Raw genomic sequence first — 57671 nt, forward strand, 5'->3', positions numbered from 1 at the left:
ATGGTCTTTATCCCTCTTTTATTGACCATCTCTCGCGCTTTTTCTGCTCTGGATGGTCTTTATACCTCTTCTATTGACCACCTCTTGCTCTTTTTCTGCTCTGGATGGTCTTTATACCTCTTCTATTGACCACCTCTTGCTCTTTTTCTGCTCTGGATGGTCTTTATACCTCTTATATGGACCACCTCTTGCTCTTTTTCTGCTCTGGATGGTCTTTATCCCTCTTCTATTGACCATCTCTCGCGCTTTTTCTGCTCTGCATGGTCTTTAAACCTAACCTTGTTCCTAACCTAATAGACTTTTACCTCTAGAGGGCTTATGAAACTAAAAAAGCACCAGCCTAAAAGGCCAGCACTCTCTCTCTTTCTATCAACCTACTTCACAAAAACATAAGGATTTCCGCCGAAGGCCTTACTCATTTCCTCAGTGATAACAACATTGGATGCCTGTGTAGCTGCAGCACCTGTTGTCTGTTTGTTTTCTCCGTTCCCATCATAGAACATTGGCTTTGCTTGCATTTCTAAATCCCCCTAAAATGGTTTTGTTGACATTAGTACGATGAGCACAACAGCTGCGACATGTGCGATGCCGTTCAGCTTGGCAGCTTTTTTTTCCAGCTGATGATACTCGGCTGGCAGTTCGCCGTCACCGCTGTTCATCACGATGTCGACTTGCTGTTCGATTGTTTTGGGTAACATTGCTGCGACGACAGGCTGAATCAGTACGTATATAATCAAGGAACCGATGAACCATCCCTGCGACCATAGCACCGGATTGACGATTGCCATCAAAATTCCGCTGGCTAACAAAGTAAGCGATCCTACCTTTGCAAACATCTCTATTTTCTTATTAATCTCAAAACAAACTTTTGCGTTCGTTACTGACTTAGCACCAAACTTGGCGACCACAGGCATTCCAAAGCTCGCTCCTAAACCAACAACGGCGGCGATTACATGAACTAAAACCAACCACCCATATAAAGTCATCCTTATTCCTCCTAGAACTTTTTACCTATATATTTACATCATAAATATTACCTTCTTCGTGAAAAGATTCCTATTTTTCCAACTTGTTTATAGTGTTTTTTCACCACCACCAAACAGAAAAAAGGAAGCATGAACGAATATCCATGCCCCCTCTCACTCACTCCCCGGCGCTCAACCACATCTCCATTGCCAGCTCGAGTTCTTCATTCAGTTGCTGTTTCCTGCTATACAGCTTATCAAGCTGCTCATAATCCTGGTTAATCCCCATCACTAAATCAAGCTCTGTGATTTCCTTTTCCAGGCCTTCTATTTTCCTTAAAAACTTTGCGGAAGGTTTCGGTTGCGACTGTTCCGCCATCTTCTTCTCCTTGAAAACAGGCACCGATTCGATCACCTTTTTCGCGGCCTTCTCCCTTTTATAATCATCATAATTCCCCTCATAGCTCTTCAAGCCAAAGTCCTCAACCGCAATCACCCGCTCGCCGATTTTATTGATAAAATAGCGGTCATGTGAAATGAAGAATATGGTGCCTTTAAAATCTTCCAGGGCTGCCTCAAGTGTCTCAATCGAATCGATATCCAGATGGTTCGTCGGCTCATCCAAAATCAGCAAGTTGATATCCTGGAACATCAGCATCGCGAGCTTCAGCCTGATTCGCTCGCCCCCGGACAGAAACTTCACTTTCTTGAAGACACTCTTTTTGTAAAACATAAACTTCGCGAGATACTCGCGTGCTTTTCCCTCCACAATCGAGATATCCTCACGGAAGCACTCAAACACCGTCAGTTCTTCATTTTTAAAAGCAATCTTCTGAGGCAGATAAGCGGCCATCACATTCGCTCCTAACTCGACCACACCAGCATCCGGCTGCTCTTCCCCGAGAAGCATCTTCAGGAATGTCGTCTTGCCGCTGCCATTCGGGCCCACAAGGCCGACCCGCTCGCCATAATGAATCATCAAATCAGCGCCATCAAAAATCACCTTATCTTCATAGCGCTTAGAAACACCAACCGCCTTGATCGTTTCATTACCAGACCGCACCGCATCGTTAAAACTCAAACGCATATTCCTCCGCTCAAAAATCGGCTTATCAATGCGATCCAGCTTGTCGAGCTTCTTCTGGATGCTGGCCGCCCGTCTGAAGAACTTATTATTGTCCGCCCGCAGCGCCCAGTCGCGCAGGCTCGTCACCTGCTTCTCCATGTTATTGACCTTCTTTTGCTGCTCGCGGAACTGCTCATACTGCACCCGCATATTTTCTTCCTTTTGGCTGATAAAAGCGGAATAGTTCCCTCTGTAGCTGATTGTCTCCATGTCTTCAATCTCGACAATTTTATTGACGACATTATCGAGGAAATAGCGGTCATGCGAAACAATCAGCACGATTCCCTTATAATTTTTCAAAAACCCTTCCAGCCATTCGATCGACTCCATATCGAGGTGATTCGTCGGCTCATCGAGCAGCAGGATATCCGGCTGGTGGATCAGGATTTTCCCGAGACCTGCCGTCGTCTTCTCCCCGCCGCTCAGCAAATCGAATTCCCTCTGTAAAAAAGTTTCGGTAAACTTAAGCCCGGTGCAAACCTTGCTTAGCTTCTCCTCCTGTTCATATCCGCCCTTTGCTTCATATAGATTCACCAAGTCACTATATTTATTGAGCGCTTTTTCCAAAGCCGTACCCACTAAAACCTGCATCTGAGTCTCGATTTCACACATCTGTTTTTCAACGGCATGAACCTCTTCAAAAGCCATATTCAGCACATCGATCACTTTCAGGCCGGCCGCATACGAAGGCAACTGCTCCAAATAAGCGAACGACGCTCCACGCGGCCTGTGAATCAAACCTTCATCATATCCAGGACTCGAGGTCTGTGGGTAGCCAGGATAATAATGCATGTGCTCAATCCCCGCAATCACTTTAAGAATCGTGCTTTTCCCGCTGCCATTCGCTCCGACGATCCCGATCTTATCCCCTTCAAAAGCTTCCAATGTAAAACTGTTCACGACCAGCGTCGCTTCCATATATTTTTTAATTCCATGCACTTTTAGTTCTAACATACAAATTCCTTCTTTCATCCATAATGAAGCTACGCTTTTTATGGACAGCACAAAGAAGAACTTATTTACTATTTAATTTTTCCAACAAAAAAAGACTGCAGAATCCCCTACAGTCTTGAATCAACATTTTCAGCAAGCCTAAATAAGCCCATGCCAAAAAATCCGTATCACGATTCAGTAAAGTAAGTTTTCTTCTAATTGCTGCGATTCCATAAAGAGCATAGCGAAATAAACCTATGCATATAGGCTTTCTACACTCTGTACAAAATCCTTATTAATAAAATTAATAATTAGCAATTAGATGTTGGTTCCATAAACTTACTTTCCCTCCTCAACCATTTGCTTCATTATCTCAACTTTACATTAATTTGTAAATATTTCTGGATAATTTTTCATGATTCTTCTTCCTCCAGGACAAGCATAGGATGGTAAAAAACTTGTTCACCAGAAAGGGTTCCGTGCCATGATTCCGTTTCGTGCCAAGCTCACTGCTTCTTTTTATGCCTTATTATCCATCAGTTTTTGGGGCGTTTCCTTTGTTTCTGCAAAGGCTGTACTAGGAAAGCTCGACCCGTACTCCCTATTGGTGCTTCGCTTCGGCATCGGGGCTTTGTTTTTATTGATGATTTTACTGCTAAGTCGTTATCGTTTGCGGATTTCGATTCGATACATACCTCATTTGGTTATCCTCGGAATACTGGGTGTGTTTATTCACCAGGTCCTGCAGGCAACGGCCTTGTTAACGATCAATGCCTCATCTGCCGGATGGCTGATCTCGTTCTCTCCAATTTTCACCGTCATCCTTTCAGTTCTGTTTTTACATGAAAAGATGGATGTGAAAAAAGCGATTGGAATGGTGGTTGCCATAACAGGCGTCTTTCTTGTCACTACCACCCGCAGCGGGCATTCCTTCGAGTTCGCGCTGAACATCGGCTTCATCCTGATGATCCTGAGCACACTGAACTGGGCGGTCTATTCCATCCTGTTAAAAAGGCTGCAAATCCCGTATCCCGCTCTCCTGGTGACATTTTATATGAGCTTGATCGGCTTTGTGCTCACTCTCCCTTTTATCATCCGCAATAAAGGCTGGGAATCCCTGCCCTTGCTGACACAGACAGAGTGGGCACATCTTTTGTTCCTTGCGATATTCGTGTCTGGAATTGGGTATTGGTATTGGGGAAAGGCATTGGAGGTATTGGATGCCTCAAAGGTATCAATGTTCCTGTACCTTGAGCCATTGGCTACCCTGATTGCTGCTATCTTTCTTTTGCATGAAAAAATTATCCTCATAAGTGCCATTGGCGGAATCATAATTATTATAGGAGTGGCCATTGTCAATGGAGGTCTTGCGCGCTTACTGGCGCATACCATTTTTAAAAAATGAAGAAGGTGGGAATGCACATGACTTTGAATCCTCAGGCTAAAAATGTGTTGGATTCATTAAAAAATCCTTCCCGGCATGAGATGAGGGAAGCGCTGGCGGAACTCAATATGTCTGCAGTTGATTTGGAGCAGGTACTCCAATCACCCTCCGGAAAGCCTTATTACCGGAAACTCCTGTACAAAAGTGAGGATGTCGAGCTGCTTGTGATGAACTGGTCGGATTTAGAATGCGCCCCTCATGATCACGGAGACTCCCATGGCTGGATACACGTCCTTAATGGGACTTCCGTTAATTCAGTTTATGAGGTCAATGGAACCAGCCTGCCCAATGAACTATTCAAGGAGTACTATCACCAAGGACAACTGTTTTTTGCGCCTATAAAAGGTGTCCATAAAATGCAGGCAGACGGTACAGAGGGGCTCGTCACTCTCCACCTCTATTCACCGCCAATCAGCGGGATGAAAGTCTACGATTTAGAAAAGTGTGCAGCCTGTGTCGTTTCCGATGATTGCGGAGCCTGGTGGCCTGATGAACAGCGTCAGAAAATCAAAGAAATCCAGCTAAAAAAAGAAGCATAGGGCCTTTTGACCTTATGCTTCACTTCCCCGTGCTTCCCTAATCCCTGTACTTCAAGGTCAATCCTTTCAGGAAATTGCGCGCGAACTTATCGCCGCATTCACGGTAATTCTTATGTCCTTCTTTTCTCAAAATCGCCCCAAGCTCCCCTTTAGAAACACGGACTCCAGCAAGGTCAAAAATCTCCAGCATGTCCTCGCTCGTCAGCGAAAGAGCGATTTTAACCTTTTTCAAAAGCTGGTTATTCACACTTTCCCCAGTCAGTGGCGGAGTGCCAGTCTCTCCGGGACGCTTTCCTCTTTTAAAAGTAACCATACCATTCAAGAACTGCTCCATCATTGCATTATTGATTCTTATGTAGTCCTCCGGTACATCTTCTTCCCCATATTCATCTTCATCAATTTTCTGCAGCATCATGCGGACATCGTCCTTCGCCACGTTCATGCCGCCAAGCTTGAATATCTCTACCATATCAGTATCTTTGATATCCAATGCATACCGCAAACGGATCACTATATCATTGTTAAGCATGAAAAAGCCTCCTATAACCGAAACAATTTTAACCAGACTCTATTGTAGCATATGCTAAGCCTGCATTAAAAATAAGGCGGGGAACGCTACTTCCTCTTAAGCAGGAAGCTTCTGCGTACTGGCTGTCCAGCTGCCATAAATAATCGAAAACATCATGACAGACGTTCAGATAAACATATAAAGCTATATTAAATTTTGGCTGGCCCGCAAATAGGTTACGCTCGATATTCGCGGGCATATTAGTACCGATTCCTTTTGGAAAAGTATAAATGTCTATTTTAGCCCGGTTTAAACGAAACCATTTGATTCATACTACAATTGAACTACAGAGGAGGTTGTTTTAATGACTCAGGAAAGAAGAGTAGCGGAGGAATTGCAAAGGATGATGACCGCTAACCAGGTGCCGGTATCAGCCCAGGAAGACATAAACGAAATTTCGGACAGCCTGGCTAGTGGTTCTATCAAACTGCAGGAATTGGAAAACAGGGACCCTTTCGTTGTCGATATTATCCATAGGGCGGCAGCACAAGCGGAAATAGGACAGTGAGTCAGCTCTCACAATTAAAGGAGGGCTGACCAACATCCCTCCTTTACAAAGCTATTTATTACTAAATCGAATGCTGGATCTGCCAGCCTATTTCGTCTCTCTATGCAGAGTGTATCTCTTTAAGCGCGGGCAATACTTTTTTAATTCAATCCGATCCGGATTATTCCTTTTATTTTTAGTAGTAATGTAATTTCTGTCTCCTGTTTCCGTACATGCTAGCGTAATTTTGACTCTCATCTTTCTTTCCTCCTGATTTTATTCTTTCTTTTATACATTGTGAACGATTCTTTCGGCTGCCTGGCGTGCACCGGAGATATTCCGGGCAATAGGACCAATCTCCAGTTCGGCAAGAGATCCGATTACGTATAAATGAGGGCACCATTCAAGTGCTGGACTGACTATTGGATAACCACACCGGGCACATGGGAGGTCAAACTTTTCTATCACCTTGTCCAGCCAACATCCGCCAGGGCGCCCGGGCTTGAACCCTGTTGCCAAAACGATTGATTTTACGTTCACCTCTTGCTGATCAAGTTTAAGGAGGATTTCTCCATCGCCTTTTTTACTTGCTGAGTTTACTTCCCCATCCGCTACCTTAATCTTTTGTTCATTTTCAAGTTTCTTTAGCTTCTGGAACAGTTCTGTAGTCAGCGATCCTCTATTCCTGGCACTTATGATGACATCCCTGCGTTTTTCATAATCGTTGATCTGACGAAAGGCAGTTTGTCTCTTTGGACCCAGCCATCCCGGGTCGCTGTCAAAATCAAAAACTCTGAAGGGATGCCTTTTGATTAGAGTGACCCCTCCCGGATACATAGCAGCCAGCTTGATTGTAAGATGGGCAGATGTAATTCCTCCTCCTACCACAGCTATTGGGGGCTTCAGGTTTTGGATACTGGCAGTTTTTTCGAAGATATGAAACACCTGGTTTGATTCTTCATGAAGTGAGTCTGCCCATTCAGGAATAAACAACCGGTCGTTTACGCTTAATGCCAATACAATATTCCTGCCGGCGATGCTTTTACCGTTTAATGTATGGACACGCCAATGGTCCTTCTCTTTATCGATGCCATTGACAAAGCCCTGATGCCAGGATTTTTCCAAAGCTGTCTCTTGAAAGAGATGATGAGTGTGTTCGTTAAATATCTTCAGCGAGGGACGCTTGTATTGACCGTAAAACTCGTTATCCTTAAGCTTCTTTTTCTTTGTAAAACTGATTAAACTGAACGGATCGGCATCAAGGTGATGGACGAATGGAGAACGAAGAAACTTCATACCAATTAACCCAGTATTTCTCGTCCATTTGGATAAAGGTTTTTCATGCGGGTCAATGATACAGAGATTGTCTGGTAAAACCTTTTTGTTTTTCAGCAAAAAGGTGGCGACCGTACATCCTTGTATGCCTCCACCTATAACAATCCATTCGTACACAGTGATACCCTCCTGCCATTTAAATCGAAATCATTACGATTTTCAGAACAAAAAAAATCATGAATGATCCTCATTAACCGCGAAATAAAAATATTTTATTTTGTCATTAACGATCTTTTTCCTTGAATTGACTTGTTCTGTTAGATCTAACCAAGTTAAATTCTCCAGTTTTTTCTCCAGCTGCTGATTGATAAAGTTTTCCGCCTCTCTCATTAACGTCATCAGCTGCCCGAAAGTTAAATTGAAATGCCTTGCTGCCTGTCTGTGAGGTGAATGCTTTACCAGGAGTGCCATGAATTCTTCTGACGTCTCAGCTTGCTGGGCCAGTTGATCCTCCAGATGAACAACATATTCATAGACCTTTCTTTGTTCTATTGGAAGAGATTGTAAAATATCTCTCGAGAGAATCTCCATTAAATGCGAATTCATCCGTCCACCTCACCTGACTTACATTCTATTTTTCCTTTAAATTATATCTCTTCATGAATCTTTCAGTTCGGCCCCCGCGGTCAGAGAACTTTTGGACGCCCGTATAAAATGGATGGGTATCAGAGCTTACTTCTACCTTAATAAGCGGGTAAGTGTTGCCATCTTGCCATTCGATGTTCTGGTTCGAAGTCTTTGTTGATCCTGTCAAAAACTTAAAGCCGCTGTTTGTATCCATGAATACTACTTTATGATAATCCGGATGGATGTTTTCCTTCATCGTAAATTCCTCCAATCTTTTTACCAGCTGGATTTTTTCACGCCCGGAATCTGGCCTTTATGGGCATATTCGCGAAAAGCAATACGCGACATTCTAAATTTACGGAGATATCCGCGCGGCCGTCCTGTCACTTCACAGCGATTTTTCAATCGGGTAGGTGCAGAATCACGCGGAAGCTTCCTCAGCGCTTCGTAATCGCCCTTTTCTTTCATTTCCCTGCGCAGGTCTGCATATTTCAACACCATCTCCTGGCGTTTTTTTTCTTTGGCAACCTTTGATTTCATGGCCAATTCACTCACCCCTTCCCTTAAAAGATAATCGTAATCATTACGATTTGCAAATAGCATACAAACATTTAAGCATAATTATTCGGTTATTGCAACACCAGATGATAAACAGTAGTAATTCGTTTCTGATCAGCTCTTACTCCGTTAAAAAAAAGTTATAGAGTCGATACGCCAATATATATGACTAGAATCGAAAAAAACAACCAAAATAATTAGAGCAGCAAGTATAGCTTAGTAATTTTTATTTTTATATTGATAAGTTTCTCATCATAAGGAAATCAGCCATCGGTTTTTTTGGCGAAAAACTGCCTGTACCTTCTTCAAATCCATAACGAGGTATTCATAATGAAAAAATGGTTCATTGTTATCGCGTATATCATTATATTGACAGCGGGTTTTTACAATAGAGAACTCATCCTTGGCTGGATCCAAACCAGTGACCCTTCCCAGCTTCCGCTGATGATGTTTTTTTCCGCTTTATTCGCTTCTATTCCCATTATTCCTTTTACGATATTTGCAGGATTAATGGGAGCAAAATACGGATTACTTCTGGGATTACTGATCAATTGGTTTGGGAGCGTCACGGCTGCTGTTGTTTACTTTTTCTTGGCACGTTCGGTTCTTAGGGAATATTTCCGCAGTTCTTTACACCGATTTTCCGGAATACAAAAATTTCAAACCATGCTGTTGAATAATGCGTTTATTTCCATTCTTTTTAGCCGGATGGTCGCAATCATCCCCCCGCTGGTCGTTAATGTATATTCAGGAATGGCCAACATTCCCTTAAGAACTTTCCTTACCGCAACTGCACTTGGAAAGCTGCCTCCTATGTTCATCTTTGCCTATGCTGGAGAGCAGGTTTTCTATTCCATAAAGAACCTTGCCCTTGGACTTTTTTTCTACCTGCTTTTCCTGCTCTCTGTCCTTTTCATTTACCGGGCATGGTCTCTTCGCTACGCTCGCCTTGAGTAAAGTCAAGTACCTTTTCTACTAAAAAAAGATAAAGATGATCCCCAAGCTTCCCTTCTGCTGAGCAGCATCTTAGCTGCCACTTGCTGCAGGTATGGCAAAAGGCGGAAGTTCATCAGGGAACTGGTTCCAATCCATCATCATTTCTTTTGCAGTCAGCAGGCACAGATCCAATTTACCTATGATTTCATGCACATCCATCTTCACACCAATAAAAACCAGCTCCGTCATCCTATCTCCGAATTCAATATCCCACTTTGCCAATAATTCAGGCTCTTCCTTAAGGATTTGTTTTTTCTCATCCTCCGGGTAAGCGTCTATCCACTCTCCGGCAGCCTCCAGCATGATGGAAGGTCCAGCTTGTGATATTAACCCCGCGATATCATTGCGAGTTGCCAGCCAGAAGAAGCCTTTTGCCCTTACGATATCCTCAGGCCACTCCTCAAGCCACTTCATCCATCTCGCAGGATGGAATGGACGCTTTCTACTGTAAACAAAGGAAGAAATTCCAAATTCCTCCGTCTCAGGGATATGTTCTTCATTTAGTTCCTTTATCCATCCTGCTCCCTGGCTGGCCTCTTCAAAATTGAACTTTCCAGTATTCAGCACATTCTCCATTCTTACCCTTGAGTGACTAGATTCGATGATTCTTGCCCCCGGATTCAACTTTTGCAGTACTGCCTTCAACTCAAGGTAGACATCAGCATCGACTAGGTCCTTTTTGTTTAAAAGGATGACGTTGGCAAACTCGATCTGATCAATTAATAAGTCGACGACCTCACGTGTATCATTCTCATCCGTACCTTCCTTTCTGTCCAGAAGGCTCTCTCCGGAAGAGAAGTCATGCCAAAACCTGTTTGCATCCACAACTGTTACCATAGTGTCGAGTTGACACCACTCTGTTAAATTGATCCCCAACCCCTCATCCACATATGTAAATGTCTGGGCAACCGGAATCGGTTCTGAAATCCCCGACGATTCAATAACGATATAGTCAACGTCTCTAGCTTTCGCCAGACGCTCCACCTCAATCATAAGATCCTCTCTTAGAGTACAGCAAATGCAGCCGTTTTGAAGCTCGATCAGTTTTTCCTCGGTTTTTGAAAAGCCTCCATTCTTAATCAAGGCAGCGTCTATATTCACTTCACTCATATCATTAACAATGACCGCAATTTTTTTATTTTCACGATTGTTCAATATATGATTCAATAATGTGGTCTTGCCTGAACCAAGGTATCCACTCAGCACAGTAACAGGTATTTTCCTCTTCATTTCTACACCTCTTTATTTATTTTCTTTTTTTCTCATACACGCCTTCCATCCGGCATACTATTCTATTAAACAACATTAATCGTAATCATTACGATTAAGGTTAGATATTAATCGCTACTCTCTAGCTTGTCAATTATTTTAAAAAGCAAATACTTAACTGGTCATCCTCTCTTTAGGAGCATATCAGACTCTATTCAAGGGAAATTAAATCGGAATGATTCCTAAAATCATTTACAAATACACCTTTCTGTTTTACACTTTAAATCGGAATCATTTCGATTAATGAAAATACCGTTCAAGGAGATTACTATGAAAATTACTAAACTGTCAATTGGTTTACTGTTATTAGCGGGTTTGACGCTAGCTGGCTGTTCTTCCAGCACGGAATCAGCCAACAAAAATAATTCAGAAGCTGCTAAGCTGACGGTCTATACAACCATCTACCCTCTTCAGGATTTTGCGAAAAAAATCGGCGGGGAATTCGTGGAAGTGGAAAGCATCTATCCACCGAATGTAGACGCCCATAGCTTCGAACCAAGCACGAAGGATATGATGAAGCTTGCTGAAGCTGATTTATTCATTTATTCCGGTGCCGGAATTGAAGGATTTGCGGAAAAAGCGGAGCAAGCCTTGAAAAAAGAAAAGGTAATGATGGTAAAAGCAGCAGTAAATGCAGAAATGATTGAGTCTTCTCATGATCATTCCCATGAAGGGGAAGATGCTCATTCCGAAGAAGAGCACCATGACGAGGAAGCTGCTCATTCTGAAGATGAGCACCATGACGAGGAAGCTGCCCACTCTGAAGAAGAACACCACAACGAGGAAGCTGCCCACTCTGAAGAAGAACACCACAACGAGGAAGCTGCCCACTCTGAAGAAGAACACCACGACGAAGAAGCCGCCCACTCTGATGAAGAGCACCATGACGAAGAAGCAGCTCACTCTGATGAAGAACAACACGAAGAAGAAAGCACTCACTCGGACGAGGAGCATCGTGATAACAACCTAGATCCACATGTTTGGCTTGATCCAATCCGTTCTATCAAGCTGGCATCGACTATCAGAGATTCCTTGATTGAGCTTATGCCTGATCGTGAACAGGACTTTGAACAGAATTTCGCACAACTTGAGAAAGAATTAAAGGAATTGGACAATGAGTTCAGGAGTGTGACTGAAAAGGCGGAAAACAAACATCTGCTTGTTGCCCATGAAGCGTATGGATACTGGTCTAATAGATATGGAATCATCCAGATTGCTGTCAATGGACTTTCGCCTACACAGGAGCCTTCACAAAGAGAATTGACAAAGTTAATTGAAGAGGCAAAAGAACATGATTTGAAATACATTGCCTTTGAACAGAATGTTTCGTCACGCGTGGCAGAAATGATTCAAAGAGAAATCGGTGCCGAGACAGTTACCTTGTATAACCTTGAGTCCATTTCAGCTGAGGATCTGAAGAATCAAGAGGATTATTTCAGCCTGATGCGGAAAAATCTTCGGACGCTGGAAAAAGTGTTAAATTGATAGTTTTTTTACTAGATTGTGTATATTTTCTTAAATAAAATAGTACAATCTATTAAAAGTAACCAGGAGGAGAAAATGATTCGATTAATCCGGTCTAATTTATTGGACATTACAGGTATTGCTGTCATTCTGGCGTTTCTCATGCTGCTAAGCCTGGGGATGGGGTTTCAGAGTAAGCTGGAAATCCCCTCTTCCATACTGAATCTGAATACGATATTTCTCAGTATTTTAATAGAAGCCTTCCCGTTTGTTCTGATTGGGGTGCTGATTGCGGGAATGATTCAGATTTTCGTCACCGAGGAGCATATAAGCAGGTGGATTCCTAAGAACAAATATTTGGCGATTGTCATGAGCTGCAGTGTTGGTGCTCTTTTTCCAGCCTGCGAATGCGGAATCGTGCCAATCATCCGCAGGTTAGTTGGCAAAGGGGTCCCGATAGCCGCTGCTATTGGTTTTATGTTGACAGGTCCCCTCATCAATCCGATTGTCATTGCGTCTACTTATATGGCTTTTGGCAACGATTTTAAAATCGCTGCGCTTCGAATGGGGTTGGGATTTGCCATCACGATCATTGTTGCCTTCATGGTTGGAATGGTTTTCAAAGGAACGCAGTTCAAAAAGAGCACCTCCTTGCACGTCCATAGCCATTCTGGAAAACAGTCCTTCCTCGAAAAATTCTGGTCCATGCTCCAGCATTCAATTGATGAGTTTTTCGACATGGCCAAGTATCTAATCATCGGTGCATTCCTGGCAGCTCTGGTTCAGACCTATATGCCGGCGAAAACTTTACTGGAAATTGGCAGCGGTGCTGCATCCTCACTGGCTGTCATGATGGGACTAGCGTTCTTCCTGTCTCTTTGCTCTGAGGCAGATGCCTTCATTGGGGCTTCCTTCAGCAGCATCTTCCCTTCAACCTCAATCCTAGGTTTCTTGATTTTCGGGCCGATGATTGACTTGAAAAATACGCTGATCATGATGAGTGTGTTCCGGTTTAAATTTGTCATGACCGTTCTTGCGCTCGTCGCCGGGACTGTATTCACTATTCTCATGCTGTTTGGCGGCATGCTATAGGAGGTCTTGTCCATGCAATTCCATGCACAGCAGGCGGCAAGGTCCCTGATTCTGCTCGGATTTTCCGTCTTGATTTATATGCTGCATTTTACTGGTAAGATTTATTTATTCATTAATCCAAAGTATTTGCTTTTAAGCCAGGCAGCCGCGTTCCTCTTTTTGCTGCTGTTCTTCATCCAGATTACACGAGTCTGGACAATAGAAGGGAAACATGATCATGACTCCTGCAGCCATGGAAGTGAATGCTGCTCGCACGATGAGCATCATGACCATTTTCATGACCATGGTACAACACCTTTTTCACTAAAAAAATTGTTGTCCTATTCCATCATCGTACTGCCCTTACTGACAGGCTTTTTCCTGCCGGCAAAGGTCCTTGACTCCTCGATCGCCGATAAAAAGGGCGCGATGCTGTCAATCGCTGGATCAAGCAAAAGCGGGAAGAGCAGCCAGGCAGCGAGTGAAACGACCGAACAGGCAGATAGCGAGGGAACTGGCGAAGCTGGCCAACCATCTGAAGAGAGCGATTATCAGAGTGATGAAAGTGCTGACATACCCGAAGGCACCGAAACTGCCACAGGATACGAAAATCAAATGACAGATGAACAATACAATAAAAAGATGAAAGTGCTGGAGACAGGATCTCCCATCATTTTTAATGACAGTATTTATTCATCCTATTATGAAGCAATCAGCTCAAACATCGATAAATTTCAGGGGCGGAAGGTTAGCCTCTATGGATTCGTTTATAAAGAGGAAGGCTTTGCACAAGACCAACTGGTCGTATCACGGTTCCTTGTCACCCACTGTGTTGCAGATGCCAGCATCATCGGATTTTTATCCGAATTTCCTGACGCAGCTGCTATCGAGAAGGATACTTGGATCAAAATAGAGGGCGTCATCGAAACAGGGTCCTACATGGACACCCCTATCCCGCTTGTGAAAGTCTCTAAGTGGGAGAAAGCCGAAGAACCAGAAGTTCCATATTTATACCCCGTCAGCATTCAAAGAAATTAGATATACAAAAACAGCTTACCAAGCCTTGATTCTAGAACTAGAATCAAGGCTTGTTTGATGTATTAAACAGTCAGCAAATTAACAGAAGTTTATCCAATCGATAAAACTTAAAATCAGCTGGCTATCTTGCAAAGTGGTCGAGATAATTTAATTTTCGCCAATAAAGATTAATACGGTACCACGGAGACTTACTCCGGTCCAACCCCATGCTTCCCCACCCATCATGCTTCTGCCAGGCGGTATGCTGTGCTCCGTCCCATTTCGAAATCGACCGTTGTAAATTCAGTGATGAAAATCCAGTACTACCTTTGGCGCTCTCCTGATAATAACGGATTTGCTGCACCGTCATTTCTCCAATCGCACTGGCCAATCCGGTGTCCCATCGCGGGCATAACAATCTTATTCTTAAGTGCTAAACTGTCTATTTTCTATTAAATCACAATGCAAAAGGATGAAGGTTTTGATAGCCTGATTCACCTCGTAGGCTAAATCCTCTCCCCCATTTCCTCCACAAAGAAGGGATTCTTATAAGGTTAAACCCCTACAGGTAATGACTTTTATCACCCTCTGTCAAAAAATGTTCAAGACTTTTTGACAGAATTGTGAGGGTGTTCTCAGATGTGAGGTTCGTCACAACTGATGTGTGATATAAATGGTTTATTAATCTTGTAAACACTCAAAAATATTTGGAGGAATTAAAATGGCTCGCATAAATAAATGGAATCCTGAAGACGATGGTTTTTGGCAATCCGAGGGTAAAAAGCATGCCCAGCGGAACTTATGGATCTCTGTTCCTTCCTTGATGCTCGCGTTCATAGTCTGGCAGATTTGGTCTGTAGTCGCAATTCGCTTGAATGATATTGGCTTTAGTTTTACTGATCAGCAGCTTTTCACATTGGCAGCAATGCCTGGTCTTGTTGGTGCAACTTTACGCTTTGTGTATACTTTTGGCGTTGGAATGATGGGTGGCCGTAACTGGACGGTCCTGTCAACAGCAGTCCTAGCGATTCCAGCAATCGGAATTGGTTTCGCTGTCCAGAATCCTGACACACCATATTCTGTCATGCTTTTACTAGCAGCACTTTCTGGCTTGGGTGGCGGTAACTTCTCTAGTTCATCATCCAACATCAGCTTCTTCTTTCCGAAAAAAGCACGTGGAACCGCGCTTGGCATTAATGGCGGTTTAGGTAACATGGGTGTATCAGTCGTACAATTCGTAACACCATTGATCATTACAACTGGAACTTTCGCTTTTATCTCTGGCGATGGGCAGACATTGTCTAACGGCCAGGAAGTATTCCTGCAAAACGCAGCATTCATCTGGCTTGTACCAATCGCGATTGTTACGATCGCAGCATGGTTCGGCATGGATAACCTGCCTGGAACAAAGCAATCATTCTCTGACCAATTCGTCATTGTAAAAAGAAAACACACTTGGATCATGACATGGCTTTACGTTGCAACATTCGGTTCATTCATTGGATACTCAGCGGCATTCCCGCTATTATTGAAATCACAATTCCCAGAATATATCTCTTTGGCATTCTTAGGTGCTTTCCTTGCTGCTGCATCGCGTCCTGTCGGCGGATGGCTGGCTGATAAAATGGGTGGTGCCAAGCTGACATCAATCGTCCTGGTTGTGATGATGGCGGGTGCTGGAAGTGTCATTTACTTCCTTGGCACTAAGCAATTCGGCGGCTTCCTGGCATCATTCTTGATCCTTTTCATTGCTGCCGGAATCGGTTCTGGTTCAACATTCCAGATGATCCCTGGAATCTTCGTACCGAAAGAAGCTGCACCAGTACTAGGTTTCACCGCAGCCTTCGCAGCTTACGGATCTTTCCTGATTCCAAAGCTGTTCGGATGGTCCGTCAATATCTCAGGTGGTTATGAGCCAGCATTTTTCATCTTCATCGGCTTCTATGTCCTGTCGATCATCTTAAACTGGTATTACTACCAGAGAAAGACTTCAGAAGCAACAAGTACACAGAAAAAGGCAGCAACCACAGCCTAGTAGTGCACAAACAAAAAGCCTTATCCGTTTTTAAAAAACGGGTAAGGCTTTTTATAACGGTTTCGACTTAAGGTACAAAATTCAAATTAACAGTTCTAGCCGCAAAGAATTCCCTACTTAAATAGCAGCATTTACTGAGTAGATTAGCATAGAAAAATCCTTGGAGCGTTGTGTTTCTAAGGATTTTTTTGTGCATTATTTTCTTTAACATTAGCACCCGTTAGTTTAAGTGAATCATTTCACAAACTAAGTTGATATAATAATTAATCGGTTTATACATTACAGGAATGCTACCCCGTTAGTGGCATAAGATTAGACCGTCCATAAAATATCTAACTACCAAGGAACTACCATAAGTTTTGGCCATTTCTCTTGCCATTTTTGTACTTTATTTTCATAAATTTCTCTAGTTATCATCCGTTTATTCGGTCTCACTACCAATGAAAATAAATCGTCCAAATCATAAGGTGCATAAATTTTAAATGCCCCATCTTCTTCTTGTCTTACTCCTAGAGCAGTTGCAGTGGTTGGCCAACTATCTATTGCTTCTTCAAGAGATTGGTGTGGTTCTATGGGAAAACCAAACTTATTCTCATACCAAAGATGGACTCTCGCCTGATTTTTCACATCTAGCTTAAATTGAAAATCTCCGAGTAGATTTAATAATTTTCCCTTGAGTTTCTTCTCGCTCTCGGAGGTTATATCTTCAGGTGCATAATAAACTATATCAACGTCAGAAATACCATATACAAGTGGATAGCCGCAGATGTCATTCCAAACCGTGTTAGTGATACAGCCTGCTCCAACATAATATTGAAATGGGAGATTTAAATCTTTAAGAACCTTAATAACTCTCATTAATGGTTCATTTTTTGATATGGTCTCTACTAATAAATCTCCATATTCTTTCATATTTACCTCCTAAATATAGAGCTTGTACTTACTTTCCTATTCACAATAAGTAATTCAATAGAAATAGGCATTAATCCTTCTTCCACTAACCTGCATCGTTCAATAAGGAATTCAACAAAAACTATCATAGTCTATTAAAAACCTCTGAAGATTATTTAAAATTACCTGGGATTTTAACGAGAACATAATCTCCAGTCCACATTTGAGTGGTGGCAATTAATCTCCTTCCGTCTTTTTCAAAGAACAGACCAGCACCATCTTTTTCTTTAAATTCCCATCCATATGAACCAATCATTTGTTTTATATTTTCATCAGCAATCGATATACCTTTGTTCTCACTACTTGTGATATACCAAATAGAATTGCCTTCTACTGCAATTTCTGCTATTTTACTTTCCGATTCTTTTAGTATATCAATTGCTTCTTTTGCTGATAAATTCTCTATTGGAAGAGAGGGATAGTATAATTTATTTACAAATATAAACACAGCTAAAATAACTATTGCTATACCTAGAATAAATCCAACCTTTTTCATCTAGTTACCCCCTTATCGGCTTCAAACCAAGGTATTTTATAGATCCGTTCTTCAACTACCCTGCTTCGTTAGTACAATTACAGATACAAACCAATACATAATATTATTTTGTTGCTCTCATAAATCCTCTAACCAAGATTCCCAAAAGCTTATCTCAATTTGGTCATTTTCCTGGGCTATGCTTTTTAAAACTTGTTTTCGCTCCTCAGAAGTTATTGGATTCTTTTCTAATTCCACAGGATTTTCACGACTAACTGCTAATTTACTTATTAAACTCAAAACCCTATCAAACTTTTTAAGCGATGCAGCAATTTTGTATGCCTCCCAATTCCCTTGTCCATGAAAAGCGCTGTAAACAGGGAACTGCTCATCTTCAGTATCGATAAAAATAGGATCACCTGTTTCATCCTCGTTTCCAATAACTAACCATGAAGAACGCCAGTCCCCTTCTCCCATACCTGATAGAGGTTGTCCGTCATAGTCAATGCAGTATCCAAGTTGTGCCTCATTTAAATCCTGGGAAGGAAATATTATAACCGTTCGATAGCCAAGAGAAACCTCTTTAAATTGAATAGAATTTATTGTGTCTAGTAGATTTTCATCCATATAACCAACTCTTTCTGTTTATTCGTTATTCAACTATCCTGCCCCGTTTGTTCAATAAGTAGTTCAACAAAAAAGGGGTTAATCCTTCCTGGATCAACGCTCCCGTTCAATATGAATGTATAATGATGGAGGACTATCAAACAGATAAATCGATAAACTCTAGTTCCATTTCTGCTTCTGCTTTCGAACGATAAACCGTAATTTTATCATAGAGTTTCAAGTTATCTTGCCAGGTTCCTATGTTACTCAAAAAATCTTCTCCGTTTTCAGAAATTATCAAGCACTCTAAATGGCTATTGATATAACAAATTGGTGCGTCACTTTTCAAATCACATTGTTGACCAATAGTTCCGATAAATCCACCTTTACTATCTTTTGCCATAATATCTACATATGGAACAGTATAAAATTCTAATTGTGGAATATCATCGTCAAATATAAATTGAATATCATAATTGCTAGCATATTTTTGGTACTCCTCATTTTTATGATAAACACTCATAGGAAAAATCGTTGTACCAGCTTGTATTACCTCAGTATCTTTTAAATTTAGATTTATGGCTCCGGTTAATTCTGTTCTATCTAGGTAAACTTTTCGCATCTCAACCTCCGTTTTATCTACCTTCATAGTAACTGCTCATTACTTTTGATTTCTTATTGAAGTAACCTGCCCCGTTTATCCAATAAGAACTTCAACAAAAAGGGCGTTAATCTTTCCGAATCAACGCCGATTACAAATCTCTATCTTTATTGAGCCATTCTTCATTATTCCATTCGGCAGACATTCCACCTAGATCGGGGAAATCAATTGTTGCATCATTTGATTGCACAAAGGCAAGTAGCTTAAGATTCTCTTCTTCAAGTAAAAATCTCCAAGCATTGGTTTGAATAATATCTAAAATTGTACGTGCAGCATAGTTGTCCGTATTAACAAACTTTTCATAGTTCCTAAATACTAATACGATACCAATACCTTCAGTAGTCATATCTGAAAGACAGTCATTAAATGCATCTAAATTTTTCCCATAATAATCTGGAAAATTTAAGACAGATGCCAAATCATTGTGATAATTTTGTGAGCTCCATTCAGAGCAATCTAATGTATAAATCTCAAACCCTTCGCTTGATATATCATTTACGAATTTATCTAATATTTCATTTCTCCAAAATAGCTTAACTGAGCCATTTAATAAAAGTTGTCTCCATAATTCCATTCCATCACCTCACCAGTTAAATTATGGTTGCATATTAAACATTACTGCCTCTTTAGCGCAATAAACAAAGGTAAAACTTTTATGACTTGGACTTGTTACTGAACCGGTTTATCCATCCATCTTCTGTATACAGTTCTCCAGCTAAACCGTCACTCATTTCCTTAATACTAACTGGTTTGTTACCGTTATTTATGGTTAAATCTATAGCTTCCTCTTGTTCTAATGTCCACAACAAATGATGTATGGTGGTATCAACAATTTTAGGAACAAGATCATTGATTAACTCACTTTGACCGCTCAAAGATATAAGGTTATGTACACTTTGACTTTCTTCACTCTTCATTTTTCCTTGGATGGTCATTTCCCATTGCTCAATTGCTTCTTCTCGAACATTCTTCATTAAGATTTCTCCAAATAAATCTAGGAACTTAGCAGTCATTTTTAAAACACCTCCTAGCCTAATCGCTATCTTGAGCTATGGCACCCTTGAACAGATTAATGGATTCCCCGACAAAAAATCAGTATTTCCATCTATAATGGCCTACAATAGGCTGTTTATAAGAAGTAAGTTTAATTTCCGATGCAAATGGACGGGTGTTATGAATTAAATAAGGTATTCCGTCTTTTGTCCGTCTGTCAGAAATGATGCCTACGTGGTCCGTGCCCTTAAAATAAATAACAATATCCCCCGGTTGCCACTTGGCTAAATTCTCAGGATTATTTGGAATTAACTCGGTCGTCAAAGATTCAGTGAAACGTTGAAAAAAAACATACTGATTGGGAACCCGTCTGAAATCAATATGGGGGTCTGGATTTCCAGCTACCCGCGGATATAAAGAGGTATTATCATTAATATCCTGGTCCATCAAATCTTTTAAATTTATGCCTGCCCCGGCCAATCCTCTCCAAACAACATCGGTGCACACACCCTCGCTGTCTGGTGGATAACCATCTTCATAATAAGCACTCTTGTATAGTGTTCGATTCTCCACTTCTTTCCTTGCAGCATTCACTATGTCTAATGGATCAGGCACCTTATTCTGATTTTTATCAACCCTTATATAACTTTCATCGACTGTTACTTTTTCAGAGAAGGGACTATCAAGATGGATACCTGCCATATCCATAATCAGACCCTCCCTAAAAAAAACAGAAAACAATGGCACTACCAATACAAAAGAAACAATCAAAAGTGCTCTTTTCATTTTCCTTATTCCACCTCATTTATTGCAAAAGAAAGACTCTCCATTAATGAATTATTATTTAAATTCTCCTTGGCATATAAAATCCTTCTTCCATATAACTGCTTCGTTAGTTTAGATTGGAGTTCATAATACGCTACTCTTTTTTCTTTTCTGAAATTAAGTAGGCAAACACAATAATAACCGCAATGAGAGAGGTTATTACAGAATATCTAAAAATATTAAAAAAGAACTCTGGATACGGCGTTACAACACTTGAAGTAAATCCTTCAGCATCTGTTGTACTTTCCTCCCGTTTCATAAAAGCAACTAATAAAAAAAGTGGAACAATAAATGAATATATACCTGTTTTTACTAGGATCCGCTCCATTAAATTCCCTCCAATTTAATTATCCTTTAACCCACTCAATAATTTATTCATTTAATATCCAACTCCGAAGCCTGGGTCTGAAATTATAAATGCTATGTACAATAAGACAAGTGTAATAATTGTTAGCAATGTTAATTTGTATTTCTCCTTATCCATTTCAACACCTCCAATAAATTGGCTGATTAGAAGACCAAATTCATCAAGTTTGTTAGCTACTATATTATTTCTCTTCACTAAGTCTAAATTTCTATAAAACTGGCAAGAATACCTTCTGATATCCTAATTAAATGGGAGGGATTGGTTTGTTGCTATCAACTGCTTGGAAGTCCTATGAAGCAGACAAACGTATTGAAGGATTTTCACCATATACCTTAAAAGCATATGGTATTCAGGCAAAGCTGCTCATAAGCTATTTTAGGGACCCAATTATTGATACCTTCAATACAGAAGGATTAAAGAAATATCTTGTTACTCAAGGCAAGGATTTAAAACCCTCAAGTTTGGCCCACAGAATTCGGTTTATGAAGTCATTGTTTCGCTGGTGTCACGAGGAAGGCCATTTAACCATAAATCCAGCAGCAAAGATCAAGGAACCTAAAGCCGGCAAGAGAATCCCAAAGTTTCTATCAGAAAGGGAGATTGAACTTTTACATGAAGCCTGTATTAGCCCTATGGAAAAGGCACTATTCGAATTGATGTTTTCTACTGGCTGCAGAATTGGGGAAATCGCTGCACTGGATCGCAATTGCATTAATTGGTCTAACCGCTCTGCCATCGTCAGGGGAAAGGGTGACAAGGAACGTGAAGTGTATTTTAATATTCGGGCTGAATTATGGCTTAAGCGATACATTGATAGCCGCCAGGATAAAGATCCGGCCATTTTTGTAACAGAGAGACAGCCACACAGAATGAGTATTGCACAGATGAGGTATTACATTAAGAAAATCTCAGCGCGTGCCGGCATAAATAAGGAAATTCATCCTCACCAACTCAGACACAGCTATGCCACTCACTTATTGAAAAATGGAGCACCAGTTGAAGTTATCCAAAGCCTTTTGGGCCACGAGAAAAGTGAAATCACTCGAATATATGCCCAACTAAGCGGAAGGCTGAGACAGGAGTTTTACCAGAAATACTTCTAATAAAGCGAAGAAGCAACGTAAATTATGCGTTGCTTCTGTACTCTTGCACCCGTTAGCTTAAGTACACTCTTTCACAAACTTATCAAATTAGTTAATAAGATGTTTTAATATGAAGTCTTGAGCAAAATAGAAGATTAGCCAACCTGCGATTCCAAGACCTAATGAAGCAAATAAATGGATAGCATATTTCAGTGCTATTCCTATGATTAATAACATAACTAATGTTCCAGGAAGCCCCCATACAACACCCATAGCAAACTTACTTATTTTGTCTATCTGTTCCCCTTGAGTATATAGCCATAAGATGCTTAAAAGGCTGACAATTGGTAAAGCGGCAATGATTCCACCTTGTTGGGGATACCTCCGCGAAAATTCTGTAATAACGCCAATTATAATGGCTGAAATAAGGATTTTAACTATTGCGAACATCTTTTGCTCTCTCCTTTAGTAATATAAATGCCTCTAAGATAAGTTTCCTTTCTTCATCGCTCATTTGATCAAATAGAATTTGTTTTAATTTTTCTTCATCTAAACTTGAATGACGATGTAGTACATCGATTCCTAAATCGGAAAGCCTTAGAATAACCTTTCGCTCATCCTTGCTACTACGAGTTTTAAATACATAATTTTTTTCCAATAAGCGTTTAATATGCTCTGAAGCTGTGTTATGAGACACCTGAATCGCATTAGCAATTTCTTTTATTCCTACTTCATCCTCTTTTTCAATAACTTGTAGGATACGAATACCTTGGTGAGTAATTTTTTCTTGGTGGTTATAACGTAACTGATAGTAAATGTCCGTCCAAAGATGATTTAAAAGTACGATTTCCTTATCCATATTACCAATCCTTATATCGTATTTTAAGATTATATCTTATATTACGATATAAATGGATATAAAGCAACTATTCTTCCACTAACCTGCTTCGTTTGTTTAATAAAGGATTCAACAAAAAAGGCAGCTAAGCCTTCTGGATCAACACACCCGTTAGCTATCTGGTTTATCTAGTTTTTTGTTTGAATATTGGGATTCCTCTTTTCTAACTCGTTTATAAATCCATCTATATTATTAGGTGAAATCTGTACCGTATTATATTTTGCGTAATTGACTTCAATTCTGTTCATTGAAAGTGAGGGAGCTGTAAATGGATTTCTGGTTTCCCTAATACTTTGAATTTCATCAATCTTTATTTCCTTTTTAAAGGGACCGTATTGTATTTTGAGAGAATTGTTTTTTATTGTATATCCAGTTCTAAACCAAATCCACAATAAACAAAAACCTACTGGACATAGGATAACAATCTTTATCCATTGTTTGTTCAAAAACTCAGGGGTCATCCATAAGTCTTTTTTCGACGAATAATACATTTAATCACCTCTATATTCGATACGAATAACAGATATTATTGGTTTCAATTATCTAGACGCTTATTCCACTAAACTGCTTCAATAGTTGAAGAAGCGATAGCCTTGTTCTGCTATCGCACCTGATTGTTGAATAAGCAATGTTTGCTTCACAAACATAATAATCATATCTGATAGGAATTCTTATTGTTTGTTATACCTTTCTTTACTGAGACCACATTCGACTATTAAAAGCAACTTATGAAAAGAATGTGCTCTTAATGAATCTTTGTTATATAAACCATACCGTTTTTATTTATAGACATATTGACAGGAATTAATTTATGTCATAAATTATACATATAATAACTATGCATAGATTTACTATGCATTTGGAAGGTGGACTGTTTATGAAGATAAGCAAAGAATTGCTAAAGGGTAGTACCACTACTCTTATTTTGAGTTTGCTTAATTCTAAACCAATGTACGGCTATGAAATTATCAAAGAACTGGAATCGAAGTCTAATGGAATTTTTAGTTTTAAGGAAGGCACGATCTATCCCATCCTTCACAGCCTTGAGGAAAAAGAATTAATTGTATCTTACTGGGGCGAAGGGACCGGAAAGAGAAAGAGGAAATATTACAAGATTAATTACCAGGGCAAAGAATTTATTCAAGAAAAAAAAGAAGAATGGTCCGTTTTCAAGAATGCTGTTGACGAAGTTTTAAGTGGGGAGAAAATCGTATGGGATTAGATAATAAGTTTGAAATGTATATTAGAGATTTGTGTAAACGGATAAAAAATAAGGATGTACATGCCCATATAAAACTGGAAATTAACGATCACCTTCATACGCTCAAAGAGGAGGCCATGAGTACTGGACTTTCAGAAGAAGAGGCTATAGATCAAGCATTAGCACGTATGGGAGATGCAGTAGTTTTGGGAAAGCAGCTTAACAAAACACACAAAGCCCCTATGGATGTGAAATTGTTGCTGCCAGTGCTGACAGCTTCTCTATTTGGGCTACTGGTTATGTATTATTTGCAATTCCATTCGGCTTTTACAGAGCTTCAAGAACTGAAAGTTTTCAATAAAAGTCTTAGCTTCTACTCGTTGGGTGTCGTGCTCATGCTAAGCCTATTTATGTTTGATTACAGAAGATTGATGAAATACTCCAAGCACTTCTATGCGGCAACAATCCTCATACTTTTATTGACCGTTCTCATTGGTGTTAGAGTCGATGATGTGCCATTTTTAAATGTAGGCTTTGCTACTATTAATTTCACCGAAATCACTCCATTCCTTTTGGTCATTGCCTTTGCTGGAATGTTTCATTCCTGGGATTGGAAGGATAATCGAAAGTCTTGGTTTGGAATAGGTATTATGTCAATACCAATTTTATTAATGGCGACTACAGGAGCCTTCGCAGCTACTATTATTAGCATCATTGTATGCGCTGTAATCATGCATACGTCGAGGTCCAGCCTTAAGCAAACTATAACATTCGCAGTTGTTGCTTCTATATGGCCCATCTGGAATCTGCTGTCTCTTTCTCAGAGATACTCCATGGTAAGCTCCTATACAGATCTTAAAATAGGTGAGGCTTATTTTGTAGGAAGTTCCCTTCAGGTGACCCCAAGTTTCATTTCTGAGGTCCATACAGATTTTATCTTGACGTACATCATCTATTCGTTTGGGTGGCTAGCCGCAATCACGGCTTTAGCTCTGGTTATATTTTTTATTTGTAGAATATCGATTACCGCTAAGAGTGTGAATCCCCCTTATGGAAAATTGCTAATTACAGGATTGGCAGCAGTCTTTTCAGCTCAGTTTATACTAAGCCTACTAACGAATCTCGGTTTATCTCCACTGACTGGTGTACCCGTACCATTCATGAGTTATGGAGGTTCACATTTATTGCTGGAGATGATATCCGCAGGACTGATTCTAAGCGTATATAGAAGACGAAAAACCAAGGAGACAGTTTCCTTGACTCACTCTCCGCAAAGTAATTAGAAGCAACCAATAATGGATTCAATGCTGCAAGAAGCCATTACTAAAAATCTCAGACTATTTGCCAGTCTGAGATTTTTTAATGGACTACTTTATTAGTGATAAAAAAGTGCCAGATCCTATATACTCAAACCGTAATTACCGATGCGGTCTTTCTTTACCTATTCCACGAACCTGCTACATCTTTTAAAAAATTCATTAAAAAATGCGTTTATCCTTCCTGCTCCTTTAGTTAAATAAGAATGATATTAACAATTGAATACCAAAAGCTAAAATAGTCGTTATACTAATATCTAAAAAGATATAACTCCTTTTCTTATCTTTATATTTTGTGTCAAAGAAGAACCTAATCAAATAAAAAGTAGTAAAGATAGCAAGTAATTCGATGAAATTCAAATACATTACTTCAACTCCTTACCAATGTACTTTCTATAATATTAATTGAACTATCCTGCACCTTATGTTGAACAAATTAATGGCAGGACTATTTGACGAATTCATCTTTGAAAAAATCCAAAAACCACCTGTTTTATCGAATATTAAATGGGTGGCAATTAAGCAAAGGAAATAAGAAATGGCTGGGTCTTTTGTTTCTAATATGGAACCTACAACCCAAAAGAGAAATATACTAAGTATAAAAATAATAAATAAATAAATATGCCAACCCTTCACCCATCATACTCTCTCCCTTGTTCTTGTCTCTTATTTCTAGTAACCTTGTTAACACTATCTTATTCAACAACCCTGCTTCGTCTGCTCACTAAGGAATTCAACAAAAAAGGCCGTTAATCCTTCTGGATCAACGCACCCTTTTGTTGGACAAGACATTAATTCAAATTGGTTTTTATGTCATTTTTATATATGTCCACTTTGTTCGCAGCAAATTTCAAAGATTGTGATTTCCCATTGATTGTAAGACCAATATGAATGGATAAAGGGAAATCAATTTTTTTAATCATATCTTCTAAGGCATAATATTCATCCTGTTTATCGTTATAAAAAACAACTGAACTAATTATTACCTCTTCGTCTTCTATATCTAGGTTACACATCATAGGATATTTATCGCCATTATTTATAGCTAATTCACCTAATACAATTGAACCGTTTAACTCTTCTGTAAAGTTCTTTGTTTCAGCTGGTCTTACCCAAGTCTCATCTTGTTCTACGTTCTCTTCTTCATCTATTGCCCATTCCCATATAGGATATTCCCTTAAGTCCTCAATGGTTAATTCATCAACTGGTTTGCTTTTGCTCATAAATTCCTTCCTCCTCACTACTAATTTCACCAGTAAAAATCCAAAATTACGGCTTCGTTTGTTCAAGAAGGAATTCAACAAAAAGGTGCCTTAATCCTTCCTGGATCAACGCACCAAGTAGTTTAAGAATAAAAGTAGGTCAATAGCTATTTCAAAATATCAATGGAGCGACAAACCAAGCTATAAAATCACCAGTACTGATACTGCGCAGCGCTTCTGCATTTTCATCATACTTGCCCTATCCGCCTACAGATATACCGCCTGTATGGTCGCAAGCAATGCCTTGTCGTTTCAACGGCATTCTTAAAGCTCATCAAACCCATTCTCATCGGAGGTTTTAGTATACTGTCTTGATTTTTGCTCAAAGAAATCGGTCTTGCCCATGTCTACTTCCTGATAGGCGATAATCCATCTTAATGGATTGTTCCGGTGTCCTTCGAAGGGGGCAGCAAAGCCGAGTTGCTCTGCACGTTTGTTTGCCATGAACTTTATATAGGCTTCCACATCTGACATGAGCAGTCCATCGACTTCGTTGCCGATAATATACTCCGCCCACTCAATCTCCAGCCGTGCCGCTTCCCGGAAGGCTTCCGTACCAAAATCCCTCAAGGATTCTGTATTGTACTCGGGATTTTCATACAGAATTTCTTTAAAAATCTTTTCGAATAGCCCCACATGCAGCTGTTCATCACGGTTAATGTAGTTAATCATCGTACTGGTACCAACCATTTTCTGATTCCGCGCAAGATTATAAAAGAACGCGAAGCCCGAATAGAAAAACAAGCCTTCCAGGATGACATCATAGACAATCGAATGCAATAGATTTTCTATGCTTGGGTTTTCGGTGAAGCCTTTGTATCCGTCTGTTATAAACTCATTACGCTTGCGCAGGATTGGTTCTGTCCTCCAATAGTCGAACACTTCCTCCTGCTTTGATTTGGAAACGATGCTTGACAGCACATAGCTGTAGGAATGATTATGGATCACTTCCTGCTGTGCCAAAATGATCATGAGTGCATTTAAGCTGGAGTCGGTAAGATAATCGGCAACCTTACCGGCGTAGTCTGTTTGAATGCTGTCAAGGAGTGCCAGGAGCCCGATGATTTTTAAAAAGGCATCCTGTTCTTTTTTGGAAAGCATCGAAAATTGTTTAATGTCCTTTGACATATTGATCTCAAATGGGGTCCAGAAATTGCCCAGCATTCTCTTGTATTTTGGGTAGGCCCACGGGAAGCGGACATCATCCCAGTTCAGTATATTGGAACTTTGTCCATTTATAATCCCGGTGGAAGAATTCGGCGCACCGACGTCGACAAGCAGTCTTTTCTTTAATTGGTTCATCTTAATCCGTCCCTCCTCTTAACTATGACAGCTTTCACATTCGTCAAACTCACTGCTTGAAGTGGAGCGGACATAATAAGTGGTTTTCAATCCTGATTTCCAGGCATCCATATGCAAATCCAGCAGTGCCTTTGCCTTGATTGTATTTGTTACATAAAAATTAAACGAGATCGATTGATCGATATGGCGCTGACGCCTGGCATTCTGCCTGATGCTCCAGTGCTGGTCCAGGTTGTAGGCTGTCTTATAGAACCACATCGTTTCGGCTGACAGATCTGGTGCGGTGACCGGAATCTTGTAATCTTTCTTTTCCTCGGAATATTCAAGCCGGAAAATCGGGTCAATGCTTGCTGTTGAACCCGCAAGAATCGAGGTTGAGGAGTTTGGTGCCACTGCCATTAAGTAGCCGTTCCTGATTCCATGCAGTCTTACTTCCTCAGCGAGTTTCCCCCATCTTTCACCAGCATATTGTCTCTTCTCGAAAAACTGGCCTGTCGACCAATCGGAGCCTTCAAAATAGGGGTACGCCCCTTTTTCTTTTGCCAATTCCAGACTTGCGCAGATGGTCCAATAGGCTATTTTTTCATAGAGAGTATCACAGTACTCGACAGCTTCTTCACTTTCCCATTTGATTTCCTTCAGAGCCAGCAAATGATGCCAGCCGAATGTCCCCAGTCCGATTCCCCTGTAATTCTTGTTGGTTATTTGAGCCTGCAGCACAGGGATCTCATTGATATCGATGACATTATCCAGCATTCTGACCTGAATTTTTATCACTCTATCAAGTACATCATCCGCGACGGTCTTTGCCAAAGCTATCGATGACAAGTTGCAGACGACAAAATCACCTGGCTTTTTATAGATTAAGATTTTTCCGTCTTCGACTGTTTCCTCTTCCAAAAGGGTCGGACTCATATTTTGGGTGATTTCCGTGCAAAGGTTGCTGCAATAAATCATCCCTTTGTGGTGATTGGCATTAAGCCTGTTGACCTGATCCCTGTAAAACATATAAGGTGTGCCGGTTTCAAGCTGAGAGATCATGATTGATTTAAAGATTTCGATGGCAGGGACCACTTCATGTGACAAACCAGGGTGGTTTACACAAGCCCAATACTTTTCCCGGAAGGATCCCGCACCCTTTGCCTCATCGAAATTATCTTCAAGAGAATACCCCATGACACTCCTGACTTCATGTGGATCAAACAGATACCAGTCGCCTCGTTTTTCTACTTGTTCCATAAATAAATCAGGAATACATATACCCGAAAACAAATCATGTGTCCTCTGGCGCTCATCTCCATTGTTCAGTTTTGCATCAAGGAACGGGAAGATATCTTTATGCCAGACATCAAGATACACGGCAATCGCGCCCTGGCGCTGCCCTAATTGATCTACAGAAACAGCTGTGTTATTCAGCTGCTTCATCCAGGGGATGACTCCGGAACTGACCCCTTTAAAGCCTTTGATATCACTGCCTCGGCTACGGATCTTTCCAAGATAAACGCCAATGCCGCCGCCATTTTTGCTTAAGGTAGATATATCTGTATTCGAATCGTAAATACTCCTTAAATCATCCGCAACAGTATCGATAAAGCAGCTTGATAATTGACCGTAGCTTTTGCCCGCATTCGAAAGTGTCGGAGTAGCCACTGTCATATAGAGGTTTGAAATCGCCCAGTATGCCTCTTCCACTAGCTCAAGCCTTTTTTCCTTTGGTTCTTCAGCCAGCAGCGTCATGGCAATGATCATGAACCGCTCTTGAGGCAGTTCGGCGAAATTCCCATTTTGTGTGCGTGCCAGGTATCTTTCTGCCATCGTTAAAAGCCCTATATATGTAAATAGCTTGTCCCTCTCTGGATCAATGACTTTTTCAAGATACTCTATTTCTTCACGGGAGTAGGATTCTACGATTAGACGATCATAGATCCCTATTTCTATCAACCTATTGATTAACTCATAAAATGAACCGTAGCCAGCTTCTCCCCTAAAGCCGGAACTCAGCATGTACAATTTTTTCAGGTAAAACCGCGCTGCAGCATAGGTCCAATCTGGTTCATTCCGGCCGATTCGCTCTACTGCGGTCAAAATCAACATGTTCCCAACCTGGTCATCTGTCATATTTTTCACCTCAAGAGCCCGGTCCACCTTCTCTTTGAACTGTGAAAAATCCAATCGGGGGAATGATTGTTCCATTTCTTCGATCCATTTTGCGGCTTTTTCATCCCTAACTTGAATGCTCATTTCCTATTCCTCCTGCTTGCTTACTTTTTCTCATTTCCAGCCTGTGCTTCCTTCTTATATCGGCAGTCTTAAAGAGCTCCCATTCAAACTCATTCTCTGGAATGACCTTCTCCACCGGAACGGGTGCACCATTGTCATCCTTTGCAACCATGGTCAGAATCGAGGTGGTGGTTAACGTTTTCCTGCAAGCTTTCAAGTTCTCACTTTCCACTTTCACGAACACTTCCATTGATGTTCTTCCTGTTGAAATAACGACTGCTTCAAGTGTTAAAATATCGCCCACCACAGCGGAAGACAGAAAATTAACCGAGTCAATCGAAGCAGTGACGACCGCCCTCCTGCTGTGCTTCATCGCTGCAATAGCGGCAATTTCATCAATATAGGACAGTACCGTTCCGCCAAAAATCGTTCCAAGATGGTTTGTATCCGGCGGCAGAACGAGCCTGTTCTGGAATGTCCTTGATACATTTGCTGATAATCCTTCCATTCCTGACTCCTCTCTGAAAACCTCCTTGAAAAACGAGAAAAACCCATCTCGAAGGATGGGTTTAAGTAACGTTGATGTATTAACAACTCATAGGAAGCCGCAAAAACAGCATGAGCCTGTCAATTGATCCCCGTATACCTTCCCTATTCCCGAAGAAGATAACACGAATAAATATGGCAGGTCTCCTGACTTGTGCTTCACCCTAATTTAAGGCCTTCCCATCTATTTTTTAGACAGTGGTTCTTCCTTATTTCGTCAGCACTTACAGTTGCGGGAACAGTTCTGGATTCTCACCAGATTCCCTATTAAGTCTTGTTCAGACACCATACTTATCGGTAATTTCAATATTTAGTTATAGAAACCATTCATTAACACAATATATCGTGTTATGAATTGATAGTAAATCATCTTCCTCACTTTTTCAACTATTTTTCATTTGTATTTAAATGCTCATGGACATCCGTTGTAATCACTCAGTACCCTCACTTTTTTTAAAATCAGAGCCTGGTCCAGAATTGGTTCGTTTCCTCCATCTAACACAAAATCAGGTCAGCCTAATTCCAAATGTGGTCGATAAAATACGAAAAGTGGCTGATATATCTTAAAATGTGGTCGAAATATTTCATTTTTTGACAAAAATGAACTTATTTCCTTTAAATTATTGGAATAAATACCCGATTCCACGTTTTGAAACGCTCCAATTTGGGTATTTAGTACTATATAAAGAGAAAGATAGTTCTTTTCATCAAAGGGGAGATGAAGATGCTGACGCTTTTTCTGTTACAAAGAGAACTTATTCAACTGAAAAACGAGTATCGATCAAGTGCTGACACTACAATAAGAAATCAAATTCTAAAAGACATTGAGCTCCTGACAGCGGCCATACAAGAAATAAAAGAGGCTTGGGAAGAAAAGTGCTCCCTGAATTCGGCCAAGAATATATAACAAAAAAGAAACCGTATCGAACGGTTTTTTTTTACTTCAAACTAATTGCTCAATCGGAGCCGGCTTTCCAAATAAGTACCCCTGAAACAGCTGATATCCATTCGCCTTTAGCCACTCAAAATCTTCCTCAGCCTCAATTCCCTCTGCAAGCGGAACAGACCCCAGCTTTTTCGCTTCCGCTCAATATATGTAATTATCACTATATCATCGCTGTCTATATAGGTAAAACAAACTATCGTAAAAATAGGGGTGAAGGAATAGTTGAAGTTCTGCATCTAGGTTATAATGGAGTGGTTTTCCGAAATCCAATCTGTAAGGAGTCAATCATGAAGTACATAAAACCAATCACCCCTCAACATGATCCCTGGGAAGCTTATCTTGATGTCGAACAATACGGCAAACCTCAACTCACCAACATTGAATTCACGACTACCACACTATGCAATATGCGATGCGAGCATTGCGCCGTCGGCTATACATTGCAAACAAAGGATCCTTCCGCACTTCCACTGGAGCTGCTTTTGCAAAGGCTTGATGAAATCCCGAAGCTTCGCTCTTTAAGCCTTACCGGCGGGGAACCAATGCTTTCTCTTTCTTCTGTCAGAAATTATGTCGTGCCTATTTTAAAATACGCTTCCGAACGCGGCGTCCGGACGCAAATCAATTCCAATTTGACGATGGATCTATCCCGCTATGAGATGGTAATCCCTTATTTGGATGTGCTGCATATCTCACATAATTGGGGCACCATCGATGAATTCATCGATGGAGGATTTGCAATGATGGAAAAGAAGCCTGACTATCAGCAGCGCGAAAAATATTTTACAAGAATGATTGAAAACAGCAGAGAGATTGTCAAAGCAGGTGTCATGGTTTCTGCGGAAACGATGCTGAACAAACGCACTTTGCCATATCTCGAGAAGATTCACAAGCAGATCGTCGAGGAAATGCATTGCCAGAGGCACGAGGTGCACCCGATGTACCCTAGCGATTTTGCCAGCAGTCTTGAGTCCCTGACGCTTGATGATATACGGGCAGCCATCCATCATCTGCTCGATGTCCGTGATGAAAATGTATGGATGTTGTTCGGGACTCTCCCGTTCTACGCATGCAGCAGTAAGCTGGAGGACCTGGACCTCCTAAAGCGTTTATATGCTAGCAAAAATGTGACTATAAGGAACGACCCGGATGGCCGTTCACGTCTTAATGTGAATATTTTCAATGGAGACATCATCGTCACCGATTTTGGCGACACCCCGTCGCTTGGCAATATTCAAGACACAAGGCTTGAAGATGCCTATCAAACATGGCAGGAATCCGCAATTGCCAGGGACCTAAGCTGCCACTGCCCGGCCGTCTCCTGCCTCGGCCCAAATATTCTGGTCAAAAACAGCTACTATCAGGAGACCGACTTCAGCAAGATGATGCATAATGTTTCCAGATAACCAAGGTTAACAGTAAAGGCCAATCGACATTGGGGATTAGGCCTTTCTTTATAATTTCATTACTTCAGATACCGCTCGCTCCGCTGATTTAAGTGCTCCTTCCAGGTGACCGCCGTATCCGGAAGAAGTTTCTGTTCCTGCAAAAACAACCTTCTTTTCCCATGAACTCATTCCTTCCGGCACCCCATAGTCCGGGAAGCTGGTCAACGGCTCGGCATCCTGTTCCACTGCTGTTTCTGGATCGCTCGCCCAATCTTTATAAAGCAGTGCAAGAGGGTTATCAGCTGAAGGGCCAAAAAGCCGTGTCAATTGGTCAGTGACCATTCTCAGAATATGTTCCTCGCCAAGTTCTTGCCGCATTTTTGCCGGAATGCCGAAAAAGCCAAAGAGTGCGCCATAACCGCTTTCAGGCGATGCATCATGAATTTCCTGCAAGGGACCGGCCCAGCTGGTGACCTGGCCGGAAAGACCGTCTTCCCTCCAGAAAGGACGGTCGTAAATCGCTACTGCCTTGGCCTGTCCCGCCATCCACGTCGGCTTGTCTTTCAGGCTGGCCATAAGTCCATCCGGGAGTGGCGGTGAAAAAGCAATCCTTTCCGCCAGAATTCGAGGAGGCAATGCCAGGATGACAGCTGCTGCACGGATGGTTTTCTTTTTTCCATCAGATTGCTCTGCTTCTATCATGACTTCATCAGCTTCATCCAATCGGATTGCGTTAACTTGTGTATCCAATTCGACTGTTTCTGGCGGAAGTGAGGATGCGATAGCGTCGGTAAGGGACTGAATCCCTCCTTCCAGCCGCACCGACCTCTCAACCGCGCCCTCTGGCAGTACATGCCGCTGTACCGGACCAGTTTTCGATTGCTCGAAAAGCATGGCTCCAGCGGTATGCTGTTCAATGGTGGGCAACCCAAGATCCTTCACCAGTTGGGTAATGGCCGGCTCATGATTCGGCCAGAACCAGGTAGGGCCCAAATCAAATCGGCCAATCTCCGGCCTGGTTTTGGCTGCCACACTTAATATCCTGCCCCCAACTCGGCTCCGCGCCTCCAGCACTCTGCAGCCTATCCCTTTTGCCTGCAGGAAGGCGGCAGCCCGAAGTCCAGATAATCCAGCCCCAATAATGACGACCGGTTTCTTCATAAACGTTTCCTCCAATCACTAACACTTCAGTCCGAGTGAATTATGTACATACATATAATCGTTCTTTGCCGAATTTTCATCCGAAGGCAAGACCAGCCTCTCCCAACATACCAACATCGGAATCGCGCTAATTATAGTTCAATCTGTTTAATCACCCTGGCCGGATTGCCGCCAACCACTACATTGTCTGGTACATCCTTTGTCACGACTGCTCCTGATGCAATCACGACATTGTCGCCCACTGTGACTCCAGGGTTAATGATGGCACTTCCGCCAATCCAGACATTGTTTCGAAACGTGATCGGCTTTGCGTATTCCCGGCCGGAATTCCGGTCATCTGGATGCAGCGGATGTGTGGCTGTATAGATTTGAACGCCGGGTGCGAGCATACAATTGTCACCAAAGCGTACTTCACAAACATCCAGGATTGTACAATCAAAATTGGCAAAAAAGTTCTCTCCGACATGGGTATTATAGCCATAATCAAAGCGTATATCAGGCTCCATCACGACTGTTTCTCCTGTTGAACCAAGTAATTCTTTTAGTAATTTCGTCCGCTTTTCGCCTTCCGTTTCTAAAGTTGAATTATAGATTCTCACTTTTCTTCTTGCTTCCTCACGCTCTTTTGCCAGTACTGGGTCTGCAGGGTTGTACATCTCCCCTGCCAGCATCTTTTCTTTTTCTGTTTTCACTTTGATTACCTGCTTTCTTATGTGCCCTGTTCCGGATTAGTTCCTCGTTTTTTATAACTTCATGATTACTTTTTTTACTATAGCCGCTGTCATTCCATATCGAAACTATATCGTTTACTGACAGGCTCATTCAAGAACTGCTTACAATCAATAATATACCTATTTAAGTTACCGATTTGAAGGCTAAGGCCTCAAAAAGCGCACTTCTGCAAAGTGCGCTTCTCAAAATAGTTTGCGTTAATTAGAAACTGGATAATATTCACCGGTCGCTGGATTGGCAATATAAGCATGGACAGGTATTGACTTAGGAATTAAGGGGTGACCTTCAATTATATCTTTATTCTTCTTAAGGACATCCTCGATATTTTGTGATCCTATTAACCAGTTGATTACATCATGATCCACTGCATCAATATAGTTAATTGCATTGATTATATCTGCTGATGTCCCAGCCGCCTTGATCTTCTCCAGCATCTCATCTTTATTTGGTTTCCCTTCTTGACTTCCTGTTTCACCAATCAGATAGATTTCTTCTACATTTTCATTATATATCGCCAGAATAATATTCCGCATCAGGCAGCCGTAGGGCTGGGAAATAACCGCTCCGAAACTGTTAAGGATCATCAAATCCTTCTCACTTTTATTCGTTATAGCTGGAAGCAAAGGATAAATGCCGTGATTGAAACCAGTGATGATCATTGTTTTTTTCGTCGCTGAAATCGTTAAAGTTGCCATGAATTTCTCTCCTTTATTGTATCCATTTAGCCATTTCATAATAGGCAGGTATTCCAATTATTAAGTTAAAGGGAAAAGTGAGTCCCAAAGATAAACCCAGATAGATAGATGGATTAGCTTCTGGGACAGAGGTTTTCAGAGCCGCGGGTGCTGCAATGTATGAGGCACTTCCGGCTAAAACTCCCATTAATGTGACTCCTCCTAAAGATAAGCCAACCAAGTGTCCTACCAGCACCCCTAAACTGCCAAATAACAGGGGAGTAAACAAACCGAATATCAGCAGTTTCAGACCGTGCTTTTTCACCTCCGGCAGGCGCTGTCCAGCAATCAATCCCATATTTAGAAGGAAAAGAATCAATACACTGCTGTATAAATCCATGAATAATGGTTTAACCATAGGGACTGCATTTTCACCAAGTGCCCAGCCTATCAACAAACTGCCAACAAGAAGCAAGATGCTTTTTCCGAAAATACTTTCCCTTAATACTTCTTTATCTATTAAGTTTGCCGATGCAGGAATTATTCCTAGATTCCGGGTAGAATACATCGCTAAATCTTTCTTGTTCTCGGCTATTTTCAGCAGCAGTAAAGACACTAAAATTGCCGGGCTTTCCATTAAAACAACCAATGCATTCATAAACCCTTCGTAGGATGTACCGCTCTTTTCAAGGAACGCGATAGCCGCCCCATAAGTAACTATACTAATCGACCCATAGGTGGCAGCCAGCCCTATGGAATTTTTCAGATCCATTTTTATTACTCTCATGAAAAGCAGCGTAATAATAGGGATAATTATTCCTAAAAATAATGCCCCCATCATTGGTGCCAGCACAGATTCAATCGAGTAATGCGAAAGCTCAATTCCTCCTTTAATGCCAATCGCAATTAATAAGTAAATGCTCAAGCCCTCACTTAAACCATTGGGAAACTTTAGATCAGATTTAACGACTGCCGCAATAATGCCTAACACAAAAAACAAAACAACAGGTGACAATAAATTTTGAAGTATGATTTCGTTCATTCAACTTCCTCCCTTTTATTTTTTCATCATGGATGTTTCGATAGCTGCTGACTTTCGATCATGGGATCGCACTTATAAGGACTTTTTACAGAGACTTCTAAAAACGAGGATTTCATTGATTGAGAGGGCAGCAATGTTTGACGAAAAGAGCCCATAAAAAAACCGACAATTCCAGAATTCAAGCGGCAAAACCACTGAACTGAATTGTCGGTTTATCTTCAACTGGCCCAATGGCTATTAAAGATCTCCCTTTATTGAATTTTTATCACATAAAATCTTTCTCAAGATCGTGATTCAATTTAAATACCCTTACCCTTTCTCCAGTACGAGAACTAATATCTGTATGAAAGCTTCTCACTTCTCCGCCACTGATTGTAAAGATGATGTCCTTAAGACTCTCCAATCCTGATTCCACTAGCTCCGCACGAGTCTTTTTGATCGTAAGCATTCCCTCTTTTGTTTCACACACGGAATATTCAGCCGGCGTCAACACACCCTGCAAGTTGACAATGATCATGTCCCGCAGTATGTCTGTTTTAACAGATACAGAGCCGCGCCCCAGATAATCCTTTTCCCACTGAGTAATAGCCTTGCTGATATCAGATTCAATGGAACCCTTCGACTTTTTCATATACGTTTTCCCCCTAAACAAAAAATCGATGCATTCCTTAAGCAACTCTCTAATAAGGAATACATCGATTTACTTATTTTCAACTTTATTATTTTTAATAAAATGCTTTTTCATTCAGCCAAATAGATATTTAACCGGCATGCTAAAGCTTATTTGTGTAAATAAAGTTAATCAAAATCTCTCGATTCGTTTATGAAATTAACGAAATGTTACCATATATCTCATAAAATATCAACAGGATATTATTGAAATTGATTCGGCAAGAAGATGCCAGCCCTACTACATGGCCTCTCCTAATCTACCACTATATAAGTGGCTTTCACAGGTCCGTGCACGCCGACGATCAAGTTCATTTCGATGTCGGCGCTGTTACTTGGGCCAGTGATGAAGCTGACGTATGACGGGACGTCTTCGCCGCTGGTCTGGGTCTGATTGATGTGTCTGGCAGCCTGTGTCATTCGCGGCACGAGGGTGCTCTTTGGAATGATGGCAATGAAAGTCCGCGGCAGCAGGCTAATCGAACGGCCATTATCTTTCGTATTGAACGATGTCACGGTGCCAGACTCCGCAAGTGTGATGTCGCTGAATACGATGCCAGCATCGGCTCGTTCCGCGATCTTTTGATTTTCCTTGCCAAGCGCGGCATCCCACACATGGACATCCAACTGGCCGCCCTGCTCTTCAAAAAACTTCGTGATTCCATACTCCTCATGACGCGCATCTTTGGACGTAACAATCGCTTTCCCTTCATAGGCCTGAAGCGTTTCGTTCAGCACCCTGGTCAGCCCGGCACGATCGGTCCGTTTAAAAGTAGTGTGGATGACCTTGCAATGCTTTTCAAGGACATCGACCAATTCATCCTGGCTCATGCCTTTGAACACTTCATCCTGAGGTGTAACGCTCCATTGCGGCCGCTTCACTCCTTCTGCCCGCCGCTCCCGGCCGAGCCTGGACGCCAGTTTATCTAAAAAGGCTTCTCTATTTTGGATGCTCATTTGGATTCACCATCCTTCTGTCTTTGCTTGAACCATGAACGGAACGATTGTCCCTGTGGTGCGTAAAAATCACGTACTTCTGTCCAGGCTTTCAATGGTCCCGGACCATTTTCAATCATTCCGTCTTTTGTCCATGGCCCAAGAGCCGGTTTGGCCATTTTCGCACTCATATTATAAATCGACGGGTTAGATGCCCACGCCGCAAAACCTTTCATCATCAACTTTTCAGCCGTCGGGGCTTTCTTTTCTTTTTCGACAATGATCTGGCGGTGGCGGATCAGATGCTCATGCAATGGAATTTTAACAGGACAGGCTTCCGTACAGGCCGCACACAAGGTTGAAGCATAGGGAAGCTCTTTATGATCGTCATAACCTTCCAGCAATGGAGTGATGACCGCACCGATTGGACCTGGATAAATCGAGTTATACGCATGTCCGCCGATATGGCGGTAAACCGGACAGGCATTGATACAAGCCGCACAGCGAATGCAATGCAATGCCGACTGAAACTCAGTTCCTAGGATCTTGGAGCGGCCGTTATCCACAACAACCAGGTGGAATTCCTCTGGACCATCAACCTCTTCATCAAGCCGTGCCCCGGTGAGCGCGGTAATATAGCTCGTCAGTTTCTGGCCAACCGCCGCGCGCGTCAAGAGGCTGACAAGGACCTCCATCTCTTCCCAGGTCGGCACGATTCGCTCCATGCCCATCACCGTAATCACGGTATCTGGAAGAGCTGTCACCATTTCGGCGTTCCCTTCATTCGTGACCAATGTGATCGACCCTGACTCCGCGATTGCAAAGTTGCAGCCTGTCACACCTACATCCGCCGATAAAAAGTCCTGACGCAGCTGCTCACGGGCAAAGGCGGCCAGTTCTTCCGGCGTATCTGATCCGGTATAGCCTTTTTTCTTCGCGAAAGTCTCGCGGATCTGCTGCTTATTTTTATGCAGTGCAGGGGTCACGATATGGGATGGGGGGTCTTCATCCAATTGCAGGATCCATTCGCCAAGATCGGATTCAACCACTTCAGCGCCGACTTCCTCAAGCGCCTGATTCAAGCCGATTTCCTCGGTGACCATCGATTTCGCTTTGACGACTTTTTTCGCCTGTTTCTTTTGAATGATGCTTTTCACATACTGATTGGCTTCTTCCGCTGTCTCGGCAAAAAATACATGTCCCCCGCGTCTGGATACTTGCTCACTCAATTGCTGCAGATAGTAATCGAGGTTTTCCAGCGTATGAGTACGGATTTCTTCCCCCAAATTGCGCCAGTCCTCCCAATTTCCAAGTTCCTCAGCCTGCGTGATCCGTCCAGTCCGGAATCTTCCCTGCGCGGAGGAAACAGCCTGCCGCATAAAATCATCTTTGATCCCTTTTTGGATTCTCTCTTTATAAGGAACCTCACCAATTTTGATGCTCATCTCTTTTCCCTCCGTTCCTTAGTGAGTATTTAATATTTCCGTGATGTGAATGATTTTTACTTTTTTACCTTCACGCTCCAGGCGGCCGCCAATATTCATCAGGCATCCCATATCTGCGCCAACCAAAAATTCCGCTTGAGTCTCGGATACGTGGCGGGATTTTTCACTCACCATCTCCTGCGAGATCACCGGGTTTTTCACGGCAAACGTTCCGCCAAAACCGCAGCAATCCTCTTCCCATGGCAAGTCGACCAGTTCAACACCCTTTACATTGCCCAGCAAGACTTTCGGCTGTTCTTTTACCCCAAGCAGGCGTTTCATATGGCAGGAGGAATGGAAGGTCACTCTTCCTTTAAAAGTCGAGCCCAAATCGGTAATACCCATTACATCTACAAGGAACTCGGTAATTTCATAGCATTTAGCCGCAAAGACTTTCGCTTCTTCTTCCCACTGAGGGTCGCCGGCAAAGATATGCGGATATTCCTTCAGCATGCTCACGCAGGAGCCTGATGGCCCAACAACATATTCGGAATGACGAAAAGCCTTCATCATTTGCCTCATCGCAGCTTTCGCCTCTTCCAGATACCCGCTGTTGTAGGCAGGCTGTCCACAGCATGTCTGTTCCATCGGGTAATCGACTTCACATCCAATTCTCTCAAGGATCTCAAGTGTATTTTTCGCTACATCCGCAAAAAGAATATCGCTCAGACACGTACTAAATAAGGATACTTTCATGTTTTTCCACCTCTGGTAAAAGTCAGCCGACGACTGCGCTAATTACTCAATGTACTTGAATAACCGGTCCTGAACATTCTGTAAATGCTTATGCATGGCCTGGCGCGCTTCGTCTGGCTGTCGATTTTTTATTGCTTCAAAAATCCGTCGATGCTCGGATTGCAAGTCATCAACAATGTTGTCAGAATACAGGAGCACCTTCCGGGTTTCCTGAATGGTTTGTGAATTCAGCGCCGAGACGCTGCTCATCAGATTGATCAACAACTTATTATGTGTTGCATTGGCAATCGCAACGTGGAAATCAAGATCCGCTGTCGAAGCAAGCTCCTCATTTCCATCGGCATGCTCCATCACGATCAAAGCTTTTTCTATCGCCAGCAAGTCTTCCTCCTGGTGCACAGCAGCTGCATGAGCCGCAGTGCCGCTTTCGAGAATCTTTCGGACCTCATACAGTTCCTTCACGTCTTCAAGCTTCATCAAGAAAGCGCTGGTGACGGGCAATTGGAATTTCGACGGGTCAAAGGTGTTTACAAACGTCCCTTCGCCCTGGCGCATTGTCACCAGCCCCATAGTCCTTAAACCACTTAATGCTTCCCGGATCGTGGAACTCCCGACGTCAAAGCTTTTCGCCAGCTTTTCAACAGAATCTAATTTATCACCGGGTTTTAACTCACCCGTTTTAATCAACTCAATAATTGAATCTGCAACTTGTTCATACACCTTTTTCACTTTCACTCGTTTATATGGCATGTCGTTCATCTCCCATCTATTCCTTATTATACAGAGAATTTAGTTCTCCGAAAGAACGTGGGACCTTTTGGATACTTAGGACTGTTTCCGTATTAATTTTTGCTTTTCGTCCACGTAAACTGACCAGCAACAAAGTTTACGAAAAAAGCCTTACTTATAGCAGATTTAAAAAGATAAATCCAGAAACTCCAGCAAGGATTCCATAAAGAATTGCAGGCGCCAGTGTTTTACGGATAATTTCTCCTTCTTTGCCGGATACTCCAACAACCGCACTTGCAGCAACAACGTTATGCACACAAATCATGTTGCCTGCAGCTGCCCCAATGAGCTGGACGGCCAGCACGATGTTGGACTCGAGACCGACGGCATCCGCGACATTGAATTGGATTGGCGAAAACGTCAGCGTCGAAACCGTTGCACTTCCAGTAATGAACGCTCCTAACTCACCAAGGAATGGTGCGACGAAAATCCATACAGAACCCAGCGAGCCAGCAAAGGATTCCGCAATATACTGCGGCATACTGACTAGTTCATTTAGATTCATCTCCGAGTTAACAAATACTTGAACCATGGAGAGCGTCGCAATCAAGGCGATTGATGTCATTTTCATCGTGGATAACGACTCTTTCGAAGCATTGGTAAAGGTCTGGTACGATTTTCGCTGGAATAAGAACGCTAAAACTGCCGCAACAGTAAGGATGGTGCCTGGAGAATATAAGAATTCCCAGGCTGAGGTCACGCCCTCAACCCCTAAGATATTTCTCCAGGTAAAGTCGATCGCTGTCCTCGTGAAATCTTTTAGCGCAGGCACAATTCGTGTCAACAGCAATAACAGAACGACGACAACATATGGCGACCAGGCTGTCACAATACCCATCTTTGACTTTTCAGTCGAAACAACAAAATCTTTCCGCATCGCAGCTTTCCATTCAGTCTTCGGAAGCAGGTATCCTTTCTTCGCAGTCACAGTCGCCACTGCCAGGGTGATGAGCGAAGCAAGAATCGAAACAAACTCATGCCCAAAAAGAGTGGCTACCAGTAATGCACTGCCTGTGTAGATAAAGCCAATCATCAGAGTCCATGGAAGCATCGGCAAGGCATCCTTGATACCGCTTCCAAAAAACACTGTTAAAACCACCATTAAAATGAACGGAATGAACGAACCCGCTAATAAATCCAGACTCGTCACCGTAACCGCAATGTCATGGAAAAAAGGCGTATCTGCACCCGGAATATTGCTCAATCCCACTGCCACTGGTGTCCCGACCGCACCAAACATGACCGCGGTACTATCGGCAATCAAGGCAATCGTCGCAGCCGCGATCGGCTGGAACCCTAAAGCCAGCATTAACGGCCCGGTAACCATTGCCGGCGTTCCAAAACCTGCCGCACCTTCGATAAGTGAACCAAATAAAAAGGCAACGATAATGACTTGAACCCGCATGTCACCAGAAATGCTTTGAAACCCCTGGTTAATCCGCACAACCGCTCCTGTATTTCGAAGCGTGTTCAACAACACCAATGCACCAAATAAAATCCAAAGGATAGTCAACGTTTTATGTACCCCCTGAAAAATCGATGCCAATACCACTTGTCCTTCCATCCCCCAAGTAGTAAGCGCTAACAAAATAACGATCAATGAACTCAAGGCCATCCCCTTAGCCGCCGGCATCCGCATGATCACAAGGAATAAAAACGGAGCGATAATCGCACTTAACGCAATCAGCAATAACATCTGTACCCTTCCCCCTAGTTGCTCATATTGAGTTTTTTTCAGTTTCATAGTTTTGTTTGCAAACCCATATGTCATATGGTCATCAGATGACCTCATTATTTTTTCACACTTTTAAAAAGAATTCAATAAGAAAAATCACAAATAGGGGGTTTTGCACATTTTACAGCAGAATGATTGTTGAAGCGGAAAGCAATACAGGTGAGTCGTAACCAACCCTTGGCTCGGCTATCATGTAGGTAAGAGATTCATAAGCGGAGAATTTCCGGCTATTATTCTATAGCACCCTTATGAAGCAGAAATAAGCGGAGATATTCCGGTTAACTGCTATAAATTAGAAAAAATCCAACGATTTGGATCAAATTCAGTTATAAAGCATCAACAAAAAGTAAATAGCAGACCAATTGATCTGCTATCTGCCAAACTATTTATTAATGACGCAACGCCAACTCCGAAGTGTTACGAGCCTGTTCACTAAGGTCGAAACGGTCTGCATTCATGACCTTGACCCATGCCGAGATAAAGTCCCGCACGAACTTCTCTTTGTTATCATCTTGCGCATAAACTTCGGCAATCGCACGCAGCTGTGAGTTTGAACCGAAAACCAGATCGACTCTGGTGGCTGTACGAACAACGTCACCTGTTTTGCGGTCACGCCCTTCATATACTCCGCCATCGGCAGGCTTCCATTCCACTCCCATATCTAGTAGATTCACAAAGAAATCATTCGTCAGTGTTCCGACCGAATCAGTGAATACGCCATGTTTTGTGCCGCCATGATTCGTACCGAGGACGCGCATTCCGCCAATCAATGCCGTCATTTCCGGTGCACTAAGATTTAACAGCTGTGCCTTGTCCAGCAAAAGCTCTTCTGGACTTACACCATACTGCTTTTTCTGATAGTTGCGGAATCCGTCAGCATAAGGCTCCAGCACGGCAAAGCCTTCTGCATCTGTTTGCTCAGCTGTCGCATCCCCACGTCCCGGAGCAAAAGGAACGTTTACATCAAAGCCCGCATTTCGAGCGGCTTTCTCGATCGCAGCACTTCCGCCCAGCACAATCAAGTCGGCAAGACTGACTTCCTGGTCCAGTTGACTTTGAATGTCTTCAAGTACACCGAGCACCTTTGAAAGCTGCTCCGGCTCATTCACTTCCCAATCCTTTTGCGGAGCTAGGCGAACGCGGGCACCATTAGCTCCACCGCGGAAGTCAGAGCCACGGAAGGTACTTGCTGAAGCCCATGCGGTCGTAACCAAATCGCCGATTGTAAGCCCGGAGTCCAGAATCAATTCCTTGATCTTTTCCGCTTCTGCCTCCGTTAATTCATAATCCGCAGCTGGAACAGGATCCTGCCAGACAAAATCTTCTTCCGGGACTTCCGGACCTATATACCTTGATTTAGGACCCATATCACGGTGTAATAATTTGAACCAGGCTTTTGCAAATGAATCCGCAAACTCCTCTGGATTCTGATGGAATCGGCGGGAGATTTTTTCATAGGCCGGGTCATGGCGCAGCGCAATATCGGTGGTAAGCATCATGGTTGGAACTTTTACAGATGAATCTTCTGCATCTGGTGCAAGGTCCTTCTCAGCAGGATCTACAGCCAGCCACTGATAAGCACCTGCCGGACTCTTCGTCAGCCACCATTCGTATCCGAACAATAAATCAAAGTACCCGTTATCCCACTGTGTCGGATTCGCCGTCCAGGCTCCTTCCAGGCCGCTCGTAATCGTATCACGGCCCTTGCCGCTGCCATATGCATTTTTCCAGCCTAAGCCCATTTCTTCTATAGGAGCAGATTCAGGTTCAGGACCAACCTTGGCAGCGTCTCCTGCACCGTGGGCTTTTCCAAAAGTATGGCCCCCAGCAATCAGAGCTACTGTTTCCTCATCGTTCATACCCATCCGCGCAAATGTTTCACGAATATCCCGGGCTGCAGCCAGTGGATCCGGCTTGCCATTCGGTCCTTCAGGATTCACATAGATCAGACCCATTTGCACGGCAGCAAGCGGATTTTCGAGCTCGCGGTCGCCAGTGTACCGTTTATCGCCAAGCCATTCGGACTCAACACCCCAGTAAGTGTCTTCTTCCGGATGCCAAATATCCGGTCTTCCTGCACCAAAGCCGATGGTCGTGCCGCCCATCGACTCAATGGCGACATTGCCTGCCAGCAATATCAAGTCAGCCCAGGAAATCTTGTTTCCATATTTCTGCTTGAGCGGCCATAGCAAACGGCGGGCTTTATCAAGATTACCATTATCAGGCCAGCTATTAAGCGGTGCGAATCGCTGTGAACCAGTTCCGCCGCCGCCCCGTCCATCCCCGATACGATAGGTGCCTGCCGAGTGCCAGGCCATACGGATGAACAATGGCCCATAATGTCCATAGTCAGCCGGCCACCAGTCCTGACTGGTTGTCATGAGCTCGTGTAAGTCCTGCTTAAGAGCGTCATAGTCCAGCTTTTTAAATTCTTCACTATAATTAAAATCTTCTCCCATAGGATTGGATTTTCTGTCATGCTGATGGAGAATATTCAATTGTAACTGGTTTGGCCACCAGTCCCGATTCGTCGTCCCGCTGGTTTTATGACTTGTCGCACCCCCGTGTGTAAACGGGCATTTTCCAACCTTTGCAGTATCCTTGTCCATTTTTCTTCCCCTTTCCGTTCAAGTAAAAATGAATTTAACTTTCACCATTAATAAATATGAAAGGGTCAAGGAATTTAGTATCTATAATTGGAATCTTTTTGATAGGAAGGCAAATGAGGATAGAATGGGGGAAATTAGGGCCGGTGTTAGATGAAATATCGCTAGCCAAAATACACTTCTACACTATTTTCTTTCTTTGCTGTTGCCAAACAGGTTAATTTGGAGTCCCTTCCAGGTTGAAGGGGGATTTTGAGCAAGAAATTCGCTCATTTGGGACACTGGAAAAATTATTCTCTTAATAAATGGAGATAATCTCCCGGACCAAACTCATAATCTCCGGAAAGATAGATATAATTGACCAAAAAACAGCAATAATTAATCCAAAATCGTAAATATTCATGCCGTCTTCCTAATTTTAACAAAAATCCCCTTCGCTCAAGCGGTAGAGGAGGTTGTCTCATAATAAAAATCTGTGATGCTGGTAATTAGCACAAAAAAACGGAACCAGTCTCACCTGATTCCGTAAATGATGTTTATTTTTCCATTCCATCCAGATTCTTCGACGCAAATTGCTCAAGCAATTCACGAACTTCATCCGTTGACTTGGTATTCATTAATTCGTTTCTTAATCCACTCGCCCCGTGGAATCCCTTGACATAGATTTTGAAGAAGCGATGAAGAGCCGTGAACGGGCGCAGCTCTAAATGCGAATATTTATCATGGAGATCCATGTGCAGACTTAAGAGGTCAAGCAATTCCTCACTGCTATGTTCTTTCGGCTCCTTTTCAAAGGCAAATGGATTATGGAAAATGCCGCGACCAATCATTACCCCATCAACACCATACTTATTGGCGAGCTCCAAGCCAGTCTGTCGGTCAGGGATATCACCATTAATTGTCAAAAGGGTATCTGGTGCTACCTCATCACGAAGTTGCTTAATCTCCGGAATCAGTTCCCAATGAGCATCTACTTTGCTCATTTCATCCCTTGTACGCAGATGAATGGAGAGATTGACAATGTCTTGTTCCAATATGTGTTTCAGCCAGCTCTGCCATTCGTCTACTTCCGTGAAACCAAGCCTTGTCTTTACACTTACAGGCAATCCACCTGCTTTTGCTGCCTGGATTAATTCTGCTGCAACGTCCGGACGACGGATCAGGCCGCTTCCCTTCCCGTTCTGCACCACATTGGGCACTGGACAGCCCATATTGATATCCAGACCCTTAAAGCCCATTTCCGCCATACCAATACTCATTTGCCGGAAGTTTTCAGGCTTGTCCCCCCAGATATGGGCTACAATTGGCTGTTCGTCCTCTGTAAAAGTCAAACGCCCGCGGACACTCTTAATCCCATCTGGGTGACAGTAACTCTCACTGTTTGTAAACTCCGTAAAAAATACATCAGGTCTCGCCGCCTCGCTCACTACATGGCGAAAAACAACATCTGTCACTTCTTCCATTGGTGCCAATATAAAAAATGGCCGTGGTAAATCACGCCAGAAATTTTCTTTCATAACCCTTCAATTCCTCTCATCATGGGACACTAGGCCAACCCCTATCCTAAAATTAAAAAGCAGAATGCTCTGCTCCTTTTACACTTATACCATGCTTAAGCACTTTTTATCAATCTGATGGAAATGGTAATTTTAACTTGACATCACTGTATATTCATTAGCATTCCACTATTGAAGGTAAAATAAAGTTTAGCTAAAAAAGATAAACACTGGGATACTTTGAATTTTCACATCAAAAAGACCCCAAAATCGCAAAATTATTCTTGCGAAATCAGGGCCAGACTAAGATGAGTTTATTTTTTTGAGGTTACACGCTCAAAGCATTTTAAAATGAACTTGAGCATAAATGCGGGTTATTGCCACACAAAAAGAAAGCCACCCTCTGCTAGACCGTTCTACCATTTTGTCATTAATTTTTCCCCCGCATCGCCCGAAAATCACTGAAAAAGCCACCCAACTGCTGCAACAACATCCTTTAACGGTACCTAAATAGCATGCTATTCATTTCCACCTATGCAATAGGCGAGCTTCCCGCTCAATATAGAAAGGAAGTGTGTGTCATTTAAACCTTCCTTGGTGTGTGCGGGTGCCAAACAGCATACTCTGCCCTTGCCGAAACGATGCTGCCAGCCAGCTATTGAGTGTCCGTCGACCGATTCTGAGAATAGGAACACATCTGTTTCTTCAGTTTGACAGGAAACGAAGTAATGTTCATCAATAAAAGAACAAGCAACGGAACCATCATTATATTTATAAGTAACCTCCTGCATATCTGGATGATAAGTAAAGGAGCCTTTTAGCATTTTGATATAGCTGCTGTCAGCTGGATAGCTTGCCATTCCTGTATGCCAGGCAAACCATCCGCCGCCCTGTTCCACATAGGCAACAATTTGATTCATGATCGCTGGTTCCATCCATGTTTCCACTATTTCATCGAGGGGATTCAAACGGTTTTCTTTGTATAAAATAACAGCAGCTGGATCATCATTTAACGCTTTTTCCAGATCTTGATAACGAATATACGAAACTTCTACTGGCAAATTCTTAACAGCAGCTTCCAAACTCTCTTGAATCATATTTTCTTGATGCCAGTAGTCTCCTAATACAGCCACTATTTTTTTCAACTTTCTCCCCCCTTACCAATCTAACCTTTGGCCTTGATAATCTATAAAAATAGGTCCGTCTAACAAAGCCTGTTGAAAAAGTTGCTGCACAATCCCTCTTGCAGAGTCTGCCGCTTCGACGGTTGCCTCTGTGTTAAACCTGCCGAGCATATAGGATCTTACATAACCGGGATGAATAGCCAATACCTTTATCCCAAACCTTTTTAATTGATTTTGTAAAACAACAGATTGCATGTTGAGAGCAGCCTTTGACATTGTATATCCGTACTCTTTTTCACGTTTGCAATCGGTAATGCTTCCGGCTTCAGATGAGATATTGACGAGCAGTTTATTATCACCTCGCATCAATAGTGGTAAAACAGACTGTGAAACTCGCAAAGGACCCAGCGTATTAGTCTCATGCATTCGCCTGATAGCGTCAAAATCAAACCCTTCGAATGCATCTCCATCCTGATCCGTATAGATTCCGGCATTATTGATCAACACATCAAGCCGAGGCGAAATACGTTTAATTTCTTCAGCTGCATGCTGTACAGAAACGTCGCTTGTCACATCAAGCGGCAAGATATAAAGCTGCTTCCCTGCTGTATTCTTAAGTTCTTTTAATTCAGGCCAATCTGGTATATAGCTTCCGGCAAATACCTTAAAGCCTTCATCCACAAATGTTCCTGCCAGTGCAAGTCCAAGGCCTCTGTCACACCCTGTAATATATACTGTTTTCACTAAGGTACCACCCCTTTACCAGCTGTATGCTTCCGGAGCATGCCCTCCTGGACCCGGGAAAATCTCATCCAGCTCTTTCATCGTCTCTGGCGATAATGAAACCTCTACAGCATGTAAAGATTTTTGCAGCTGCTCTCTTGTACGCACACCGATGATTGGAGCTGTCACGATAGGGTTGGCCAATAACCAGGCAAGTGCAACTGAATCTTCTTTTTCTCCAATTTTCTTACATAATGCTGAAAATTTCTCAAGTTTGCTGCGGTTCCTTTCAATCGCTTCATGATTTTTCGCACTTCTTGATCCTTTAGCTGGATCCAGTGCATTTCCGCCCAACAGTCCTCCGTCAAGTGGGCTCCATGGAATGAATCCTAACCCATATCTCTCTGCAGCCGGCAATACCTCTAATTCAGGCAATCTGCCATTTAAGTTGTACCGGTGCTGTTCACTCACCAGCCCAAAGAAATTTCGCGCTTCCGCTTTTGCTTGTCCTTCCGCTATAGCCCATGCAGGAAAATTGCTGGATCCAACATAATCGATCTTACCTTGCTGAACAGCACGCTCAAATGCTGGCCAGATCTCTTCCCACGTAACTCTGCGATCAATATGGTGCATTTGGTACAATTCGATATGGTCTGTCTGCAAGCGACGCAGTGAGCCTTCAAGGTGGCGGCGAATTTTATAGGCTGATAATCCAGGTACATCATTCGGACCATCTAACTCATCGTGCATATCACCATAAACCTTTGTAGCTAGTACTACCTTTTCCCTGCGGCCGCCGCCCTGGGCAAACCAGCGGCCAATGATTTCTTCCGTTTTACCAGCATTCGCTCCCCATCCGTAAATATTTGCTGTATCAAAAAAATTAATACCTGCATCAAGAGCAGCATCCATGATATAAAATGCTTCTTTCTCTTTAGTATCAACCCCAAAATTCATCGTTCCAAGACATAAGCGGCTTACTTTTAACCCGGTACGGCCTAAGTATGTAAATTTCATTTATGACCCTCTCTTCTGCATGTATTTTATATAGAACCATCCTCTATCAGTAAACGCTTTCAAAAAGCTCTACTATTAAATGATAAGCTTCATTATTTGAAATCTGTAGTATTTAAATTTTTAATGAGTTGCAATATTTTAGGTGCCGGTAAAAAAAACGTGCTAGAACCTAAATACAACAGGTCAGGATTAGAACAGGGTTCACAATTTCACCCCTTCACATAAAATGTGAAGAAAATCTTTTACGGGAGGGATAAAATGACCACCATCAGTCTCTGCATGATTGTTAAAAATGAAGAGGAAGTATTGGAGAATTGCCTCAAGAGTGTACAGGAAATCTGTGATGAAATCGTCATTGTGGATACTGGATCGACTGACAGGACGAAGGAAATAGCCAGGAAGTACAGTGATAAAGTGCTCGATTTTGAGTGGATTGACGACTTTTCCGCAGCCCGGAACTTTGCCTTCAGCAATGCCGAGATGGACTATATCCTTTGGCTTGATGCTGATGATATTTTACTGCCGGCCGATCAGCAAAAATTCAAAAAGCTGAAAACTTCTCTTAATTCGGATGTTGATGCTGTCTCCATGATCTATGTCATCCTCAGGGATGAATATGGGAACCCCACTTTCCATTATAGAAGGAACCGCCTGGTGAAGAGGAGCAAGAACTTCAAATGGATCGGTCCCGTACATGAATATCTTGACGTGAGCGGCAATATTCTATCCTCTGATATATCAATAGAGCATAAAAAGGATGAAAAACAATCGACCGGCCAATCTGACAGGAATTTAAGAATATATGAAAACCGGATTAAAAGAGGCGAGGAATTTTCCCCGAGGGATTTATACTATTATGCCAATGAGCTGCGTGACCATAGGCAATATGAAAAAGCGATCATTTACTATCACGAGTTCCTTGGAGGCAAAAAAGGCTGGGTGGAGGACAACATAATAGCATGTATGAACCTGGCTGATTGCCATGCCCATAGAGGAGAAAAAGACGAAGAAATGGAAGCCTTGCTAAAGTCTCTGTCTTTCGATGCACCCCGGCCTGAGCCGTGCTGCCGGATTGGCGATATTTTTAAGGCCAAACAGGATTATCAGACAGCTATTTTTTGGTATACTGCCGCCACAGAGATGAGCAAGGAAACAGCCGGCTTCCAGAACCAGGCTTATTCAACATGGTATCCAAACCTTCAGCTATGCGTATGCCATTGGGAATTAGGTAATGTTGAAAAATCGATTGAACACAATCAGAATGCCAAAACATACCGTCCAGATGACCAGCAGATTTTGTTCAACGAAAAATTTTTCAACGATTTTATGAATAGTAAAAAAGGAAAGAAGTAAGGGCAGCCCTTACTTCTTTTTATAATTCCAACAAAAATCATGTTCATGCCTATAACGATTCACTGCCTGCCGCTGTCAACCGTCTTCTTCAATCCCTCTTTCAAAGAAAACTTAGGCTCCCAGCCTAGCTTTTTATGGGCCAATTGGTTATTCAGACAGCTATGGAGGATATCGCCGGTCCGGAATTTTTCATGGATGGGTGCCAGCTTGGTATTCAATAAAAGATTGATTTCCTCCACGAGCGAGTTAATGGTCATTTCTTGATTACTGCTTATATTGAATACGCCGCGGCACTCCTTTTCCAAAGCAGCGATATTAGCGGCAGCAACGTCTTCTACATAAATAAAGTCCCTGGTTTGTTCTCCATTCCCAAAGATGACAGGCGGTTCATTGTTGATCATTTTTTTTATAAAAATCGAAACGACACCCCCTTCCCCCTCTGCATCCTGCCTGGCTCCATAAACATTCGCATAGCGCAGGATCGTATAATCAATATCATATTGCTGGGAATAAAGGGAGATATACATTTCTGGAGTGTATTTCGAAATGCCATAGTTTGATAGAGGTTTAACAGGATGGCGTTCGTCCACAGGCAAATAGACGGGGTTCCCATACACTGCTGCCGATGAGGAGTAAATCAATTTACAATTGTGTTTTTTACATAGCTCTAAAATTTTTAGCGTTCCCAAAATATTGACCTCAGCGTCCAGCGTGGAGTTTTCGATTGATTTCTGGACATTGATCTGTGCTGCAAGATGGATGACTGCATCTGGCCTTTCCTTTTCAAAAATAGTCACTAAACCGTCATTCAGTATATTCAAAGAATAAAACGCGGCTCCTGGATGCAGGAAATCCTGCTTTCCTGAAGAAAGATTATCCACTACTACTATTTCATAACCTTTGTTAACAAGTGCATCCACAACATGTGAGCCGATAAAACCAGCACCTCCTACCACCAATACCTTCATTACCTTCTCCCTTCGCAGCTTTAGTTTATTGTTTTCTTTTTAACTTATGTTCGTTTTCAAGCCATTGTTCGGGCTTCATTTATGGACCATTCATTTAGTGCCGAAAGTACTTGAAGAAATAGATCAATATGAATTTGATGCTGCCTTTGTGTCCGCTGGAATACCAGCAAACCTAATATGTGTTGACATAGCCAAAAGGGGTAAAGTGGCCATAGATCTTGCCATCTATTAGATTGGTATATAGAAGGAAGGAAAAGAATCAGACAAAATTAAAAAGTAGGGAGTTAAGGAGATTAGTGTAGTTCTAGCTGTTTATAACAGTGAACATTTTATTGGCGAGGCGATCTAGAGTATTTTAAACCAGACGGTAGCCGACTTAGAATTGATCATTATAAATGATGGATCCACAGATCGAAGTGAAGATGTCATCCTGGCTTTTCAGGATCCACCGATTCGGTAGTATAAGCAAGAAATAAAAGGCCAAAAATATCATTGACCACCGTGTGAATAGATATAAATAACCCTCTAAAATTTTTTAGAGGGTTATTTATATTAAGGTTCAACTTTATAGAAAAACTCTGAAGAACCAGTTGCCTCACCTAATAATTTTATTGCTTCAGCTGAAAACGGGTCTTGTAGTTCCTTTTCCCCTGCCAATATGCTTAATTTATAAAAATCGGCGTTGTGTGGATATTCTTTAATGTAATCCTTTAATTTTCTCCTCGCTTCTTGTTTCCTTTGCAGCCTGATTAATGTTAATACAATCCATCTTGCCCAGACCGCTTTATCATTTGACGGATCCCCATTATATAACTCGGTAAATTCCTCTAATGCCTGATCATATTGCTTCTTCAAAAATGATTGAAAACCTTTTAAATTATACAAATGCAGCTTCCTTAATGGCCACACTGGACAATAGCATTCTTCAACCATTCCTTCATCGCTGTTTTTCCTTATTGCGACTACTTCCCACCTCGCTATTTGAGGAACTTTATCAATAGAATAAATAACAGGAACCCTTATAATATCCGCATTCGTTACAAGGAGCATTTTTTTCAACTTCAAATAATCTTCCTTATATAAACAATCGTTTTCTCTTATGGCTATATCCCAATCCTTTAATGTGCATTTAGATAAAACTTGTTGCCGGGCAATGCTTCTATAATACTCCAGAATATCCTGAATAATCGTTTTCCAGTTATATTGATTCGCTGTAGCTAATCCATTCGTTATCAAACTCTCTTTTAGGCATGCATGTGAAAACACTTCTTTTATTTTTTCAGCCATATCAACAGGATCCTTCATATTACAAATCAAGGCATTTTGTTTGTGAACAGCATACTCCAGTGAACCTGTATTATTCGTTGTAACAACAGGACAACAACAGGCCATTGCCTCAAGGGGTGGCAATGGAAAATTCTCGTATGTTGACCCACAAACATATATAGCAGCACCTCTATATAGGCTGCCTATCTTTTGTTGCCTTGGGTTGACAAATACCCTCGTGACCCGGCTTCTTAACTTTTCAGAGGGCTCTTCCGGTGTGATCCAATACAGATCAATCTCAAAATCCTCTTTTACTTTTTCATATGCATCAATGATATCAGGAATACCTTTAAAAGCTGCACTTTCTCCCCCAACCATCAATAAGTATGGACGTTCTCCCAACTCTTTTTCTCCATTTACACAAAATACACTTTCATCTACTGCATTCGGAAAAACCTGAGCTTCCCTTCCATATACCTTTGTAATCAAACCTGCTGCCTGGTGTGAAACAGTAAAAACAACAGGAGGAACTTCATATTGTTTTTGAATAAAGTTTTTTAATGTTAAATTAATTGAATGATAGTCAAATAGATGAAAATCGCCCTGCTCAAAATAAACAACAGGTGCAATACCTGTTTCGATACACGCCTGAATGTGATCCCAGTAAGTAGCTACGATGACATCACAATTAGGGATTCCTTTTGCTAGTTCAAGGTCAAATGGAACTTGGATATAATTTGTTTCAATCGGAAACCAGGACGGCTTTTGATAATGTGAAACAAGTGTTACTTGAGCACCAGCCTCTTGTAATTTGTTCGCATGTTCAAATATTACTTTTACACCACCACAAATTCCTACATGGGTCATTGCATAGACAATATGGAGCTGGTCTTTTCGTTTTCTTCTTCGTGGAGTTAGCAGTTGCTGTTCAGCCCTCCGAAGACGTGCCAGACGTTTATTGAATTCATTTGTTCTTAGCGTTTGAATCATATCTTCACCTTCTAACAATGTTCATATTGATACATTATGTATCAATATGTTTAATGGAACGAAAACAGAATATTGATGGATGTATATAAGAATGAAAAAGGCTGTTCCTATGAGATTTACTCATAGTACAGCCTAGTTCTTGTTTATGGTGTTGGCGGTGGGACAATCAGGTTTGGATTTATATCTGACAGAGCTGCTATGCGGCAAGTTGAGAGTACTCTGACATCGTTGCCACTCTGGATCTTGACTAATCCTTCTTCAATTTCAAGAATGGAGAAGTTCTGTAAGTTACCAAAGTCGCCAGAACCCTCGGTAAAGAAGTCTGCAGTTGCAGGTCTTGCCTGGATCATCTCTAAAATATCCCGTGTTGCTTGTTCACAGCAGTCACAGAAGCCACTGTCTTCATCTTCAGATGGAGGTAATGGTGTTGTGAATAATGGAGAATCAGTGTCTCCTCCTAGCCCAACAATCTTACAAATCGGTATTGCTGCATCCCCATTATTGACAATCACATAATCACCAACAACTCTGTTGATGGTTGCATTAGTGAAGCCACCTTGGGCGCTTTGTAAGGTCGTCGCAATATCAATGTTTGTGGAGCCTTCTAATAGAGTCAGATATTCTCTCATTGGATCTACACAGCAATCACATTCAGTTGCAGGCATTGGCCCTGTTGCTCCGGTTGCTCCTGTTGGTCCTGTTGGTCCTGTTGGTCCTGTCGCTCCGGTCGCTCCAGTTGCTCCTGTTGCTCCTGTTGCTCCTGTTGGCCCGGTTGGCCCTGTTGCTCCAGTTGCTCCTGTCGCTCCAGTTGCTCCGGTCGGCCCTGTTGGCCCAGTCGCTCCGGTTGGTCCTGTCGCTCCAGTTGCTCCCGTTGCTCCCGTTGCTCCGGTTGCTCCGGTTGGTCCTGTCGCTCCTGTTGCTCCGGTCGGCCCGGTTGGCCCAGTCGGTCCGGTTGCTCCGGTTGCTCCTGTCGCTCCAGTCGGCCCGGTTGGTCCGGTTGCCCCTGTTGCTCCGGTCGCTCCTGTTGCTCCTGTCGGCCCGGTTGGCCCTGTTGGTCCTGTCGCTCCTGTTGGTCCTGTCGCTCCGGTTGCTCCGGTTGGCCCGGTTGCTCCCGTTGGTCCTGTTGGTCCTGTTGCTCCTGTCGCTCCGGTTGCTCCCGTTGCTCCGGTTGCTCCTGTTGGCCCTGTTGGTCCTGTCGCTCCGGTTGCTCCTGTCGGCCCAGTTGCTCCTGTTGGCCCTGTTGGTCCTGTCGCTCCGGTTGCTCCGGTTGCTCCAGTTGCTCCCGTTGGCCCAGTCGGTCCTGTCGCTCCGGTTGCTCCCGTTGCTCCGGTTGCTCCGGTTGCTCCGGTTGCTCCTGTCGCTCCAGTCGCTCCAGTTGCTCCGGTCGGACCGGTTGGCCCAGTCGGTCCGGTTGGTCCGGTTGGTCCTGTTGCTCCAGTCGGCCCGGTTGGTCCGGTTGCCCCTGTTGCTCCCGTTGCACCGGTTGCTCCTGTTGCTCCTGTCGCTCCGGTTGCTCCGGTTGCTCCTGTCGGCCCCGTTGGTCCGGTTGCTCCGGTCGCTCCAGTTGCTCCGGTCGGCCCTGTTGGCCCAGTCGGTCCGGTCGCTCCTGTCGGCCCAGTTGCTCCTGTCGCTCCCGTTGGTCCCGTTGGTCCTGTTGGTCCTGTTGGCCCAGTTGGCCCAGTCGGTCCCGGTGCTCCTCCACCAATTGGAACTTGTTGTTTTTGAAGCAGCTTAATTGTAAACTTGACGAGCATCTTTTCCACGATGTTCCTAAAGGTTCCTTCAAATATCGCCCCATCTTGTAGAGGCACCCTGTCTGTTGCTTCATCGTACTCAACAATACTGCTGGAGACCAAATCACAGTATGGAAGTTCATTATAGTGTTGGATACTCGTTTGATGATATTGTGAAAGGTCGCTCGTTAGCAGCTCATCTTTTTCAGGAAAGCCTTCCGATAAAGGTTCAGTGACCAAGAAATCAAATTCCCTGCGCTGGTTTAACCGAACCTCTACTGGACGAGTTATGAACTCCCTAATTGTAGTGGCACACTCAAATGGCACTTTCACGGTAAAAGATCGGATATTTGAGTCTATACACTTCCCCTTCCATCCCGTTGGTGCAGCTGCGTATCTGATATTTTTTTCTACATATCCTTTAATGAATAGCTGATTGGTTGGAACCAGAAGGCGACATTGAACAAGGACTACTCGTTTTTTTATATCCTTGATTTCCAGTACATCTTCCGGAAATGTAATATCAGCTTTAACCGAGGTACTTACTTCAATTTCAGCTAAGACTACAGGTACCTTGCTTATCCTTGCATCAAAATTCACGTCTGGTGCTACGTTTCTGTTTGAACAATTACTAATACTTGCCGGAAAATCCTTATTGTGATTCTCTTTATCTCTCAATAATCTCACTCCCTTTTTTTGTATTGAGAACACAATATCTTATGGATATTTCTATACAGAGGATTGGACTATTTATATAAAAGACAGAATCGTCGGGGAAAATCCACATATGCCTTCTTTGGATACAAAAAAGCCTTATCCAACAAAGGATAAGGCTTTCATAGTTATTCAAGTACAACTCATATAACAGCTTCAAACCTGTGCAGAATTTATGTGGCTGCACCAGGGTGTTCCAGTAATCTCATTTATTGCTGGCAATTGGGACAGAAGTAAGTTTTCCGTGAAGAGATTTCTTTTTTTAATATGGAAGCATTGCAGCGAGAACATTCTTTTCCTTCTCTGTCATAAACATAAAATTGGTAGCCTCCTGTTTTTCCATCTCCTTT

Annotated in this window: 59 protein-coding genes, 2 pseudogenes and 1 riboswitch (1 of these 62 running past the window's edge); of the genes and pseudogenes, 15 read left to right on the plus strand and 46 right to left on the minus strand. The window is 42.4% G+C overall.

The genetic code is table 11. The features are described 5' to 3' along the window. Positions 1-374: 374 nt before the first annotated feature. From J7E37_RS11435 to abc-f, 3 genes are all read right to left on the minus strand, one after another. Positions 375-518 (minus strand): hypothetical protein, encoded by a 144-nt coding sequence (locus J7E37_RS11435; protein ID WP_215023967.1) that lies wholly within the window; start codon positions 516-518, stop codon positions 375-377. 12 nt (positions 519-530) lie between these two features. Continuing rightward, positions 531-986, minus strand: coding sequence for a DUF2269 family protein (locus J7E37_RS11440; RefSeq protein WP_215023970.1), 456 nt, complete (start codon positions 984-986; stop codon positions 531-533). A 157-nt stretch (positions 987-1143) separates the two neighbouring features. Then, on the minus strand, positions 1144-3045 hold the full coding sequence (gene abc-f, locus J7E37_RS11445) for a ribosomal protection-like ABC-F family protein (RefSeq protein WP_215023972.1): 1902 nt from the start codon (positions 3043-3045) through the stop codon (positions 1144-1146). A gap of 463 nt (positions 3046-3508) precedes the next feature. On the opposite strand from abc-f, the gene J7E37_RS11450 reads away from it, so the two are divergent. Together J7E37_RS11450 and J7E37_RS11455 are read left to right on the plus strand one after the other, a co-directional pair. Beyond that, positions 3509-4429, plus strand: coding sequence for a DMT family transporter (locus J7E37_RS11450; RefSeq protein ID WP_215023973.1), 921 nt, complete (start codon positions 3509-3511; stop codon positions 4427-4429). A 17-nt stretch (positions 4430-4446) separates the two neighbouring features. Further along, positions 4447-5007, plus strand: a complete 561-nt coding sequence (locus tag J7E37_RS11455) for a cysteine dioxygenase (protein WP_215023975.1) — start codon at positions 4447-4449, stop codon at positions 5005-5007. Between the two features lie 37 nt (positions 5008-5044). Here the strand turns inward: J7E37_RS11455 and J7E37_RS11460 are convergent, their stop codons facing one another. Beyond that, a complete protein-coding gene (locus tag J7E37_RS11460) occupies positions 5045-5536 on the minus strand; it encodes a YehS family protein (RefSeq protein ID WP_215023977.1) in 492 nt (163 codons plus the stop codon). 343 nt (positions 5537-5879) lie between these two features. On the opposite strand from J7E37_RS11460, the gene J7E37_RS11465 reads away from it, so the two are divergent. Continuing rightward, positions 5880-6083 carry a hypothetical protein gene (locus tag J7E37_RS11465; protein WP_215023979.1) on the plus strand — a complete coding sequence of 68 codons (204 nt, stop codon included), beginning with the start codon at positions 5880-5882 and terminating at the stop codon, positions 6081-6083. An 87-nt stretch (positions 6084-6170) separates the two neighbouring features. Here J7E37_RS11465 and rpmG read toward each other — a convergent pair whose 3' ends face one another. From rpmG to rpsN, 5 genes are read right to left on the minus strand one after another with little or no spacing between them, the layout of a single operon-like run. After that, positions 6171-6320, minus strand: coding sequence for a 50S ribosomal protein L33 (gene rpmG, locus J7E37_RS11470; RefSeq protein WP_079504591.1), 150 nt, complete (start codon positions 6318-6320; stop codon positions 6171-6173). A 30-nt stretch (positions 6321-6350) separates the two neighbouring features. Next, positions 6351-7514, minus strand: coding sequence for an FAD/NAD(P)-binding protein (locus J7E37_RS11475; protein ID WP_215023981.1), 1164 nt, complete (start codon positions 7512-7514; stop codon positions 6351-6353). A 57-nt stretch (positions 7515-7571) separates the two neighbouring features. Then, the gene (locus J7E37_RS11480) at positions 7572-7943 is read right to left on the minus strand and encodes a hypothetical protein (RefSeq protein ID WP_215023983.1); all 372 of its coding nucleotides are present in this window, start codon (positions 7941-7943) and stop codon (positions 7572-7574) included. 25 nt (positions 7944-7968) lie between these two features. After that, on the minus strand, positions 7969-8220 hold the full coding sequence (locus J7E37_RS11485; RefSeq protein ID WP_215023985.1) for a type B 50S ribosomal protein L31: 252 nt from the start codon (positions 8218-8220) through the stop codon (positions 7969-7971). 20 nt (positions 8221-8240) lie between these two features. Next, positions 8241-8510 (minus strand): 30S ribosomal protein S14, encoded by a 270-nt coding sequence (gene rpsN, locus J7E37_RS11490; protein WP_215023987.1) that lies wholly within the window; start codon positions 8508-8510, stop codon positions 8241-8243. A gap of 342 nt (positions 8511-8852) precedes the next feature. On the opposite strand from rpsN, the gene J7E37_RS11495 reads away from it, so the two are divergent. Further along, entirely contained in the window at positions 8853-9479 is a 627-nt protein-coding gene (locus J7E37_RS11495; protein WP_215023989.1) for a TVP38/TMEM64 family protein, read from the plus strand. 69 nt (positions 9480-9548) lie between these two features. On the opposite strand, the gene J7E37_RS11500 is transcribed toward J7E37_RS11495, so the two are convergent. Beyond that, positions 9549-10748, minus strand: a complete 1200-nt coding sequence (locus tag J7E37_RS11500) for a GTP-binding protein (protein WP_215023991.1) — start codon at positions 10746-10748, stop codon at positions 9549-9551. Between the two features lie 309 nt (positions 10749-11057). On the opposite strand from J7E37_RS11500, the gene J7E37_RS11505 reads away from it, so the two are divergent. The 3 genes from J7E37_RS11505 to J7E37_RS11515 all read left to right on the plus strand — a co-directional run bounded on the left by J7E37_RS11505 (position 11058) and on the right by J7E37_RS11515 (position 14360). After that, positions 11058-12272 (plus strand): metal ABC transporter solute-binding protein, Zn/Mn family, encoded by a 1215-nt coding sequence (locus J7E37_RS11505; protein ID WP_215023993.1) that lies wholly within the window; start codon positions 11058-11060, stop codon positions 12270-12272. A gap of 75 nt (positions 12273-12347) precedes the next feature. Beyond that, positions 12348-13343: a permease gene (locus J7E37_RS11510; RefSeq protein ID WP_215023995.1), complete on the plus strand. Its 996-nt coding sequence runs from the start codon at positions 12348-12350 to the stop codon at positions 13341-13343. Positions 13344-13355: 12 nt separating this feature from the next. Continuing rightward, entirely contained in the window at positions 13356-14360 is a 1005-nt protein-coding gene (locus J7E37_RS11515; protein ID WP_215023996.1) for a TIGR03943 family putative permease subunit, read from the plus strand. Positions 14361-14481: 121 nt separating this feature from the next. On the opposite strand, the gene J7E37_RS11520 is transcribed toward J7E37_RS11515, so the two are convergent. After that, positions 14482-14730: a hypothetical protein gene (locus J7E37_RS11520; RefSeq protein ID WP_215023998.1), complete on the minus strand. Its 249-nt coding sequence runs from the start codon at positions 14728-14730 to the stop codon at positions 14482-14484. A 330-nt stretch (positions 14731-15060) separates the two neighbouring features. On the opposite strand from J7E37_RS11520, the gene J7E37_RS11525 reads away from it, so the two are divergent. Then, on the plus strand, positions 15061-16374 hold the full coding sequence (locus J7E37_RS11525; protein WP_215024000.1) for an MFS transporter: 1314 nt from the start codon (positions 15061-15063) through the stop codon (positions 16372-16374). A 336-nt stretch (positions 16375-16710) separates the two neighbouring features. Here J7E37_RS11525 and J7E37_RS11530 read toward each other — a convergent pair whose 3' ends face one another. From J7E37_RS11530 to J7E37_RS11565, 8 genes are all read right to left on the minus strand, one after another. After that, positions 16711-17286, minus strand: a complete 576-nt coding sequence (locus tag J7E37_RS11530) for a nucleotidyltransferase family protein (RefSeq protein ID WP_215024002.1) — start codon at positions 17284-17286, stop codon at positions 16711-16713. Between the two features lie 151 nt (positions 17287-17437). Beyond that, positions 17438-17821 (minus strand): hypothetical protein, encoded by a 384-nt coding sequence (locus J7E37_RS11535; RefSeq protein WP_215024004.1) that lies wholly within the window; start codon positions 17819-17821, stop codon positions 17438-17440. A 117-nt stretch (positions 17822-17938) separates the two neighbouring features. Further along, a complete protein-coding gene (locus J7E37_RS11540) occupies positions 17939-18427 on the minus strand; it encodes a copper resistance protein (protein ID WP_215024006.1) in 489 nt (162 codons plus the stop codon). A gap of 136 nt (positions 18428-18563) precedes the next feature. Continuing rightward, complete coding sequence (locus J7E37_RS11545) at positions 18564-19055, minus strand: hypothetical protein (RefSeq protein ID WP_251009622.1); 492 nt, start codon at positions 19053-19055, stop codon at positions 18564-18566. A gap of 103 nt (positions 19056-19158) precedes the next feature. After that, positions 19159-19641, minus strand: coding sequence for a barstar family protein (locus tag J7E37_RS11550; RefSeq protein WP_215024008.1), 483 nt, complete (start codon positions 19639-19641; stop codon positions 19159-19161). Between the two features lie 79 nt (positions 19642-19720). Further along, on the minus strand, positions 19721-20080 hold the full coding sequence (locus J7E37_RS11555; protein ID WP_215024010.1) for an epimerase: 360 nt from the start codon (positions 20078-20080) through the stop codon (positions 19721-19723). Between the two features lie 79 nt (positions 20081-20159). Beyond that, positions 20160-20846, minus strand: coding sequence for a DUF1287 domain-containing protein (locus J7E37_RS11560; protein ID WP_215024012.1), 687 nt, complete (start codon positions 20844-20846; stop codon positions 20160-20162). Between the two features lie 133 nt (positions 20847-20979). Further along, positions 20980-21213, minus strand: coding sequence for a hypothetical protein (locus J7E37_RS11565; RefSeq protein WP_215024014.1), 234 nt, complete (start codon positions 21211-21213; stop codon positions 20980-20982). 302 nt (positions 21214-21515) lie between these two features. Between J7E37_RS11565 and J7E37_RS11570 the strand changes: the two genes are divergently transcribed. Further along, positions 21516-22355, plus strand: a complete 840-nt coding sequence (locus J7E37_RS11570) for a tyrosine-type recombinase/integrase (protein ID WP_215024016.1) — start codon at positions 21516-21518, stop codon at positions 22353-22355. A gap of 87 nt (positions 22356-22442) precedes the next feature. Here J7E37_RS11570 and J7E37_RS11575 read toward each other — a convergent pair whose 3' ends face one another. From J7E37_RS11575 to J7E37_RS11585, 3 genes are all read right to left on the minus strand, one after another. After that, positions 22443-22784 (minus strand): DUF3147 family protein, encoded by a 342-nt coding sequence (locus J7E37_RS11575; RefSeq protein WP_215024018.1) that lies wholly within the window; start codon positions 22782-22784, stop codon positions 22443-22445. Beyond that, positions 22768-23193 carry a MarR family winged helix-turn-helix transcriptional regulator gene (locus J7E37_RS11580; RefSeq protein ID WP_215024021.1) on the minus strand — a complete coding sequence of 142 codons (426 nt, stop codon included), beginning with the start codon at positions 23191-23193 and terminating at the stop codon, positions 22768-22770. The genes J7E37_RS11575 and J7E37_RS11580 overlap by 17 nt, the downstream gene beginning before the upstream one ends. Positions 23194-23360: 167 nt before the next feature. Further along, positions 23361-23723, minus strand: a complete 363-nt coding sequence (locus tag J7E37_RS11585) for a PH domain-containing protein (protein ID WP_215024023.1) — start codon at positions 23721-23723, stop codon at positions 23361-23363. A 386-nt stretch (positions 23724-24109) separates the two neighbouring features. On the opposite strand from J7E37_RS11585, the gene J7E37_RS11590 reads away from it, so the two are divergent. Together J7E37_RS11590 and J7E37_RS11595 are read left to right on the plus strand one after the other, a co-directional pair. Beyond that, the gene (locus J7E37_RS11590) at positions 24110-24454 is read left to right on the plus strand and encodes a PadR family transcriptional regulator (protein ID WP_215024025.1); all 345 of its coding nucleotides are present in this window, start codon (positions 24110-24112) and stop codon (positions 24452-24454) included. Next, on the plus strand, positions 24445-25716 hold the full coding sequence (locus J7E37_RS11595; RefSeq protein ID WP_215024027.1) for an FtsW/RodA/SpoVE family cell cycle protein: 1272 nt from the start codon (positions 24445-24447) through the stop codon (positions 25714-25716). Before J7E37_RS11590 ends, J7E37_RS11595 begins: the two co-directional genes overlap by 10 nt. An 824-nt stretch (positions 25717-26540) precedes the next feature. Here J7E37_RS11595 and J7E37_RS11600 read toward each other — a convergent pair. The 4 genes from J7E37_RS11600 to J7E37_RS11615 form a co-directional block, all read right to left on the minus strand. Next, a complete protein-coding gene (locus J7E37_RS11600; RefSeq protein ID WP_215024029.1) occupies positions 26541-26972 on the minus strand; it encodes a hypothetical protein in 432 nt (143 codons plus the stop codon). Between the two features lie 303 nt (positions 26973-27275). Then, a complete protein-coding gene (locus J7E37_RS11605; protein ID WP_215024031.1) occupies positions 27276-28313 on the minus strand; it encodes a ribonucleotide-diphosphate reductase subunit beta in 1038 nt (345 codons plus the stop codon). Between the two features lie 18 nt (positions 28314-28331). Next, positions 28332-30554 carry a ribonucleoside-diphosphate reductase subunit alpha gene (locus J7E37_RS11610; protein WP_215024033.1) on the minus strand — a complete coding sequence of 741 codons (2223 nt, stop codon included), beginning with the start codon at positions 30552-30554 and terminating at the stop codon, positions 28332-28334. After that, complete coding sequence (locus J7E37_RS11615) at positions 30538-31041, minus strand: acyl-CoA thioesterase (protein WP_215024035.1); 504 nt, start codon at positions 31039-31041, stop codon at positions 30538-30540. The genes J7E37_RS11610 and J7E37_RS11615 overlap by 17 nt, the downstream gene beginning before the upstream one ends. A gap of 158 nt (positions 31042-31199) precedes the next feature. Next, positions 31200-31384: riboswitch (cobalamin riboswitch) on the minus strand. Positions 31385-32312: 928 nt separating this feature from the next. Between J7E37_RS11615 and yfkAB the strand changes: the two genes are divergently transcribed. Further along, the gene (yfkAB, locus tag J7E37_RS11625; protein ID WP_215024037.1) at positions 32313-33431 is read left to right on the plus strand and encodes a radical SAM/CxCxxxxC motif protein YfkAB; all 1119 of its coding nucleotides are present in this window, start codon (positions 32313-32315) and stop codon (positions 33429-33431) included. A gap of 48 nt (positions 33432-33479) precedes the next feature. On the opposite strand, the gene J7E37_RS11630 is transcribed toward yfkAB, so the two are convergent. From J7E37_RS11630 to J7E37_RS11700, 15 genes are all read right to left on the minus strand, one after another. After that, positions 33480-34574, minus strand: coding sequence for a flavin monoamine oxidase family protein (locus J7E37_RS11630; RefSeq protein WP_215024039.1), 1095 nt, complete (start codon positions 34572-34574; stop codon positions 33480-33482). A 131-nt stretch (positions 34575-34705) separates the two neighbouring features. Then, positions 34706-35266, minus strand: a complete 561-nt coding sequence (locus tag J7E37_RS11635; protein ID WP_215024042.1) for a sugar O-acetyltransferase — start codon at positions 35264-35266, stop codon at positions 34706-34708. A gap of 237 nt (positions 35267-35503) precedes the next feature. Continuing rightward, on the minus strand, positions 35504-36001 hold the full coding sequence (locus J7E37_RS11640) for a carbonic anhydrase (RefSeq protein ID WP_215024044.1): 498 nt from the start codon (positions 35999-36001) through the stop codon (positions 35504-35506). Between the two features lie 13 nt (positions 36002-36014). Beyond that, entirely contained in the window at positions 36015-37022 is a 1008-nt protein-coding gene (locus J7E37_RS11645) for a sodium-dependent bicarbonate transport family permease (protein ID WP_215024045.1), read from the minus strand. Between the two features lie 265 nt (positions 37023-37287). Continuing rightward, complete coding sequence (locus J7E37_RS11650) at positions 37288-37653, minus strand: Na-translocating system protein MpsC family protein (protein ID WP_215024047.1); 366 nt, start codon at positions 37651-37653, stop codon at positions 37288-37290. Between the two features lie 293 nt (positions 37654-37946). Next, positions 37947-38648 carry a LutC/YkgG family protein gene (locus tag J7E37_RS11655; RefSeq protein ID WP_215024049.1) on the minus strand — a complete coding sequence of 234 codons (702 nt, stop codon included), beginning with the start codon at positions 38646-38648 and terminating at the stop codon, positions 37947-37949. After that, on the minus strand, positions 38645-40072 hold the full coding sequence (locus J7E37_RS11660; RefSeq protein ID WP_215024051.1) for a LutB/LldF family L-lactate oxidation iron-sulfur protein: 1428 nt from the start codon (positions 40070-40072) through the stop codon (positions 38645-38647). Before J7E37_RS11660 ends, J7E37_RS11655 begins: the two co-directional genes overlap by 4 nt. Before the next feature lie 18 nt (positions 40073-40090). After that, positions 40091-40807 carry a (Fe-S)-binding protein gene (locus J7E37_RS11665; RefSeq protein ID WP_215024052.1) on the minus strand — a complete coding sequence of 239 codons (717 nt, stop codon included), beginning with the start codon at positions 40805-40807 and terminating at the stop codon, positions 40091-40093. A gap of 42 nt (positions 40808-40849) precedes the next feature. Next, entirely contained in the window at positions 40850-41557 is a 708-nt protein-coding gene (locus J7E37_RS11670) for a FadR/GntR family transcriptional regulator (protein WP_215024054.1), read from the minus strand. A gap of 154 nt (positions 41558-41711) precedes the next feature. After that, complete coding sequence (locus J7E37_RS11675; RefSeq protein WP_215024056.1) at positions 41712-43292, minus strand: L-lactate permease; 1581 nt, start codon at positions 43290-43292, stop codon at positions 41712-41714. A 428-nt stretch (positions 43293-43720) separates the two neighbouring features. Beyond that, positions 43721-45940 (minus strand): catalase/peroxidase HPI, encoded by a 2220-nt coding sequence (gene katG, locus J7E37_RS11680; RefSeq protein ID WP_215024058.1) that lies wholly within the window; start codon positions 45938-45940, stop codon positions 43721-43723. A gap of 533 nt (positions 45941-46473) precedes the next feature. Next, entirely contained in the window at positions 46474-47454 is a 981-nt protein-coding gene (locus J7E37_RS11685) for a tRNA dihydrouridine synthase (protein WP_215024060.1), read from the minus strand. 497 nt (positions 47455-47951) lie between these two features. Further along, on the minus strand, positions 47952-48578 hold the full coding sequence (locus tag J7E37_RS11690; protein ID WP_215024062.1) for a ThuA domain-containing protein: 627 nt from the start codon (positions 48576-48578) through the stop codon (positions 47952-47954). A 12-nt stretch (positions 48579-48590) separates the two neighbouring features. Next, entirely contained in the window at positions 48591-49301 is a 711-nt protein-coding gene (locus J7E37_RS11695) for an SDR family NAD(P)-dependent oxidoreductase (RefSeq protein WP_215024064.1), read from the minus strand. A 15-nt stretch (positions 49302-49316) separates the two neighbouring features. Next, positions 49317-50297, minus strand: coding sequence for an aldo/keto reductase (locus J7E37_RS11700; protein WP_215024066.1), 981 nt, complete (start codon positions 50295-50297; stop codon positions 49317-49319). A gap of 258 nt (positions 50298-50555) precedes the next feature. Here J7E37_RS11700 and J7E37_RS11705 point away from each other — a divergent pair, with 258 nt between their 5' ends. Then, positions 50556-51650: a tetratricopeptide repeat-containing glycosyltransferase family 2 protein gene (locus J7E37_RS11705; RefSeq protein ID WP_215024068.1), complete on the plus strand. Its 1095-nt coding sequence runs from the start codon at positions 50556-50558 to the stop codon at positions 51648-51650. Between the two features lie 59 nt (positions 51651-51709). On the opposite strand, the gene J7E37_RS11710 is transcribed toward J7E37_RS11705, so the two are convergent. Further along, the gene (locus J7E37_RS11710; protein ID WP_215024070.1) at positions 51710-52618 is read right to left on the minus strand and encodes an NAD-dependent epimerase/dehydratase family protein; all 909 of its coding nucleotides are present in this window, start codon (positions 52616-52618) and stop codon (positions 51710-51712) included. A 46-nt stretch (positions 52619-52664) separates the two neighbouring features. On the opposite strand from J7E37_RS11710, the gene J7E37_RS22595 reads away from it, so the two are divergent. Both J7E37_RS22595 and J7E37_RS22085 read left to right on the plus strand, forming a co-directional pair. Next, positions 52665-52850, plus strand: coding sequence for a GT-D fold domain-containing protein (locus J7E37_RS22595; protein ID WP_483297208.1), 186 nt, complete (start codon positions 52665-52667; stop codon positions 52848-52850). A 120-nt stretch (positions 52851-52970) separates the two neighbouring features. Beyond that, the gene (locus tag J7E37_RS22085) at positions 52971-53078 is read left to right on the plus strand and encodes a glycosyltransferase (protein ID WP_353050014.1); all 108 of its coding nucleotides are present in this window, start codon (positions 52971-52973) and stop codon (positions 53076-53078) included. Between the two features lie 92 nt (positions 53079-53170). Here J7E37_RS22085 and J7E37_RS11720 read toward each other — a convergent pair whose 3' ends face one another. The 4 genes and pseudogenes from J7E37_RS11720 to mutM all read right to left on the minus strand — a co-directional run. Beyond that, on the minus strand, positions 53171-54373 hold the full coding sequence (locus J7E37_RS11720; protein ID WP_215024072.1) for a glycosyltransferase: 1203 nt from the start codon (positions 54371-54373) through the stop codon (positions 53171-53173). Positions 54374-56004: 1631 nt separating this feature from the next. Continuing rightward, positions 56005-56331, minus strand: a pseudogene (locus J7E37_RS22600) (hypothetical protein); the annotation flags it as partial. A 306-nt stretch (positions 56332-56637) separates the two neighbouring features. Continuing rightward, positions 56638-57318: pseudogene (locus J7E37_RS22605) on the minus strand (CsxC family protein); the annotation flags it as partial. A gap of 212 nt (positions 57319-57530) precedes the next feature. Beyond that, on the minus strand, positions 57531-57671 hold the final stretch of the coding sequence (mutM, locus tag J7E37_RS11730; RefSeq protein ID WP_215024170.1) for a bifunctional DNA-formamidopyrimidine glycosylase/DNA-(apurinic or apyrimidinic site) lyase. It continues 663 nt past the right edge of the window; the window shows 141 of its 804 coding nt (coding positions 664-804); the start codon falls outside the window, past its right edge; the stop codon is at positions 57531-57533.

Source organism: Bacillus sp. ISL-39, from assembly GCF_018613295.1.
In the GTDB taxonomy this organism is placed as follows: domain Bacteria; phylum Bacillota; class Bacilli; order Bacillales; family Cytobacillaceae; genus Mesobacillus.

Bases quoted from the DNA above. Each gene is read 5' to 3' on its own strand.
- J7E37_RS11495 (WP_215023989.1), top strand. From the start codon at position 8,853: ATGAAAAAATGGTTCATTGTTATCGCGTATATCATTATATTGACAGCG.
- J7E37_RS22595 (WP_483297208.1), top strand. From the start codon at position 52,665: ATGTTCGTTTTCAAGCCATTGTTCGGGCTTCATTTATGGACCATTCAT.
- J7E37_RS11615 (WP_215024035.1), bottom strand. From the start codon at position 31,041: ATGGAAGGATTATCAGCAAATGTATCAAGGACATTCCAGAACAGGCTC.
- J7E37_RS11540 (WP_215024006.1), bottom strand. From the start codon at position 18,427: ATGGATGAAAATCTACTAGACACAATAAATTCTATTCAATTTAAAGAG.
- J7E37_RS11535 (WP_215024004.1), bottom strand. From the start codon at position 17,821: ATGAAAAAGGTTGGATTTATTCTAGGTATAGCAATAGTTATTTTAGCT.
- J7E37_RS11525 (WP_215024000.1), top strand. From the start codon at position 15,061: ATGGCTCGCATAAATAAATGGAATCCTGAAGACGATGGTTTTTGGCAA.
- J7E37_RS11670 (WP_215024054.1), bottom strand. From the start codon at position 41,557: ATGCCATATAAACGAGTGAAAGTGAAAAAGGTGTATGAACAAGTTGCA.
- J7E37_RS11665 (WP_215024052.1), bottom strand. From the start codon at position 40,807: ATGAAAGTATCCTTATTTAGTACGTGTCTGAGCGATATTCTTTTTGCG.
- J7E37_RS11650 (WP_215024047.1), bottom strand. From the start codon at position 37,653: ATGAAAAAGTCGAAGGGTTCCATTGAATCTGATATCAGCAAGGCTATT.
- J7E37_RS11585 (WP_215024023.1), bottom strand. From the start codon at position 23,723: ATGTATTATTCGTCGAAAAAAGACTTATGGATGACCCCTGAGTTTTTG.
- J7E37_RS11545 (WP_251009622.1), bottom strand. From the start codon at position 19,055: ATGAAGGTAGATAAAACGGAGGTTGAGATGCGAAAAGTTTACCTAGAT.
- J7E37_RS11595 (WP_215024027.1), top strand. From the start codon at position 24,445: ATGGGATTAGATAATAAGTTTGAAATGTATATTAGAGATTTGTGTAAA.
- J7E37_RS11630 (WP_215024039.1), bottom strand. From the start codon at position 34,574: ATGAAGAAACCGGTCGTCATTATTGGGGCTGGATTATCTGGACTTCGG.
- J7E37_RS11700 (WP_215024066.1), bottom strand. From the start codon at position 50,297: ATGAAATTTACATACTTAGGCCGTACCGGGTTAAAAGTAAGCCGCTTA.
- abc-f (WP_215023972.1), bottom strand. From the start codon at position 3,045: ATGTTAGAACTAAAAGTGCATGGAATTAAAAAATATATGGAAGCGACG.
- yfkAB (WP_215024037.1), top strand. From the start codon at position 32,313: ATGAAGTACATAAAACCAATCACCCCTCAACATGATCCCTGGGAAGCT.
- rpmG (WP_079504591.1), bottom strand. From the start codon at position 6,320: ATGAGAGTCAAAATTACGCTAGCATGTACGGAAACAGGAGACAGAAAT.
- J7E37_RS11605 (WP_215024031.1), bottom strand. From the start codon at position 28,313: ATGAACCAATTAAAGAAAAGACTGCTTGTCGACGTCGGTGCGCCGAAT.
- J7E37_RS11600 (WP_215024029.1), bottom strand. From the start codon at position 26,972: ATGAGCAAAAGCAAACCAGTTGATGAATTAACCATTGAGGACTTAAGG.
- J7E37_RS11505 (WP_215023993.1), top strand. From the start codon at position 11,058: ATGAAAATTACTAAACTGTCAATTGGTTTACTGTTATTAGCGGGTTTG.
- J7E37_RS11645 (WP_215024045.1), bottom strand. From the start codon at position 37,022: ATGAACGAAATCATACTTCAAAATTTATTGTCACCTGTTGTTTTGTTT.
- J7E37_RS11450 (WP_215023973.1), top strand. From the start codon at position 3,509: ATGATTCCGTTTCGTGCCAAGCTCACTGCTTCTTTTTATGCCTTATTA.
- J7E37_RS11440 (WP_215023970.1), bottom strand. From the start codon at position 986: ATGACTTTATATGGGTGGTTGGTTTTAGTTCATGTAATCGCCGCCGTT.
- J7E37_RS11550 (WP_215024008.1), bottom strand. From the start codon at position 19,641: ATGGAATTATGGAGACAACTTTTATTAAATGGCTCAGTTAAGCTATTT.
- J7E37_RS11675 (WP_215024056.1), bottom strand. From the start codon at position 43,292: ATGTTATTGCTGATTGCGTTAAGTGCGATTATCGCTCCGTTTTTATTC.
- J7E37_RS11510 (WP_215023995.1), top strand. From the start codon at position 12,348: ATGATTCGATTAATCCGGTCTAATTTATTGGACATTACAGGTATTGCT.
- J7E37_RS11565 (WP_215024014.1), bottom strand. From the start codon at position 21,213: ATGGAGCGGATCCTAGTAAAAACAGGTATATATTCATTTATTGTTCCA.
- J7E37_RS11705 (WP_215024068.1), top strand. From the start codon at position 50,556: ATGACCACCATCAGTCTCTGCATGATTGTTAAAAATGAAGAGGAAGTA.
- J7E37_RS11560 (WP_215024012.1), bottom strand. From the start codon at position 20,846: ATGAAAAGAGCACTTTTGATTGTTTCTTTTGTATTGGTAGTGCCATTG.
- J7E37_RS11640 (WP_215024044.1), bottom strand. From the start codon at position 36,001: ATGGCAACTTTAACGATTTCAGCGACGAAAAAAACAATGATCATCACT.
- J7E37_RS11480 (WP_215023983.1), bottom strand. From the start codon at position 7,943: ATGAATTCGCATTTAATGGAGATTCTCTCGAGAGATATTTTACAATCT.
- J7E37_RS11515 (WP_215023996.1), top strand. From the start codon at position 13,356: ATGCAATTCCATGCACAGCAGGCGGCAAGGTCCCTGATTCTGCTCGGA.
- J7E37_RS11660 (WP_215024051.1), bottom strand. From the start codon at position 40,072: ATGAGCATCAAAATTGGTGAGGTTCCTTATAAAGAGAGAATCCAAAAA.
- J7E37_RS11465 (WP_215023979.1), top strand. From the start codon at position 5,880: ATGACTCAGGAAAGAAGAGTAGCGGAGGAATTGCAAAGGATGATGACC.
- J7E37_RS11575 (WP_215024018.1), bottom strand. From the start codon at position 22,784: ATGTTCGCAATAGTTAAAATCCTTATTTCAGCCATTATAATTGGCGTT.
- J7E37_RS11685 (WP_215024060.1), bottom strand. From the start codon at position 47,454: ATGAAAGAAAATTTCTGGCGTGATTTACCACGGCCATTTTTTATATTG.
- J7E37_RS11710 (WP_215024070.1), bottom strand. From the start codon at position 52,618: ATGAAGGTATTGGTGGTAGGAGGTGCTGGTTTTATCGGCTCACATGTT.
- J7E37_RS11580 (WP_215024021.1), bottom strand. From the start codon at position 23,193: ATGGATAAGGAAATCGTACTTTTAAATCATCTTTGGACGGACATTTAC.
- J7E37_RS11590 (WP_215024025.1), top strand. From the start codon at position 24,110: ATGAAGATAAGCAAAGAATTGCTAAAGGGTAGTACCACTACTCTTATT.
- J7E37_RS11655 (WP_215024049.1), bottom strand. From the start codon at position 38,648: ATGAGCATCCAAAATAGAGAAGCCTTTTTAGATAAACTGGCGTCCAGG.
- J7E37_RS11500 (WP_215023991.1), bottom strand. From the start codon at position 10,748: ATGAAGAGGAAAATACCTGTTACTGTGCTGAGTGGATACCTTGGTTCA.
- J7E37_RS11555 (WP_215024010.1), bottom strand. From the start codon at position 20,080: ATGACTGCTAAGTTCCTAGATTTATTTGGAGAAATCTTAATGAAGAAT.
- J7E37_RS11610 (WP_215024033.1), bottom strand. From the start codon at position 30,554: ATGAGCATTCAAGTTAGGGATGAAAAAGCCGCAAAATGGATCGAAGAA.
- J7E37_RS11435 (WP_215023967.1), bottom strand. From the start codon at position 518: ATGCAAGCAAAGCCAATGTTCTATGATGGGAACGGAGAAAACAAACAG.
- J7E37_RS11455 (WP_215023975.1), top strand. From the start codon at position 4,447: ATGACTTTGAATCCTCAGGCTAAAAATGTGTTGGATTCATTAAAAAAT.
- katG (WP_215024058.1), bottom strand. From the start codon at position 45,940: ATGGACAAGGATACTGCAAAGGTTGGAAAATGCCCGTTTACACACGGG.
- J7E37_RS11485 (WP_215023985.1), bottom strand. From the start codon at position 8,220: ATGAAGGAAAACATCCATCCGGATTATCATAAAGTAGTATTCATGGAT.
- J7E37_RS11530 (WP_215024002.1), bottom strand. From the start codon at position 17,286: ATGAAAGAATATGGAGATTTATTAGTAGAGACCATATCAAAAAATGAA.
- J7E37_RS11460 (WP_215023977.1), bottom strand. From the start codon at position 5,536: ATGCTTAACAATGATATAGTGATCCGTTTGCGGTATGCATTGGATATC.